Origin of the sequence: Flavobacterium piscis (assembly GCF_031457575.1) — a bacterium.
Classification (GTDB): Bacteria; Bacteroidota; Bacteroidia; order Flavobacteriales; family Flavobacteriaceae; genus Flavobacterium; species Flavobacterium piscis_A.
The window spans coordinates 173,014-230,684 of sequence record NZ_JAVDWQ010000008.1 but is presented as its reverse complement, the minus strand read 5'-3'; the positions used below and the strand labels follow the sequence as shown (position 1 = coordinate 230,684).

Annotated in this window: 58 protein-coding genes (2 of these 58 only partly in view); 23 read left to right on the top strand and 35 right to left on the bottom strand. The window is 33.9% G+C overall.

Annotation, left to right across the window (positions count from 1 at the left end; all coding sequences use genetic code 11):
• The 8 genes from J2W48_RS13390 to dnaA all read right to left on the bottom strand — a co-directional run.
• Window positions 1-138, bottom strand: the beginning of a protein-coding gene (locus tag J2W48_RS13390) for an FtsB family cell division protein (protein ID WP_310282135.1). 189 nt of this gene lie to the left of the window's left edge; the window shows 138 of its 327 coding nt (coding positions 1-138); its start codon is at window positions 136-138; its stop codon lies off the left edge, out of view.
• Between the two features lie 157 nt (window positions 139-295).
• Window positions 296-904 (bottom strand): uridine kinase, encoded by a 609-nt coding sequence (gene udk, locus J2W48_RS13385; RefSeq protein ID WP_310282134.1) that lies wholly within the window; start codon window positions 902-904, stop codon window positions 296-298.
• A gap of 255 nt (window positions 905-1,159) precedes the next feature.
• Window positions 1,160-2,041 (bottom strand): SDR family oxidoreductase, encoded by an 882-nt coding sequence (locus tag J2W48_RS13380; RefSeq protein ID WP_310282133.1) that lies wholly within the window; start codon window positions 2,039-2,041, stop codon window positions 1,160-1,162.
• A 76-nt stretch (window positions 2,042-2,117) separates the two neighbouring features.
• A complete protein-coding gene (locus J2W48_RS13375; RefSeq protein WP_310282132.1) occupies window positions 2,118-3,245 on the bottom strand; it encodes a methionine aminotransferase in 1,128 nt (375 codons plus the stop codon).
• 60 nt (window positions 3,246-3,305) lie between these two features.
• Window positions 3,306-4,082 carry an energy transducer TonB gene (locus J2W48_RS13370; RefSeq protein WP_310282131.1) on the bottom strand — a complete coding sequence of 259 codons (777 nt, stop codon included), beginning with the start codon at window positions 4,080-4,082 and terminating at the stop codon, window positions 3,306-3,308.
• Window positions 4,083-4,098: 16 nt separating this feature from the next.
• Window positions 4,099-4,812, bottom strand: a complete 714-nt coding sequence (locus J2W48_RS13365) for an SAM-dependent methyltransferase (RefSeq protein WP_310282130.1) — start codon at window positions 4,810-4,812, stop codon at window positions 4,099-4,101.
• Window positions 4,813-4,879: 67 nt separating this feature from the next.
• Complete coding sequence (locus J2W48_RS13360) at window positions 4,880-5,347, bottom strand: low molecular weight protein-tyrosine-phosphatase (protein WP_310282129.1); 468 nt, start codon at window positions 5,345-5,347, stop codon at window positions 4,880-4,882.
• Window positions 5,348-5,356: 9 nt separating this feature from the next.
• Window positions 5,357-6,784 carry a chromosomal replication initiator protein DnaA gene (dnaA, locus tag J2W48_RS13355; RefSeq protein WP_310282128.1) on the bottom strand — a complete coding sequence of 476 codons (1,428 nt, stop codon included), beginning with the start codon at window positions 6,782-6,784 and terminating at the stop codon, window positions 5,357-5,359.
• A gap of 185 nt (window positions 6,785-6,969) precedes the next feature.
• Here dnaA and J2W48_RS13350 point away from each other — a divergent pair, with 185 nt between their 5' ends.
• The gene (locus J2W48_RS13350) at window positions 6,970-7,374 is read left to right on the top strand and encodes an acyl-CoA thioesterase (RefSeq protein ID WP_310282127.1); all 405 of its coding nucleotides are present in this window, start codon (window positions 6,970-6,972) and stop codon (window positions 7,372-7,374) included.
• Window positions 7,375-7,405: 31 nt separating this feature from the next.
• Here J2W48_RS13350 and J2W48_RS13345 read toward each other — a convergent pair whose 3' ends face one another.
• Genes J2W48_RS13345 through ribD form a run of 3 tightly spaced genes read right to left on the bottom strand, consistent with a single transcriptional unit; the run spans window position 7,406 to window position 9,694 of the window.
• Window positions 7,406-8,038: an IMPACT family protein gene (locus tag J2W48_RS13345; protein ID WP_310282126.1), complete on the bottom strand. Its 633-nt coding sequence runs from the start codon at window positions 8,036-8,038 to the stop codon at window positions 7,406-7,408.
• A gap of 11 nt (window positions 8,039-8,049) precedes the next feature.
• Entirely contained in the window at window positions 8,050-8,652 is a 603-nt protein-coding gene (locus J2W48_RS13340) for an HAD family hydrolase (RefSeq protein WP_310282125.1), read from the bottom strand.
• Window positions 8,645-9,694 carry a bifunctional diaminohydroxyphosphoribosylaminopyrimidine deaminase/5-amino-6-(5-phosphoribosylamino)uracil reductase RibD gene (gene ribD / locus J2W48_RS13335; protein ID WP_310282124.1) on the bottom strand — a complete coding sequence of 350 codons (1,050 nt, stop codon included), beginning with the start codon at window positions 9,692-9,694 and terminating at the stop codon, window positions 8,645-8,647. The genes J2W48_RS13340 and ribD overlap by 8 nt, the downstream gene beginning before the upstream one ends.
• A gap of 97 nt (window positions 9,695-9,791) precedes the next feature.
• Here ribD and J2W48_RS13330 point away from each other — a divergent pair, with 97 nt between their 5' ends.
• On the top strand, window positions 9,792-10,277 hold the full coding sequence (locus J2W48_RS13330; RefSeq protein ID WP_310282123.1) for a GNAT family N-acetyltransferase: 486 nt from the start codon (window positions 9,792-9,794) through the stop codon (window positions 10,275-10,277).
• 82 nt (window positions 10,278-10,359) lie between these two features.
• The gene (prmC, locus tag J2W48_RS13325) at window positions 10,360-11,214 is read left to right on the top strand and encodes a peptide chain release factor N(5)-glutamine methyltransferase (protein ID WP_310282122.1); all 855 of its coding nucleotides are present in this window, start codon (window positions 10,360-10,362) and stop codon (window positions 11,212-11,214) included.
• Window positions 11,215-11,266: 52 nt separating this feature from the next.
• On the opposite strand, the gene J2W48_RS13320 is transcribed toward prmC, so the two are convergent.
• Both J2W48_RS13320 and J2W48_RS13315 read right to left on the bottom strand, forming a co-directional pair.
• Window positions 11,267-11,473 (bottom strand): GIY-YIG nuclease family protein, encoded by a 207-nt coding sequence (locus tag J2W48_RS13320; protein WP_310282121.1) that lies wholly within the window; start codon window positions 11,471-11,473, stop codon window positions 11,267-11,269.
• Between the two features lie 215 nt (window positions 11,474-11,688).
• Entirely contained in the window at window positions 11,689-12,933 is a 1,245-nt protein-coding gene (locus J2W48_RS13315) for an ABC transporter permease (RefSeq protein ID WP_310282120.1), read from the bottom strand.
• 199 nt (window positions 12,934-13,132) lie between these two features.
• Here J2W48_RS13315 and hisS point away from each other — a divergent pair, with 199 nt between their 5' ends.
• From hisS to J2W48_RS13260, 11 genes are all read left to right on the top strand, one after another.
• Window positions 13,133-14,506, top strand: coding sequence for a histidine--tRNA ligase (gene hisS / locus J2W48_RS13310; protein WP_310282119.1), 1,374 nt, complete (start codon window positions 13,133-13,135; stop codon window positions 14,504-14,506).
• Between the two features lie 553 nt (window positions 14,507-15,059).
• A complete protein-coding gene (locus J2W48_RS13305; RefSeq protein WP_310282118.1) occupies window positions 15,060-15,638 on the top strand; it encodes a nucleotide exchange factor GrpE in 579 nt (192 codons plus the stop codon).
• Between the two features lie 104 nt (window positions 15,639-15,742).
• Complete coding sequence (dnaJ, locus tag J2W48_RS13300) at window positions 15,743-16,855, top strand: molecular chaperone DnaJ (protein WP_310282117.1); 1,113 nt, start codon at window positions 15,743-15,745, stop codon at window positions 16,853-16,855.
• Window positions 16,856-17,276: 421 nt separating this feature from the next.
• Window positions 17,277-18,206, top strand: coding sequence for an ABC transporter ATP-binding protein (locus J2W48_RS13295; RefSeq protein WP_310282116.1), 930 nt, complete (start codon window positions 17,277-17,279; stop codon window positions 18,204-18,206).
• 77 nt (window positions 18,207-18,283) lie between these two features.
• Complete coding sequence (locus J2W48_RS13290) at window positions 18,284-19,588, top strand: ABC transporter permease (RefSeq protein WP_310282114.1); 1,305 nt, start codon at window positions 18,284-18,286, stop codon at window positions 19,586-19,588.
• Between the two features lie 199 nt (window positions 19,589-19,787).
• Entirely contained in the window at window positions 19,788-20,951 is a 1,164-nt protein-coding gene (locus J2W48_RS13285) for a sigma-54-dependent transcriptional regulator (protein WP_310282112.1), read from the top strand.
• 100 nt (window positions 20,952-21,051) lie between these two features.
• Window positions 21,052-21,717, top strand: coding sequence for a DEAD/DEAH box helicase (locus J2W48_RS13280; RefSeq protein WP_310282110.1), 666 nt, complete (start codon window positions 21,052-21,054; stop codon window positions 21,715-21,717).
• Window positions 21,718-21,749: 32 nt separating this feature from the next.
• The gene (locus J2W48_RS13275; RefSeq protein ID WP_310282108.1) at window positions 21,750-22,355 is read left to right on the top strand and encodes a hypothetical protein; all 606 of its coding nucleotides are present in this window, start codon (window positions 21,750-21,752) and stop codon (window positions 22,353-22,355) included.
• 34 nt (window positions 22,356-22,389) lie between these two features.
• Window positions 22,390-22,608: a putative signal transducing protein gene (locus J2W48_RS13270; protein WP_310282106.1), complete on the top strand. Its 219-nt coding sequence runs from the start codon at window positions 22,390-22,392 to the stop codon at window positions 22,606-22,608.
• Window positions 22,609-22,685: 77 nt separating this feature from the next.
• Entirely contained in the window at window positions 22,686-23,489 is an 804-nt protein-coding gene (locus J2W48_RS13265) for a Cof-type HAD-IIB family hydrolase (protein WP_310282104.1), read from the top strand.
• Window positions 23,490-23,498: 9 nt separating this feature from the next.
• On the top strand, window positions 23,499-24,026 hold the full coding sequence (locus J2W48_RS13260) for a GNAT family N-acetyltransferase (protein WP_310282102.1): 528 nt from the start codon (window positions 23,499-23,501) through the stop codon (window positions 24,024-24,026).
• Window positions 24,027-24,135: 109 nt separating this feature from the next.
• On the opposite strand, the gene J2W48_RS13255 is transcribed toward J2W48_RS13260, so the two are convergent.
• The gene (locus J2W48_RS13255; RefSeq protein ID WP_310282101.1) at window positions 24,136-24,654 is read right to left on the bottom strand and encodes a hypothetical protein; all 519 of its coding nucleotides are present in this window, start codon (window positions 24,652-24,654) and stop codon (window positions 24,136-24,138) included.
• 505 nt (window positions 24,655-25,159) lie between these two features.
• Between J2W48_RS13255 and mtaB the strand changes: the two genes are divergently transcribed.
• The gene (gene mtaB / locus J2W48_RS13250; protein WP_310282099.1) at window positions 25,160-26,494 is read left to right on the top strand and encodes a tRNA (N(6)-L-threonylcarbamoyladenosine(37)-C(2))-methylthiotransferase MtaB; all 1,335 of its coding nucleotides are present in this window, start codon (window positions 25,160-25,162) and stop codon (window positions 26,492-26,494) included.
• Window positions 26,495-26,661: 167 nt separating this feature from the next.
• Here the strand turns inward: mtaB and J2W48_RS13245 are convergent, their stop codons facing one another.
• The 7 genes from J2W48_RS13245 to J2W48_RS13215 form a co-directional block, all read right to left on the bottom strand.
• A complete protein-coding gene (locus J2W48_RS13245; protein ID WP_310282097.1) occupies window positions 26,662-27,171 on the bottom strand; it encodes a hypothetical protein in 510 nt (169 codons plus the stop codon).
• Between the two features lie 19 nt (window positions 27,172-27,190).
• Entirely contained in the window at window positions 27,191-27,907 is a 717-nt protein-coding gene (locus J2W48_RS13240) for a 3-ketoacyl-ACP reductase (protein ID WP_310282094.1), read from the bottom strand.
• A gap of 112 nt (window positions 27,908-28,019) precedes the next feature.
• Complete coding sequence (locus J2W48_RS13235; RefSeq protein WP_310282092.1) at window positions 28,020-28,607, bottom strand: LURP-one-related/scramblase family protein; 588 nt, start codon at window positions 28,605-28,607, stop codon at window positions 28,020-28,022.
• Between the two features lie 82 nt (window positions 28,608-28,689).
• Window positions 28,690-30,849 (bottom strand): vWA domain-containing protein, encoded by a 2,160-nt coding sequence (locus tag J2W48_RS13230; protein WP_310282090.1) that lies wholly within the window; start codon window positions 30,847-30,849, stop codon window positions 28,690-28,692.
• A gap of 35 nt (window positions 30,850-30,884) precedes the next feature.
• Window positions 30,885-31,847, bottom strand: coding sequence for a hypothetical protein (locus J2W48_RS13225; protein ID WP_310282088.1), 963 nt, complete (start codon window positions 31,845-31,847; stop codon window positions 30,885-30,887).
• A gap of 2 nt (window positions 31,848-31,849) precedes the next feature.
• Entirely contained in the window at window positions 31,850-32,350 is a 501-nt protein-coding gene (locus J2W48_RS13220; protein WP_310282151.1) for an RNA polymerase sigma factor, read from the bottom strand.
• A gap of 251 nt (window positions 32,351-32,601) precedes the next feature.
• A complete protein-coding gene (locus J2W48_RS13215; RefSeq protein ID WP_310282087.1) occupies window positions 32,602-33,438 on the bottom strand; it encodes a DUF6929 family protein in 837 nt (278 codons plus the stop codon).
• A 209-nt stretch (window positions 33,439-33,647) separates the two neighbouring features.
• On the opposite strand from J2W48_RS13215, the gene J2W48_RS13210 reads away from it, so the two are divergent.
• Window positions 33,648-34,526: a PPK2 family polyphosphate kinase gene (locus J2W48_RS13210; RefSeq protein ID WP_310282085.1), complete on the top strand. Its 879-nt coding sequence runs from the start codon at window positions 33,648-33,650 to the stop codon at window positions 34,524-34,526.
• An 89-nt stretch (window positions 34,527-34,615) separates the two neighbouring features.
• On the opposite strand, the gene J2W48_RS13205 is transcribed toward J2W48_RS13210, so the two are convergent.
• On the bottom strand, window positions 34,616-35,131 hold the full coding sequence (locus tag J2W48_RS13205) for a hypothetical protein (protein ID WP_310282082.1): 516 nt from the start codon (window positions 35,129-35,131) through the stop codon (window positions 34,616-34,618).
• Window positions 35,132-35,324: 193 nt separating this feature from the next.
• Here J2W48_RS13205 and J2W48_RS13200 point away from each other — a divergent pair, with 193 nt between their 5' ends.
• The 3 genes from J2W48_RS13200 (at window position 35,325) to J2W48_RS13190 (ending at window position 39,016) form a co-directional block, all read left to right on the top strand.
• A complete protein-coding gene (locus J2W48_RS13200; protein ID WP_310282080.1) occupies window positions 35,325-36,710 on the top strand; it encodes an MATE family efflux transporter in 1,386 nt (461 codons plus the stop codon).
• A 101-nt stretch (window positions 36,711-36,811) separates the two neighbouring features.
• On the top strand, window positions 36,812-37,039 hold the full coding sequence (locus J2W48_RS13195; protein ID WP_127339667.1) for a hypothetical protein: 228 nt from the start codon (window positions 36,812-36,814) through the stop codon (window positions 37,037-37,039).
• Between the two features lie 39 nt (window positions 37,040-37,078).
• A complete protein-coding gene (locus J2W48_RS13190; protein ID WP_310282078.1) occupies window positions 37,079-39,016 on the top strand; it encodes an LTA synthase family protein in 1,938 nt (645 codons plus the stop codon).
• Window positions 39,017-39,086: 70 nt separating this feature from the next.
• Here J2W48_RS13190 and meaB read toward each other — a convergent pair whose 3' ends face one another.
• The 3 genes from meaB to J2W48_RS13175 form a co-directional block, all read right to left on the bottom strand.
• Entirely contained in the window at window positions 39,087-40,184 is a 1,098-nt protein-coding gene (meaB, locus tag J2W48_RS13185) for a methylmalonyl Co-A mutase-associated GTPase MeaB (RefSeq protein ID WP_310282076.1), read from the bottom strand.
• 106 nt (window positions 40,185-40,290) lie between these two features.
• Window positions 40,291-40,932, bottom strand: coding sequence for an NAD(P)-dependent oxidoreductase (locus J2W48_RS13180; protein WP_310282074.1), 642 nt, complete (start codon window positions 40,930-40,932; stop codon window positions 40,291-40,293).
• Window positions 40,933-40,987: 55 nt separating this feature from the next.
• Complete coding sequence (locus J2W48_RS13175; RefSeq protein WP_310282072.1) at window positions 40,988-41,395, bottom strand: Rrf2 family transcriptional regulator; 408 nt, start codon at window positions 41,393-41,395, stop codon at window positions 40,988-40,990.
• A gap of 116 nt (window positions 41,396-41,511) precedes the next feature.
• Here J2W48_RS13175 and J2W48_RS13170 point away from each other — a divergent pair, with 116 nt between their 5' ends.
• The 3 genes from J2W48_RS13170 (at window position 41,512) to J2W48_RS13160 (ending at window position 44,385) form a co-directional block, all read left to right on the top strand.
• Window positions 41,512-42,426 carry an AEC family transporter gene (locus tag J2W48_RS13170; RefSeq protein ID WP_310282070.1) on the top strand — a complete coding sequence of 305 codons (915 nt, stop codon included), beginning with the start codon at window positions 41,512-41,514 and terminating at the stop codon, window positions 42,424-42,426.
• 14 nt (window positions 42,427-42,440) lie between these two features.
• Window positions 42,441-43,661, top strand: a complete 1,221-nt coding sequence (locus J2W48_RS13165; protein ID WP_310282068.1) for an MFS transporter — start codon at window positions 42,441-42,443, stop codon at window positions 43,659-43,661.
• Between the two features lie 85 nt (window positions 43,662-43,746).
• Window positions 43,747-44,385 carry a peroxiredoxin gene (locus tag J2W48_RS13160; RefSeq protein ID WP_310282066.1) on the top strand — a complete coding sequence of 213 codons (639 nt, stop codon included), beginning with the start codon at window positions 43,747-43,749 and terminating at the stop codon, window positions 44,383-44,385.
• A 79-nt stretch (window positions 44,386-44,464) separates the two neighbouring features.
• Here J2W48_RS13160 and J2W48_RS13155 read toward each other — a convergent pair whose 3' ends face one another.
• The 6 genes from J2W48_RS13155 to J2W48_RS13130 form a co-directional block, all read right to left on the bottom strand.
• The gene (locus tag J2W48_RS13155; protein ID WP_310282064.1) at window positions 44,465-46,702 is read right to left on the bottom strand and encodes a cation:proton antiporter domain-containing protein; all 2,238 of its coding nucleotides are present in this window, start codon (window positions 46,700-46,702) and stop codon (window positions 44,465-44,467) included.
• Between the two features lie 174 nt (window positions 46,703-46,876).
• A complete protein-coding gene (purB, locus tag J2W48_RS13150) occupies window positions 46,877-48,223 on the bottom strand; it encodes an adenylosuccinate lyase (protein ID WP_310282062.1) in 1,347 nt (448 codons plus the stop codon).
• 90 nt (window positions 48,224-48,313) lie between these two features.
• Entirely contained in the window at window positions 48,314-49,006 is a 693-nt protein-coding gene (locus tag J2W48_RS13145; RefSeq protein WP_310282060.1) for a sterol desaturase family protein, read from the bottom strand.
• Window positions 49,003-49,704 (bottom strand): SIR2 family NAD-dependent protein deacylase, encoded by a 702-nt coding sequence (locus J2W48_RS13140; RefSeq protein WP_310282058.1) that lies wholly within the window; start codon window positions 49,702-49,704, stop codon window positions 49,003-49,005. Before J2W48_RS13140 ends, J2W48_RS13145 begins: the two co-directional genes overlap by 4 nt.
• Before the next feature lies 1 nt (window position 49,705).
• Window positions 49,706-50,230: a GNAT family N-acetyltransferase gene (locus J2W48_RS13135; protein ID WP_310282056.1), complete on the bottom strand. Its 525-nt coding sequence runs from the start codon at window positions 50,228-50,230 to the stop codon at window positions 49,706-49,708.
• A gap of 204 nt (window positions 50,231-50,434) precedes the next feature.
• On the bottom strand, window positions 50,435-51,745 hold the full coding sequence (locus J2W48_RS13130; RefSeq protein WP_310282054.1) for a BNR repeat-containing protein: 1,311 nt from the start codon (window positions 51,743-51,745) through the stop codon (window positions 50,435-50,437).
• A gap of 259 nt (window positions 51,746-52,004) precedes the next feature.
• On the opposite strand from J2W48_RS13130, the gene J2W48_RS13125 reads away from it, so the two are divergent.
• On the top strand, window positions 52,005-52,667 hold the full coding sequence (locus J2W48_RS13125; RefSeq protein WP_310282053.1) for a TrmH family RNA methyltransferase: 663 nt from the start codon (window positions 52,005-52,007) through the stop codon (window positions 52,665-52,667).
• A 129-nt stretch (window positions 52,668-52,796) separates the two neighbouring features.
• On the opposite strand, the gene J2W48_RS13120 is transcribed toward J2W48_RS13125, so the two are convergent.
• The 4 genes from J2W48_RS13120 to secA form a co-directional block, all read right to left on the bottom strand.
• Window positions 52,797-54,395, bottom strand: a complete 1,599-nt coding sequence (locus tag J2W48_RS13120; protein WP_310282050.1) for a PepSY domain-containing protein — start codon at window positions 54,393-54,395, stop codon at window positions 52,797-52,799.
• A gap of 98 nt (window positions 54,396-54,493) precedes the next feature.
• Window positions 54,494-56,653 carry a TonB-dependent receptor gene (locus J2W48_RS13115; RefSeq protein WP_310282048.1) on the bottom strand — a complete coding sequence of 720 codons (2,160 nt, stop codon included), beginning with the start codon at window positions 56,651-56,653 and terminating at the stop codon, window positions 54,494-54,496.
• 96 nt (window positions 56,654-56,749) lie between these two features.
• Window positions 56,750-57,127 (bottom strand): hypothetical protein, encoded by a 378-nt coding sequence (locus J2W48_RS13110; RefSeq protein ID WP_310282046.1) that lies wholly within the window; start codon window positions 57,125-57,127, stop codon window positions 56,750-56,752.
• Between the two features lie 180 nt (window positions 57,128-57,307).
• Window positions 57,308-57,671 carry the 3' portion of a preprotein translocase subunit SecA gene (gene secA / locus J2W48_RS13105; RefSeq protein ID WP_310282044.1) on the bottom strand. Its footprint extends 2,978 nt past the window's final position, so 364 of the gene's 3,342 nt are visible here — the last part of the coding sequence; the start codon falls outside the window, past its right edge; the stop codon is at window positions 57,308-57,310.

The following is a 57,671-nucleotide window of genomic DNA, read 5'->3' as shown; positions in this document are numbered from 1 at the left end:
CTGGTTGTCTAAAAACCGATGGTCAAAATAGGAATAATTGTCTAAAAACAGCATCCAGACTACAAAAAAAAGCAAGACCCAAACATATTTGTTGCCCAGGAATTTAAACCAGGATTTGTCTTTGTATGGATTTTTCATTTAGTTTTTATTTAACCGATTTTTTTCTTTTGAATATGATTGATCTTTTTAGCCCCGATGGAGCCGATATCCTTTTTATGGCATTTTCTGCCGTAAAAAGATACAGGCGAGAGCGGGAATAGCTCCTTATTTTTATGGAATAAATTTACAATAAAAATTATGAAATTCTCTGATTAATTACGGCACGAACGACATCAATTGCAACTGTATTATATTTATCATTTGGAATAATAATATCTGCAAAAGCTTTTGATGGTTCTATAAACTGCTCATGCATAGGCTTCAAGGTGTTTTGATAACGTGTTAAAACCTCATCGATGTCACGGCCTCGTTCAGAAATATCTCTTTTTAAACGACGAATTAATCTTTCGTCGGAATCGGCATGAACGTATATTTTAATGTCAAATAGTTCACGCAATTCCGGATTGGTCAGGATTAAAATACCTTCAACAATCATTACTTTTCTTGGATGTGTCGAAACGGTATCATCCGTTCTGTTATGCTGAATGAATGAATAAACCGGCTGATCGATTGTTTCTCCGGCTTTTAATGCTTTTAAATGTTTTTCCAGCAATTCAAAATCAATAGCCCTGGGATGATCAAAATTGATTAATGCTCTTTCGTCATATGACAAATTATGGGTTTCTTTATAATAAGAATCTTGCGAAATTACCCCAACTTCAGTATCCGGTAATTCGTTCATGATTTGGTGTACTACGGTTGTTTTTCCACTTCCTGTTCCTCCTGCAATTCCAATAATGAGCATAAATTTGATATTATATATTTGTTGGACAAAAATAATAATTTAAGTGAACTGTCTAAACATATTATGTATTTAAACCATATAATATAAGTAAATGTAAGCAATAAGATGTTTAAACAAAGTATAACTTAACTGAACTTATATTATATGGTTAAATATGGCATCACTTGTATAAAAAATCCCAACAGCAATGCCATTGGGATTTGGTGCAATCAGTATAGTTTTATAAAATATTCTGAATTTAGTAAGCACTTGTAATTATTTATTCTTTTTTGCTTTTATCATCATTTCGAGCTGATCCCAAAGTTCTTCAGGAATTGCTTCCAGTAAATTGAATTGTCCAGCGCCTTTCAGCCATTCACCACCGTCAATCGTAATAACATCTCCATTCACATAAGCAGAAAAATCAGAAACTAAATAAGCTGCTAAATTGGCTAATTCCTGATGATCGCCTACACGCTTCAAAGGTACTTTTTTGGCCATATCAAATTTCTCAGCAAGATCGCCCGGTAATAATCTGTCCCAGGCTCCTTTTGTAGGGAATGGTCCCGGAGCGATGGCGTTAGAACGAATTCCGTATTTCGCCCATTCTACGGCAAGACTTCTTGTCATGGCTAAAACCCCGGCTTTTGCTGTTGCACTTGGTACTACATAGGCAGAACCTGTCCAGGCATAAGTAGTTACAATATTTAAAATTGTTGCTGATTTTTGTTTGCTGTCAATCCAGTGTTTTCCAAAGGCTAGTGTACAGTTTTTCGAGCCTTTAAGTACGATATCGATAACAGTATCAAATGCATTTGCTGATAAACGTTCCGTTGGAGAAATGAAATTTCCGGCAGCATTGTTCAAAAGAACGTCCACTTTTCCGAAGGCTTTTAAAACTTCCTGAAGCATGTTTTCAACTTCTTCGTAATGACGAACGTCACATTGAACAGGCAGACATTTTCCGCCAGTTTCTGTTTCAAGTTCTGTTGCTGTTGTTTTTAGCTTTTCTAAATCTCTTGAAGTAATCGCTACCTGAGCTCCTAATTCTAAAAAATACTTAGTCATTGCTTTTCCTAAACCACTTCCGCCACCTGTAACTACAATAACTTTACCTTTTAAAGCATCGTCCCGTAACATTTTATCTGTATAGCTCATACTTTTTTTGTTTTTACAAAATTAATTAATTTAAATAGGATGCGCGCATAATAGTGTTATAAATTTTCGAAAAGATTTATATTTCACATATTTTTTTTGCTGCTGATTCAAGTGTGAAGTCATCTTTGGCAAAACAAAAACGAATTAATTTTTGATCTTTATGATCAGAATAAAAGGTGGAAATTGGGATTGCAGCGACACCGAAATCTGTGATTAATTTTTTGCAGAAAGTCACATCATCATCGTCAGAAATATTGGCATAGGAAGCAACCTGAAAATAAGTTCCTTCGCAGGTTTTTAATTCGAATCGGCTGTTTTGAAGCAGTTTTTGAAAATAATCTCGTTTCTCCTTATAGAATTTTCCAAGTAGATTTACATCAACAACATCTAAGTATTGATTAATTGCTGCCTGTGAAATGCTATTTACGCTGAAAACCAAAAACTGATGTACTTTTTTGATTTCTTTCATCAAATATTCCGGCGCGACCGTATAACCGATTTTCCAGCCTGTAATGTGAAATGATTTCCCGAAGGAAGAAACCATAATACAACGGTTTACCAGAAAATCTTTTGTATGTGTCGAAATATGTTTTTCTTCAAAAGTAATGTATTCATAGACTTCATCAGATAAGACGACAATATTTTGGAATTTTGAAAGTAGTTTTTCTAATTCTAAAAAATCATTTTCAGTTAATATTTTTCCAGTAGGATTATGCGGATTATTGATAATAATTATCCTGGTTTTTTCCGAACACGCTTTTTCAATGGTTTCCCAATTTGGCGTATAATCATCGTTTAAAGCAACCCGAACTGGTTTTGCGTTGCACAATAAAACTGGAGATTCATAAGAGTCATAACTTGGATCTAAAATAATTACTTCGTCATCTGTTTTTACCAAAGCTAAAATCGAAGTAAAAATTCCCTGTGTTGCCCCAGCTGTCACCAATAGTTCCAAATCAGGATTTATAACTCTATTATAAGAACTCAGAATTAATTTTGCAATCTGATTCAGCAAGGGCGGATAACCTGCCATTGGGGTATATTGATGCACGTTTTCTTTTGCCAACTTCGCTAAAATGTCTGTCAATCTTTCATCAACGGGAAAATTTGGAAATCCCTGAGAAAGATTTATCGCATTATATTCGGTCGCCATTTTGGACATTACCGTAAAAATGCTTGTGGTTATGTTTGGAAGTTTACTCATGAAAAGTTTGATTTGGGGGAAAACTTGTGAGCGGAATGAAAAACTAACTTAAGAAAAATATTAATTTAGAATTATAGGTATGGAATAGAGAACTCTGACTGTCTTGTTATTTTGTTTTCCAGGAATCCATTTCGGGGATAGTTTTAAAACTCTAATAGCTTCCTTGCCTGTTTCATAATCAAGATCTCTTAAGATTTTTATATCGCTTAATGATCCATCTTTTTCAATAACAAAAGTAGCATATATTTTTCCTTTTAGATTTTCTTTTGGATTTTTATAATTTTGTTTTATAAAGCTGTTCAATGCTTCCTGACCTCCAGGGAATTCTGGTTTGACTTCTATACCAGCTGTGTTATAAACTAGATTGTCTTCATTAATAACAGGTGTCACTGAACTATTTTGAGTCAGGTCATACAATTTGGCTGCATCGGTTAGCTCATCTCCGATTACAGTTATAGGAAATGCATATTGCCATCTTACAGGTTTGTCATTTTTCTTTGCAGGAACCCATTTCGGAGATAGTTTTAGAACTCTAATGGCTTCTTCTCCAGTTCCATATCCAATATCTCTTAAAATTTTTATATTAGATAATGTTCCATTTTTTTCAACGATGAAAGTAACATAAACTTTACCTTTTAGGCCTTTAACATTAGGTGTCTTATAATTTTTTTTGATGAATTCGTTGTATAAAGCATCTGGTCCGCCAGGGAATTCAGGTTGTTTATCTACAGAGGAGATCTCTTCTGAATCAGGGTCTCCTTTAATAGTTGGTTCCTTATACTGTGCAAAGGAAATTTGTACAAAAGACATCAAAAACAGTATTGAAAACTTTTTCATTGAAATTGTTTTAAATTTACATTTTATGAATAATAAAAATCGTAGGTCGATTATGCAAATCAACTTTCAATTTCTTCCAATCAGAAACACGCATTGTTTTAATAAATTCTGTTGGCAAAGTAATATCTGTAGCGATACAAAGATGTGTAGCAGGGTTTAGAATCTGCAAAAGATCTTCAACTAATTTGTTGTTTCTGTAAGGTGTCTCAATAAAAAGCTGGGACTGGTTTTTATCCTGAGATAATTTTTCAAAAAACTTTAATGCGGATTTCTTCTCGTCTTTATCAATAGGTAAATATCCATTGAAAGTAAAACTTTGTCCGTTCATTCCGGAAGCCATCATAGCTAATAAAATAGAAGACGGTCCAACCAAAGGTATTACCTGAATTCCTTTTTCGTGTGCCAGTTTTACAATAACCGCACCTGGATCTGCAACTCCCGGACAACCTGCTTCGCTCATCAATCCAACATTTTTTCCTTCTAATAATGGTTTGATGAAGTCTAAATGCTCGCTTGGTTCCGTTCGTTTATTTAATGTAAATAGAATGAGTTCTGATTGTTTTTTCTCAGGAGAAACTGCTTTTATAGATTTCCTGGCTGTCTTTTCGTTTTCAACAATATAATAATCTATAAAATCAATGCTTCTTTTTACAGTCTGTGGCAAAACATCCATCGGATCGCTTTCGCCCATGGTAGTTGGAATTAAATATAATTTTCCTAAAAGTTTCATGGGCTTGTTTTATAATTTGTATGCGAATCAATAAATAGTAGGCAAATAATTGAAAAGAAGTGTAAGTCTAAGAATGTTTTTCGATAAGTTTCTGTGCAATGATATCCGTAACTTCATCTAACATCTGATATACAGTTTCAAATCCGTTGGTCATACCAAAATAAGGGTCTGGCACATCCACATTTTCACCAGGAAATAATTCGTTTAAAATGAGATGTACTTTATTTCTATGCTCTTGATTCTGTGCCAAATCAATTACATTGCCATAATTAGAATTGTCCATTACATAGATATAATCGAATTCATCAAAATCGGAAGTTTTAAATTGACGTCCCTTTTGATTGTCAATACATAAACCATTCAGTTGAGCAATAGCAATGGAGCGTTTGTCAGGGGAATGTCCTACATGCCAGGAGCCTGTTCCGGCGGAGTCAACTATGAAATTGTCTTTTGGTAATTTTGATGCTAAAATACCTTCAGCTAAAGGGGATCTGCAAATATTTCCCAAACAAACCATTAAGATTTTTACTGGCATGATGCGCGTTTATAGCGTTAATTTTTTGTTGATGTCTTCTACAAATTTCTTGAATTGTTTGTCAGTAGAAACTAAATTGTCAACAGTTTTACAAGCATGTAATACGGTAGCATGATCGCGATCTCCAATCTGAGAACCGATATTTGCCAAAGAAGCCTTTGTGAATTTCTTTGCAAAAAACATGGCCAGTTGTCTCGCCTGAACCACGTGTCTTTTTCTGGTTTTTGATTGAAGTGTTTCAATATCCAACTGAAAATAATCTGACACAATTTTTTGAATATAATCAATAGAGATTTCTCTCTTTACATTTTTTACAAATTTCTCTACTACACTTTTAGCTAATTCAATGGTAACTTCTTTTTTGTTGAAAGAAGATTGGGCGATTAACGAAATAATAGCACCTTCTAATTCTCTAACATTAGTTTTAATGTTACGGGCAACATATTCAATAATATCTTCCGGTATTTCAACACCATCACGATACAAAATGTTTTTTAAGATTGAAATTCTGGTTTCGTAATCTGGCTGATGTAATTCAGCAGATAATCCCCATTTAAAACGGGACAGCAAACGCTGCTCAATATCCTGCATGTCAACAGGTGCTTTGTCTGATGTTAAAATTACCTGTTTTCCATTTTGGTGCAGATAATTAAAAATATGAAAGAATACATCCTGAGTTCCTGATTTTCCGGATAAAAACTGAACATCATCAATAATTAAAACATCGATTAATTGATAAAAGTGAATGAAATCATTTCGATTATTCTTTTTTACCGAATCAATATATTGTTGTGTAAAAATCTCGGCAGAAATATATAAAACCGTTTTTTCAGGATATTTATCTTTTACTTCAACGCCAATAGCGTGTGCTAAGTGTGTTTTTCCTAAACCAACCCCTCCAAAAATCAATAATGGGTTAAAGGATGTTCCTCCAGGTTTATTGGCAACAGCCATGCCTGCAGAACGGGCTAAACGGTTTGAGTCTCCCTCAAGAAAATTATCAAAACTGTAGTTGGCATTTAATTGCGACTCAATTTTTAAATTTCTAATTCCGGGAATTACAAATGGGTTTTTAAGTTCAGGATTTAAGTTTTTGAACGGAGCATCAACCTCTTGCGGTTTCATCGGTACTCTGTTAGAACTTGGAAGCTGTTCGGTAAATGGTTGTTTATTACCGTAAGTGTTTTCCATTTTGATTTTATAGAGTAACTTTGCGTTTTTCCCCAGTTCTTTGGTAAGCGCAACTTTCAATAATTTAACATAATGTTCTTCCAGCCATTCGTAGAAAAATTTACTTGGAACTTGAATATATAGCGCATTGTCGGTTAGCTCAACTGATTTGATTGGTTCAAACCAAGTTTTGTAGGCTTGATCTTGAATATTGTCTTTTATAAAGGACAAACAGTTTTCCCATACCGATTGAGCAGTTTTAGTCATAGATTCAAATAAATTTTGTATTATTGGTAATGATTCTCCTATAAAATAGTAGAGTTTTTTTTCCTTTTTTCGGGATAACAAATATGTGAACAAATTTCTGTAAAAAAAAATATTTTGCAATGTAATTTATAAAAAAAATGTTGTAAGGAAACTTTAAAAGCTTAAATTTTTTTAATTTATAAATAATGAAAAATCATCAGACTCAGGTACGTGTACGTTATTCAGAAACAGATCAAATGGGGGTTGTATACCACGGAAATTACATTCCGTATTTTGAAATAGGGCGTGTGGAATGGCTTAGAAACAAAGGGATTTCGTATAAAATCATGGAGGAAAGCGGTATTGGACTTCCAATTGTTTCCATGCAGATAAATTATAAAAAATCTGCCCGTTATGATGAGTTGTTAACGATTCATACTGCTTTCAAAAGTCAATCTTCTGTCAAGATAGAATTTGAGTGTGCGATTTATAATGAGGCAAATGAGTTATTAACAACGGCAGTGTTTATTTTAGTGTTTATTTCCTTAAAATCGGGTCGTCCAACTGCTCCTCCGGATTATATTTTAGAATTGTTTAAAACACTTGAATAATTGTTAAAATGAGGTAGATTTTAATGCTAACTTATATAATTTTAATATCGATTTCGAACATTAAATCAAAAATGCCGAATATTATTTCGGCATTTTTTTTTCTGGTTTTGGTAAATATTTTACCAATTGGTAATCCGGAATCTTCATTTATCTCCATTTCCTGAGATACAATTTCAAGTTTTTTTTCTTTGATAACACGCATTACTTTGTTCATGTTTTTATAATCAAATGAAATTAAAAAATGAACATCAATCGTTTTTTCGACAATTTCGCAAACTTCAAGTGCCATTTGAGCGGTAGTTTTGTAAGCAGCAATTAATCCGCCTACGCCTAATTTGATTCCGCCAAAAAATCGAACTACGACAACAAGTACGTTAGTTAATCCAAAAGATTGTATTTGCCCATAAATTGGTGCTCCAGCTGTATTACCGGGTTCACCATCATCATTAGCACGGTAAGATATTTTTGGAGCTGTGCCTAATTGATAGGCGTAACAGTAATGCACAGCGTTTGGGTGTTGTTTTTTTAAGTTTTCAATAATCGGTTTTACTTCTTCTTCATTTTCTATGGGAAAAGCGTAACCGAAAAATTTACTTCCTTTTTCCTTAAAAAGCACTTCTTCAGATTCAAAAGCAACGGTTTGATAGGTGTCGTTATATTCCAAAAGTAAAATTTCTAAAGTATTTGTTTCTCAAATAAATCAACAACATCTTCCTGACCAACTTGTAAATTCCAAACATGAAAGCCCAGAGCAGCGGCTGAATCTGTGTTCTCTTTTTTGTCATCTATAAACAAAGTACGCTTTGGAGACAATTCGTGTTTGTTAATTAAATATTGAAAAACTTCCGGATTTGGTTTTCGCATTCCTATTTCAAAAGAAAAATAAACTTTTTCAAAACATTGGTAAAAATCGCTGTAAAAAGAGATTCCGCTTTTGTTCTCGAAAGTTTCAATATGAATAGAATCGGTATTGCTTAACAAAAACAAACGATATTTTTCAGAAAGCATTTGCAGAAATTCTAATCGGTATAAAGGAAAATCAGCTAATATCGCATTCCATGCTTCCAGAATTTCTTCAATTGAAGCATTTGGTAATTGCTTTTGAAAACCTGCCAGAAAATCATCACACGAAACATCCCCTGTTTCAAATAAAAGATTCAAACGATCCAATTCTGAATTCCATTCGGTCATGCCTAATTTCTGCAATCCTGAAATAGTAGCTTCTTTATCTAAATTGATAAAAATATCTCCAAAGTCAAAAATTATAGTATCAATCATGATTTCTAATTTGTATTAATTCATCGTTTCCGATATATTTTTTTTCTACATTTTTTCCTGACAAATGTGGTGCTTTTGTTCCTTTTTCAAAAGAGGCTTTACCAACAAAAATGCGGGCTTCATCCCAAATATTTTGATCAATAAAGGATTGTAAAGTTTGCAGGCCACCTTCAATAATAATAGACTGAATTTGGTTTTGATATAAAACCGCCAAAATATTGGGTATTACATTTTGATTAAAATTAATACTTTCAAAGGTAGTGTTTTCTGTTGAAAGGTTAATTTCAGATTTAGTAAATACAATAGTTTTTACGGTGTCATCAAAAATAAAACTGTCTTTTAAAATTCGATTATTTTGATCTAAAACTACTCTGACAGGATTGTTTCCTGACCAGTCCCGAACATTTAACTTCGGATTGTCATCAATAACAGTTTTTGTTCCCACTAAAATTGCCTGCTCTTCGCTTCGCCATTTGTGAACCATTTGTCTTGAATATTGATTGGTAATCCAGACAGGTTTTCGTTCCGGATTAACTTCTTTTTCTGGTGCCAAAAAACCATCCCGGCTTTCTGCCCACTTTAATATAATATAAGGCCTTTTTTTTTGATGAAAAGTAAAGAAGCGTTTGTTGAGTTCGTTGCATTCGTTTTCTAAAATGCCAACGGTAACATTTGCCCCGGCAGCAATTAATTTCTTGATTCCGTTTCCAGCTACTTTTTCATTCGGATCAACAGTTCCTATTACGACACTCGGAATTTTATTTGCAATAATTAAATCACAGCAAGGAGGCGTTTTTCCAAAATGGCTGCAAGGTTCTAAACTTACATAAATAGTTGAGTTGGATAATAATGACTTATCAGCTACTGAATTTATTGCATTAACCTCCGCGTGATTTCCACCATAAGGCGAAGTATAACCTTCCCCAATTATTTTACCTTCATAAACAATAACCGCTCCAACAGATGGATTAGGCATTGCTGCAACTAATCCATTTTTGGCTAATTGAAGGCATCGTTTTATATATTTCTCCTGTATATTCATACTGCAAAAGTAGTTATTTTTGAGTTTAGGGTTATGTTATGAAACTATCTAAAAAGTATTTCTACTTTTGCAATATCATAGTAAGACAAATGTAAATATGGAAAATTGGGTCATTAGGCAAATTAAAAAAGAAGACAATCAGGCAGTTGCTCAATTAATACGATCTGTTTTTGATGAAATGGAAATCCCAAAAGTAGGAACAGCTTACGGAGACCCATATTTAGATTTGATGTTTGAGGAATATAACAAACCTCAGGCGGTTTATTTTGTGGTAGAAAATGAAGGTGAGATTGTTGGTTGTTGTGGAATTGCGCCTTTGGAAAATGGTGACCCTAAAATTTGTGAATTACAAAAGATGTATTTTTTACCTGAAACGAGAGGTTTGGGAATTGGAAGTAAAATGATGGAGAAATGCCTGAAACAAGCGAGAGATTTCGGTTTTGAAAAATGCTATATCGAAACGATGCCGTTTATGCATGCAGCACAAAAATTATATAAAAAATCAGGATTTGAGTATTTAAAAGCGCCAATGGGGTGTACAGGACATAATTCTTGTCCGGTTTGGATGCTGAAAGAATTATAAAACGAATTGTAACAAAATTTGTTTGTGTAACACTTATTAAGAATACAATTGGTTATCGCTAAAATTACTCATACCCGTCAAGATGAAAATCAAACAATATCGCACTCACTTTATTCAGGAACTATCGCCATTTTATGATGCGTATGAAGCGGAGAGTTTTTTCTATTTAATTTTAGAAGATAAACATAAATTGCGACAAATTGATTTGGCGTTAAACCATGAATTGGCTTTTGAAGAAGCTGAAATAGAAAATTGGAAAATACTCTTGTCGGAATTAAAAAAAGAAGTTCCCATTCAGTATTTACTAGGGAAAACTAATTTTTATGGCTTGGATTTCGAAGTCAATGAGAATGTTTTGATTCCGAGGCCTGAAACGGAAGAATTGGTGGAATGGATTATAGCAGAAAATTCAAAAATTGAAAGATTGAAAAAATTAAAGATTTTGGACATCGGGACTGGGAGTGGATGCATTGCCATTTCGTTAGCGAAGAATATTCCAAATGCCAAAGTTTTTGCAATTGATGTTTCGGCAGATGCTTTGTCCATGGCAAAAAAAAATGCGAGAAATAATAATGTAGAGGTTGACTTTTTATTGCAGAGTATTTTCGAAACCGATGATTTAAAACAGGATTTTGATATTATTGTTTCGAATCCGCCTTATGTTCGTAATTTGGAAAAACAGGAGATAAAAAAGAATGTCCTGGATTATGAACCGCATCTGGCACTTTTTGTGGAAGACAATGACGCTTTGGTTTTTTATCGGAAAATTGCCGAATTGGCTCAGAAAAATCTTGTGGAGAACGGACAATTGTATTTTGAAATCAATCAGTATTTAGGAACTGAAATGACTGATTTACTGGAGGAAATGAATTTTAAAAATATCGAATTGCGAAAAGATATTTACGATAATGACAGGATGATGAGAGGGGATATTTAGTTTTTGTTAGATTTAAAATTTTACACAAAGTTTGTCATTCCGTAGGAATCTATTATTCAAAATGAAAATTCCAGAATTCTAAATTTGGATTTATTTCTTTTATTAAATTTAATTTTTTTTTCCTTGAAAGATTTTTAATTTCTTTTTCTCTTTCAATTGCTAATTGAATCCAGCTGAACTTTTCAAAATAAATTAAAAAATGCGAATTATATTTTGCTGTGAAACTGTTAGGGTTTAATTTGCTCTTATGCTGTTGCAAGCGTAATTTTAAATTGTTTGTTACGCCAGTATATAAAACGGTTCTAAAACGGTTCTGTTTTTATTAGTTAAAATATAAAAGTATATATTCCTTCTGTGTATTCAATCATAGAAATGCTTAAAAATGAAATGAGTAAAAGAGATTCCTACAGAATGACAAACGGTGTGTAAAAAACTTTGGCGACAAAATTTCTCTAACATCTGACGGTAAAAAAACTATTCATAACGCAAAGCTTCAATCGGATCCAGTTTTGAAGCCTTAATAGCCGGATATAACCCAGACACGATGGCAACCATAAAACTGGTCGCAAAGGCTGCAAAAATAGCAGTCCACGGAATAACAAATGCGAAGCTCATTGCGGTTGCGATACCAAAACCGAGAAGGATTCCCAATACGATTCCGACCAAACCTCCAATCTGGCCAATCAATAAAGTTTCGATAAAAAACTGAACTGCAACAGTGGTTCTTTTTGCACCCAATGCTTTTCGGACACCAATTTCGCGGGTACGCTCAGTAACCGAAACGATCATGATATTCATTAGCGCAATTGAAGATCCTAAAATGGTAATAATACTGATAATCCATGAAGCCCAGCCTAAATATTGCGTGATTCCGAGTATGCGGTTGATCAAATCATCACTTCGTACGATACCGAAATTATTGTCACGAACCGGACTTAATTTTCGAACTCTTCGCATAGTGCTTGTTGCATTGTCGATAGCCTGGTCTAAAAGCTCTTTTTTAGAAACCATGACACTCATCGTGTAATTAATATTGGGAGCTGTAAATAAGGAACGCGCTACCTGAATTGGAATTAAAACACGTAAATCCTGGCTGTTTCCAAAAGTGGAACCTTTTTCTTTTAAAACACCAATGACTTTGAATTTTGCCCCTCTTATCGAAATTACTTTGTCAATTGGATTCACATCTTTTAAAAGTCCTTTTTCAAAATCTGAACCTACGATGCAGGAATAAGTATTGTTTTCGATATCAAATTGATTAAAAGAACGTCCCAGACTAGTCTCTAATCCTGAGTTGTTAATAAAATGTTCATCGACACCAACGATTTTAATTTCCGGATCTGTTTTTTCGGCACCATATTTTACCTCGGCTGTTGAAGTAGCCGTAAAGGAAAGTGACGTTTCCGTAAAAGGATATTTATATTTTGTTTTAAAAGCTACAGCTTCAGGATAAGAAATAATAGGATTGACAACCTCACGTTCATTTCCGCCACGATTTCTAACATTGCTTTCGTATTGATTGATGTTGAAAGTATTGGCGCCCATTGAAGCAAAATCAGTAGAGATTGTGTTTTCAAGAGCAGAAACAACGGTCAGGATTCCAACCAAAGCCGTAATTCCGATGGCAATAATTAAAACGGTAAGAATGGTTCTCAGTAATTGTGTTTTGATGGAACCAAAAGCAATTCGGATATTTTCTTTAAATAATTTTAGCATCATGACCAATTTGACACGAAAATACGTTTTTTGTTACAAGTTTGTTTTCGAACTGGCATTATTTATTTTAAAAAATAAGATATTTGCAGGCGATTTAGGATTTGAAAAAAATTAAAATCTAAAATAAAATAATGTACAAGAAGTTTAGAGCTGGCATTTCAAAAGAATCTAAAATCTAAATCTAAAATCTAAAATAACAAAGATGGCTTCAAAACCAAGCATACCAAAAGGGACAAGGGATTTTTCGCCTGCAGAGGTGTCAAAACGTCAATATATTATTCAGACCATAAAAAATAATTTTGAGAATTTTGGTTTTCAGCCTATTGAAACGCCTTCGTTTGAAAATTCAGAAACTTTGATGGGGAAATATGGAGAAGAAGGCGATCGTTTGATTTTTAAGATATTGAATTCCGGAGATTTTTTGGATAAAATTTCAGGTGATGAATTGTCAAGTATCACTTCAAAACAATTAACTCCAAAAATTTCTGAAAAAGCGTTACGTTACGATTTAACCGTTCCGTTTGCAAGATATGTGGTACAGCACCAAAACGAAATTGAATTTCCTTTTAAAAGATATCAGATTCAGCCAGTTTGGAGAGCAGATCGTCCGCAGAAAGGTCGTTTCAGGGAGTTTTTTCAATGTGATGCTGATGTTGTAGGATCGAAATCATTATGGCAGGAAGTAGAATTGGTTCAATTGTATGATACTGTTTTTAATGCTTTAGGTTTGGAGGGTGTAACGATTAAAATTAATAATAGAAAAATATTATCCGGAATTGCCGAAGTAATAGGTGCATCTGATAAACTAATCGATTTTACGGTAGCTTTGGATAAACTGGATAAAATTGGCGAAGATGGTGTGAAAAAAGAAATGATCGAAAAAGGCATTTCTGAAGAAGCGCTGGTTAAGGTACAGCCGCTTTTTAGTTTTACAGGAAGTTTTGCAGATAAAATTAGTCAGCTTTCCAATTTATTGGCTTCGTCAGAAGAAGGAATGAAAGGAGTGGAAGAATTGAAATTTATATGCGACAATGTGGCAACTTTAGGTTTGTCAACGGCAACTTTGGATTTGGATGTGACTTTAGCGCGAGGTTTGAATTATTATACCGGAGCTATTTTTGAAGTAGCGGCTCCAAAAACTGTTTCGATGGGTTCTATTGGCGGTGGCGGAAGATACGACGATTTGACTGGTATTTTTGGTTTAAAAAATATGAGTGGCGTTGGGATTTCTTTTGGATTAGACAGAATTTATCTGGTTTTAGAAGAATTGCAGTTATTTCCGGAAACGGTAGCAGCGACATCGAAAGCGTTGTTTATTAATTATGGAGATACTGAGGCTTTATATGCTTCACAGGCGATTCAGAAATTGAGAAAAGAAAACATAAAAGTAGAATTGTATCCTGATAATGTAAAAGTGGGTAAGCAATTTCAATATGCAGATAAACGTTTGATTCCTTTTGCGGTAATTGCCGGAGATCAGGAAATTGCGGCTAATTCCTATTCGCTTAAAAATTTAGTTTCGGGAGAACAGGTATCAGTTGATTTTGAAGGATTGAAAAAGGCACTACAGTCGTAAGTTAGCCGCAAAGTGCACAAGGATTTATGCAAGGTTAGCAAAGGCTTTTGCCACAGATAGCACAGATTTAAGGATTTTATTTCACGCAGATTCTGCAGATTAAAGTAGATTTAATTTTAATTATAATCTGCGAGATCTGCTTAAATCTTTTTAAATCTGCGTGAAAAACTTAGTGAATTTGCGAAAATTTGTGGCGAGAAAATCAGTTAACAAAGTGAAGGAAATCATTTTAATCTGTGCAATTTGTGGCAGAAAAAAGAACAAAAAAAAGCTTCGTCAATTAGGCAAAGCTTTTTTTAATATAAGGTAAACTTGAATTAATAATTTATATAAGCCGAGGCTAACCCTTAAATTCAATTTTGATAGGTAAAATAATACTGATTTGGTTTTGAAGCTCAAATATAGAACAAACTAAATCGTAATAGTCTTAAAATTTTACTAATTTTTTTTTAAGAGATTATTGCTTAAAAGGATGCCAAGTTTAATAAAAGTGACAATTTGACATTTTCAAAGATTTGGCAGTACTTTTGCAATCCAACAGAAAGAATTAAAAATGAAGTTTAAGAATATTTTTAAAAATACAAATAATATGACTACGGAAAATACAGAATTCGATCAGGAATTAGATGATGTAACGTTAGAGAACAATGCCAACGGTGAGCAGTTAATTGTTGAAGAATTAAGTGTTGAAGAGCAATTGGCTCAGGACTTGGCAAAGGAAAAAGATAAGTTTTTGAGATTATTTGCCGAATTTGAAAATTATAAAAAAAGAACTTCAAAAGAGCGTATCGATTTGTTTAAAACAGCCAACCAAGAGGTTTTGTTAGCCATGCTTCCTGTTTTGGATGATTTTGACAGAGCGACTGTAGAGATCAACAAATCTGATGATGAAAACTTAAAAAAAGGAGTAGAGTTGATTCATGAAAAATTGAAAAGCACTTTGGTGGCTAAAGGTTTAGAGCAAGTTGAAGTAAGAGCAGGTGATGCTTTTAATGCTGATTTTGCTGAAGCAATTACCCAAATTCCAGCACCGTCTGATAAATTAAAAGGGAAAATTGTTGATGTTATAGAAAAAGGATACAAATTAGGAGACAAAATTATTCGTTTCCCTAAAGTGGTTATCGGAAACTAAAAAATGCAAACAGAAGTTTCATTTTCAATAATTTAAATTGAATTTTTGGGATTTTAAGATTTGGACTCGAGCGCTAGTGAACTGGCGAAGCAATTTACCTAATTATGAAAAAAGATTTTTACGAAATACTGGGCATTTCAAAAAATGCTGACGCTGCCGAAATTAAAAAAGCATACCGAAAAAGTGCGCTGAAATATCATCCGGATAAAAATCCAGGCGACAAAGAGGCAGAAGAAAACTTTAAACTTGCGGCAGAGGCCTATGAAGTTTTAAGCGATCCTAATAAAAAAGCTAAATACGACCAATACGGACATCAGGCATTTGATGGTTCAGGAGGTTTTGGCGGAGGTGGCCACGGTGGTATGAATATGGATGACATTTTCAGCCAGTTTGGTGATATTTTTGGCGGAGGATTTGGCGGCTTCGGAGGCGGCGGTGGCGGTCCACGTCGTGCTAAAGGAAGCAATCTTCGAATTAAAGTCAAATTAACTTTAGAAGAAATTGCAAATGGTGTTGAGAAAAAAGTAAAAGTTAAACGTAAAGTTCAGGCAAAGGGTGTAACGTACAAAACATGTTCGACTTGTAATGGTCAGGGACAGGTAATGCGTGTAACCAACACGATTTTAGGAAGGATGCAATCAGCATCAACTTGCCCTACCTGTGGTGGTTCCGGACAAATATTAGATAAAAGACCTTCTGAGGCAGATGCTCAGGGAATGGTTGTAGAAGACGAAACAGTTTCTATAAAAATCCCCGCAGGAGTTGTTGACGGAATGCAGTTGAAAGTTTCTAACAAAGGTAACGATGCTCCGGGAAACAGTGTTCCAGGAGATTTGATCGTTGCAATTGAAGAATTAGAGCATGAATTCTTAAAACGTGAAGGCGAAAATATTCACTACGATTTATATATCAGTTTCCCGGAAGCAGTTTTAGGAGCTTCGAAAGATATTGAAGCAATCAACGGAAAAGTTCGTATTAAACTGGAAGAAGGAATTCAATCAGGAAAAATATTACGATTAAAAGGAAAAGGAATTCCAAGCATCAATGGATACGGAAACGGAGATTTACTGGTTCACGTAAATGTCTGGACACCAAAAACGTTGAACAAAGAGCAAAGACAATTCTTTGAAAATGCTTTAAATGACGAACATTTTATTCCTAATCCTGAAAAATCAGAAAAATCATTTTTTGAAAAAGTAAAAGATATGTTTTCATAGCTATAACTTTTTTTAAAAATTAAAATAAATTTTAAAACCCATCCTTAAAGTAAATTATTAGGATGGGTTTTTTGTTTTGAAAAGAGTTTAAAAAGTTAGCGATGAATTTCACGGATATAGGTTGAAAATTTTAGTCGATTTATATAGAAAATCTATTTAAACCAGCTTAATTTGAGCAATTTGGGGTTGATTTTTAAGCAAAGATCAAATTTGATTAGGCTAAATAGTTACATAACATGGAAATTATTGAAGTTAATTTCAGTTTTTTTCTAATTTGAGATAATTAGTGAAATTCGTGGCAAAAAATTAATCGATTTAGTTTTGTTTTTATGCTATTAATACAAACTTTTAATACTAATTATTTACTTTTACACTCGCAGGCCAAAATGGTCAAACTGACGCAGAAAACCCTAAAAACAGCATGAGCAACTTACTCGAAGTACATAATGTCGTAAAAAAATACGGAGATTATGTAGCGCTTAACGAAGTTTCATTAAATGTGCCAAAGGGCAGTATTTACGGGCTATTAGGCCCGAATGGAGCAGGAAAGACATCTCTTATCCGAATTATCAATCAAATTACACTCCCGGATAGTGGTGAAATAATTTTAGATGGAGAAAAATTGCAGCCTAAACATGTCCAGACTATTGGTTATCTTCCTGAAGAACGAGGTTTGTATACTTCTATGAAAGTAGGGGAACAATGTTTGTATCTGGCGCAGATGAAGGGACTTTCTAAAGCTGAAGCTAAAAAGCAACTCGATTATTGGTTTGATCGTTTAGGCATTCAGGGTTGGTGGAACAAAAAAATCCAGGAACTTTCAAAAGGTATGGCACAGAAAATCCAGTTTGTAGTCTGTGTATTGCATAAGCCAAAATTGTTAATTTTTGATGAACCGTTTTCAGGATTTGATCCTGTAAATGCCAATATTATTAAAGATGAAATTTTAGCTTTGAAGGAGCAGGGAGCTACTATTATTTTCTCAACTCACCGTATGGAAAGTGTGGAAGAACTTTGCGATGATATTGCGTTAATTCATAAATCGAATAAATTAATTGAAGGGAAGCTAAGTGATGTTAAGCGTCAATTTAGGACTAATAGTTTTGAGGTTGGAATTCTGACCAATAATGTTGAAGGTTTGATGTACGATATCACACAAAAATTTACCGTTTCACCAGCAAGTTTCAAATCGTTGAATGATGATTTAAAATTAAATATCCAGATAGGAAATGCAACACCAAATGAATTATTGCATCTTCTTACTCAGCGAGGACAAGTAACACATTTTGTAGAGAAAATTCCAAGTGTCAACGATATTTTTATTCAAACAGTAACGGAGAATAAAATCTAAATTCCAAAAAATAAATTCCAAATTCCAATTTTAGCATTTTTTTAAATTGGAATTTAGAATTTGAAAATTAAATATTTATGAGCATTGTATCATTAATTATAAAAAGAGAGTTTATTGCAAAAGTCCGCAATAAGTCTTTTGTAGTCATGACTTTTTTGAGTCCGTTATTGTTTGTTGCAATTGCTGGTTTTATTGGTTATTTGAGTTCCATGAAAGCCGAAACCAAAAGAATTGCAATTCATGATGAAACCGGTTTGTTTGCAGATGATTTTGTAAAACAGAATAAAAAAAATGCTGAATTTAAATACATTAATTGGTCTCAAATTGATGTAGAAGTTCTGAAAGATAGTATTGCCAAGGAAAATCTTGACGGTTTAATTATTATTCCAAAAGAGGATCTGGAAAGTAAGACTGAATTTATTTCAAACAATAGTCCGAGTATTAGTTTTATTGAAAACACACAGGATGTCATAGCTTCTAAGATTACAAAACTGAATTTAGAAAAGGCGAAACTGGATACTTTGGCGATTCAAAAAGCACAGGCAACAGTTAATATTCATTTGGCAAAATCCTCAGGTGAAGAAAGCTTAAAAGGCCTGAATGAAATAAAAATTTTTATTGGCGGCGCTTTCGGTTACTTGATTATGATGTTTATTATCATTTACGGAAATATGGTAATGCGAAGTGTAATCGAAGAAAAAACAAATCGAATTATCGAAATCATTATTTCATCGGTAAGACCATTTCAGTTAATGATTGGTAAAATCGTTGGAACTTCACTTGCAGGGTTATTGCAGTTTACAATCTGGGCGATAATTGGTTTGGGACTGATGTTTGCTGCTTCGGCATTTTTTGGGGTAAATGTAGGTCCAACTGCCAAAATTTCACCGGAATTAATGGAGTCAGCACAACATGAAATGTCCGGGTCAGCACAAATGTATATTAATGAATTATGGAATTTGCCTATTGCCAGTATTTTAATTGGTTTTGTGGTTTATTTCATTGGAGGTTACTTTTTATACAGTTCATTTTATGCGGCAATTGGAGCAGCTGTAGACAATCAAACCGATTCACAGCAATTTTTGTTACCGATTATTATGCCACTTATTTTAAGTGTCTACATCGGATTTTTTACAGTTGTAAATGATCCTCATGGAACTGTTGCGGTGGTATTTTCAATGATTCCGCTTACATCGCCAATTGTCATGTTAATGCGTATTCCGTTTGGTGTTCCGTGGTGGCAAATCGCAATTTCGGTATCATTATTGTTTGCTAGCTTTTTCCTTGTCGTTTGGTTTGCAGCAAAAATTTACCGTGTCGGTATTTTAATGTACGGCAAAAAACCAACGTGGAAAGAATTATATAGATGGCTTAAATATTAATTTGTATAGTTGCAAAGGTTTAGAGGTTTAAAGAGGCAAAGTTTTTTTAGTGAGAACCTATGTAGCTTAGAACAAAAAATAAGAACTGCAGAATGGACATAAATATTAATATAATAACGAAGGTTCAAAGGCACAAACTGACAAAGATTTTAAACTTTGTACCTTTGTGCCTTTGCAACTTCGAACCTTAAGAAAAAAAATGAGTAAAATATTAATTATAGAAGACGAAGCAGCGATCAGAAGAGTTTTGGTAAAGATTTTGTCAGAAGAAAATGACACCTATCAGGTTGATGAAGCCGAAGATGGTGTTGTGGGGCTTGAAAAAATAAAAAACAACGATTACGATCTGGTTTTGTGCGATATTAAAATGCCAAAAATGGATGGTGTTGAGGTTTTAGAAGAAGTAAAAAAAATCAAACCTGAAATTCCGATGGTCATGATTTCCGGTCATGGCGATATGGAAACGGCAATTCACACGATGCGTTTAGGGGCTTTTGATTATATCTCGAAACCGCCAGATTTGAATCGCTTATTGAATACGGTTCGTAATGCTTTAGATAAAAAGCAACTCGTTGTTGAGAATAAAATCTTAAAGAAAAAAGTCAGCAAAAATTACGAAATGGTTGGCGAGAGCGAAGCCATCAATCATATTAAAGTAATGATTGATAAAGTAGCCCAAACCGAAGCCAGAGTTTTAATTACGGGACCAAACGGAACCGGAAAAGAGTTAGTGGCGCATCAATTGCATGAAAAAAGCGAGCGTGCTAATTTCCCTTTAATCGAAGTGAACTGTGCAGCAATTCCAAGTGAATTAATCGAAAGTGAATTATTCGGTCACGTAAAAGGTGCTTTTACATCGGCAGTGAAAGATCGTGCCGGAAAGTTTGAAGCAGCAGATAAAGGAACTATTTTTCTGGATGAAATAGGTGATATGAGTCTTTCGGCGCAAGCCAAAGTGTTGCGTGCTTTGCAGGAAAGTATGATTACGAGGGTTGGAGCTGAAAAAGATATAAAAGTAGATGTTCGTGTAGTGGCAGCAACCAATAAAGACTTAAAAACAGAAATTGCCGAGGGTCGTTTTCGGGAAGATTTATACCATCGCCTGGCTGTGATTTTAATTAAGGTTCCGCCATTGAATGAAAGGCGTGATGATATTCCTGCTTTAATAAGGCACTTTGCAGAGAAAATTGCTTCGGAACAAGGAAATGTGGTAAAAGTATTTTCGGCGCAAGCCATAAAATTATTGCAGGAATATGATTGGACAGGAAATATCCGTGAACTTCGAAATGTTGTTGAAAGATTGATTATTCTGGGTGGAAGCGAAATTTCTGAAACCGATGTAAAATTGTTTGCAAGTAAATAAAAAAATAATTAAATGATTTAAAGATTCAATGATTGAAAGATTTAGTTTCAGGATGCAATTTTTCAATTTTTTAATCTTTTAATTTTCCAATCTAAATTAGATGAAACTAAAAAAAATAAATGAAAAGTTACAGGACGCCTTAATCGAAAATGGTTTAACGGAGCCGAACATCTTGCAGATGGAAACTTTTTCTACAATAAAAAGTGGTGCAGATTGTATTATTCTTTCTCCGGCAGGAAGCGGTAAGTCGACAACAATCGTATTGAATGTAATTCAGCAATTAGCGGGACATACTGAAGAATCGCCACGTGCTTTGATTTTTGTGGAAGACAAATCCAAAGTATTAGAGATGGAAGAGCTTTTCGAGAAATATGGAAAATATTCTAATCTTGAAGTGTATGGTGTACATGATAAAGGCGATACAGATTATGATAAAAACTATATTTCGACCGGAATAGATGTTTTAATTGGAACACCAAACAAATTGAGTGATATGTTTACAACCGCCGGTTATAATGTAAACCGTTTAAAAATGTTTATTCTGGATGACGCTGATCCTATTTTGAAATTACGTCACGAAACTAAAATCATGCGTATTTCGAACAGTATCCCTAAAACGCAACGTATTATTTTTGCAGAGACATTAACAGAACGTATCGAGATTTTGGCAGACAAAATGATGCTGGAACCTTATTTGTTTGATTTGGATGAAAAGGGAGATGATGAACTTGACGAAGAAGAAGAAGATTTGATTGAAGAGGAATAATAAATTTAATTGATTTATAATTAATTCAGTAAATGAAAAGACAGATTCAATATTTTGTATTTGCAATAGGATTAGTGATAAATCTTTTTGGCTGTGCCAGTTTTTCAAAAAAGAAGTTCAAAAAACAGTTGGAAAATTTAAAAGTAGAGAATATTTCTAAATTAGAAGGAAATTATTCTCTTAATCCGATAAAAAGTTATACTAGTTCAGGCGAAACTCAGGTAGTTGGAGATTCATTAAAAAATAATAATGCTTATCAATTTATGGTTAATCCAAATTTTGGAAAAAAAACTGAATTGAGTCATGTTTTGGAAGAAAACAAGTATTTGCTGAATCTCAAATTTGAAAACGCGAATTTATTATCGATAAAAGTATTTCAAAATTCGATGATTATTAAAGATACGGTACTTTCGGGAAAATATAAAAAAGGAATGTTTTATCTGGATAATAAGTTTTTAGAATGCAGCGGAATCCCTTATCTTTTTGGAGGCTGTAGAAATAATAAAAGAAGAATAGGATTAACAAAAGACGATAATCTTTTAATAAATGAAGCGGTGAATAACGAAGGGGCGCTTTTGTTTATGTTTTGGGCCGGAAGTAGTTACAACATCACTTATGAGTATAGGAGAAAAGAATAAAATAAATAATAATTATAATAAAAAATAAAATGGCATGGGATTAATGAAGGTGTTTTCAGGAAGTGAAGTATTAGCTATTGCTTTGAAGGAAAGATTAGAACAGGCGGGAATTGAAACAACAAAAAAAGATAATATTCAATCAGCTCGCTTAGGAGGTTTTGGACAAACAGATCTGGCTGTTGAGGTTTTTATTCAGGAAACAGATTTTGCAAAAGCGAACCCGGTTATTGAAGATTTCAGAATGAGTATCTAAATAAGTAATCAGTCACAGTTTTCAGTCTCAGTAACATCGAGACTGAAAACTGTGACTGCGACTGAAAACTAAAAATAATGCAATATAAAATGCTAGTGCTCGACATGGATGATACCTTGTTGACAGACGATCATAAAATTTCAGATTTAAATAAGAAGGTACTATTAGAAGCGCAGGCAAAAGGAATTTATGTGGTTTTGGCTTCAGGAAGACCGACTTCAGCGATGACAGCTTATGCTAAAGAATTGGAATTAGATTTGAACGATTCATATATTATTTCATTTAACGGTGCCGTTATCAGTACTGTAAAAGATGGCCTTGTATTATTTGAACAATGTTTGACACCAGAACAAATTCATGATTTATACGATTATAGTGTAAAAATGAAAACGCATATTATCACGTATCTTGACGGTGAAATTATAAGCGAAACCGATTCTGAATATATTGAAATCGAAAAAGAAATTACAGGATTGCAGCACAACAAAGTATTCAGTTTTAAAGAAGCTGTTACTAGACCCGCTGTAAAATGTATTTTATTAGCAGAACCTTCTTATTTGAAAGAAGTGGAAAAAGATTTGAAAGTAGCGATGCCTCATTTAAGTGTTGCAATGTCAAAACCTTTTTTTCTTGAAGCGGCCCAGAACGGAATTGATAAAGCGGCAAGTTTAAAACTATTGGCAGAAAAGCTTAACATTCATCAAAGTGAAATAATCGCTGTTGGAAACGCCGGAAACGACTTAACAATGATTGAATATGCCGGTCTAGGAGTTTGGGTTGACAATGTTACGCCTGAATTGCGTGACAGAGCTAATGTGATAGTGGCTTCAAATAATGATGATGGAGTTGCTGAGGTGGTACAGCGTTATATTTTAAATTAAATTTTTGAGATGAAAGAAGCAATAGAAACGGAACGTCTTATTTTAAGAGAATTACTTCTTTCTGATGTTGACGGAATGTTCGAATTGGATTCTAATCCGAATGTGCATCTTTTTCTGGGAAACAAACCTGTAAAATATTTTGAGGAAAGTCTTGATCAGATAAAAAACATCCAACAACAATATAAGGATTTTGGAACGGGCCGTTGGGCTGTAATCTTAAAAGAAACGAATGAATTTTTAGGTTGGTCCGGAATAAAGTTCATTACAAATGAAATCAATAATCATAGGGATTTTTATGAAATAGGATATCGTTTCATCGAAAAGCATTGGGGAAAAGGATATGCTACTGAAGCCGGGAAAGCTTTTGTAGATTATGCTTTTAATGTTATGAATGTTGATGTGCTTTATGCGTACGCAGATGCAGGAAATGAAAACTCCAGAAGAATTCTTGAAAAGCTGGGGTTGCATTACGTAAATTCTTTTGAATATGAAGAGGAATTAGAAGTTTGGTATGAAGTAAAAAATCCAAACTTGTAACTTATCCTAAGAAATGAGTTCTAAATCTTTGTAATCTTATAATTAAGATCTACAAAGATTTAGAAAAACAGCTCATAGTTTCTAATACTTAGTATTAAATATGTAGGTATTATTTTTTAGCAACTGAAACAAAATATTTGTTTCCGTCACCCATTGTCAGTTTTACCCGTTCGTCGCAAAGATCAATCGCAAAATTAGCGCTTTCATAACAACTGCAGGTTGTGTTTTTGTCTTTAGACATTTCGGTTTTGCAATTGTTGTTTTTGAATGTTACCAATTGTGGTGTATATAAACTAACCAGATCAGTAGAAGCTGTTACTAAGGATATGATGCTGGCAGAATTATTATTTGTGATTCGGTACACGATTCTGTCCGTATAATTAACTTCATTAACCACTACTTTTCTTATGTAGGTATATGCAGTGGATCCTTCGCCAGGTTCTTTTACTTCAAATTTAAATCCAACAGCACGAATAGCAATATCGAATTGTGACTGAGAGTTTAAACTTGCCCATGTTGTTAAAGTACTGATAGTTGGAAATGGATTTCCATTGTTGGGAGTTATTTGTGAATGCGAACTGAAAACGGTCAATAGCATCAAGCAGATTGTGGGGAAAAATGCTTTCATAAAAGGATTGTTTTTTAAAATTTGCCTACTCTGATTGGTTTTCGGCTTGCCCATTTATTCTTAATTTAATCTAAAAACATCAAACGAAATAAGATTAACGCATGAAATCGAAAATTGTTATGGCTGATTTATATTTTGTTACTAAATAATTTTGATTGGAATTTTCAAGCGTGAATTTACATTTAAAATCAACGTCATCAAAATTGAATGTTGAAAAAAATGAATTTAAAATTAAAAAAGAAGTTTTTTGTCGGTTTTATTTACTTTTTGTCGAAGCTTTCTACTGGTTTTTAGTGTTTTATGTTTTTTAGATAATGTGTATAATTTACTAGGATGTTTTTTAGATCTGATTGTTTTGAACGATAAATTTATATCTGTTTGGTGCAAAATATTGATTTTTAATACATTATTGATTTTCTTTTGAAGAATATTGTATGTAAATTTGCAGACTCTTTAATCATGCAGAAAATATAATATCTTACTACTTAAAACGTAGTGCATTCCTATGGAAAACAGAAAAAAAGTTGCCTTTTATACGCTTGGTTGCAAACTGAATTTTTCAGAAACCTCTACTATTGCCAGAAATTTTAATGATGAGGGTTTTGATCGTGTTGATTTTGAGGAAGTAGCAGACATATATGTGATAAATACTTGTTCTGTTACAGAGAATGCTGATAAACAGTTTAAGCAGGTTGTAAAGAAAGCGATGAAACTTAATGATAAGGCTTTTGTAGCTGCTGTAGGTTGTTATGCACAGTTAAAACCTGAAGAATTAGCCGCTGTTGATGGCGTAGATCTGGTTCTGGGCGCTACCGAAAAGTTTAAGATTACCGATTATATTCATGATTTAAGCAAAAATGATAGGGGTGAAGTTCACTCCTGCGAAATTGCCGAAGCTGATTTTTACGTTGGGAGCTATTCTATTGGGGACAGAACGCGTGCTTTTTTGAAGGTTCAGGATGGATGTGATTATAAATGTACATATTGTACCATTCCATTAGCGAGAGGAATCTCAAGAAGTGATGCTCTAGAGAATGTGTTGCAGAATGCCAAAGAGATTTCGACCCAGAACATCAAAGAAATTGTTTTGACCGGAGTGAACATTGGAGATTACGGAAAAGGTGAATTCGGAAATAAAAAACATGAACACACTTTTCTTGATTTAGTTCAGGCGCTGGATCAGGTTGAAGGAATTGAGCGTTTGCGAATATCCTCTATCGAACCGAATTTATTGAAAAACGAGACCATTGAATTTGTTTCCGGGAGCCGAACTTTTGTTCCTCATTTTCATATTCCGCTACAATCCGGAAGCAATGATATTTTAAAATTAATGAAACGTCGTTATTTGCGTGAAGTGTACACGGAACGCGTGAATAAAATTCGTGAAGTAATGCCCGACGCCTGTATTGGCGTTGACGTTATTGTAGGTTTTCCTGGCGAAACAGATGAGCACTTTTTAGAGACTTATCACTTTCTAAATGATATGGATATTTCGTATTTGCACGTATTCACGTATTCTGAAAGAGATAATACCGAAGCTGCAAACATGACAGGAGTTGTTCCTGCAAACGTAAGGGCAAAACGCAGTAAAATGTTACGTGGTTTATCAGTTAAAAAACGACGTGCTTTTTATGAAAGCCAATTAGGAACTAGTAGAACAGTTTTATTTGAAAGTGAAAATAAAGAAGGTTACATTCATGGTTTTACTGAAAACTATGTAAAAGTAAAAACACCCTGGAATCCGGAATTGATAAATACTTTACAGCAAATAAATTTAACAAAAATAGATGATGACGGAAGTGTTCGTCTGGAGTTTATTAATAAATTAGCGGAAGCATAATATAGGAAACTTGTTAATTTCGACGTAAGGAGAAATCGCACTAGAAACTCCGTACAGATAATTACCAATCTTTGTCGAATTACTGGTGTGATTTCTCCTTACGTCGAAATGACATAAAATTAAAAAAGCCCTTTATCAAAAAGAGCTTTTTCGTGTTTTAGATAAAATTACTTTTCGTTTTCCTCCGAAACCAATTTCAATGAATTGATATAATCCGAATCAAATTCAATAACCCTTATTTTTTCAGGATTAAAACTTAATTCTCCTCCAAAAGCACCTCTGATGTCTAAAAAATCAATGGTTAATATTTCATCATTTACTTCAATAAGTTTCCCTAAATAAACTGATTTAGGTGATTTTTTCACAATCTGAAAAATGCCATATTTATTTGTGATGTAATTCAGAATAGTGCTCAAATCCTTAATTGGAATGATGTCTTCAGCATTTGTTTTTAAACCTTTAAGGCGAATCACTTTTTCATTAAATTCGAGTTCTTCGTCTCTTTCAATAGCTTCTATGTTTTTGTTTTTTAAAATCACAAAGCCATCAATTATAAAGTCGACAGGATTGTTTTTAAGTAAAATCCAATCATCCGAATAATCAATAAGAAATCCGGTGAAAATTTCTTTTTTGTCTGTAAATGCAATTGAAATCAATTGCCTTAAATATTGTTCCATTGATATTTTAAATTTTAAATTAAGGATTTGTGGACCAGATGCTGCTGTTTTTTATAAAAACCCTTCGATTTAGTTTTAATTGGGCAATTATCAATTCGGCTATATCCTCAGATTGCATTACTTTTTCGGGATTGCCATCGGTTAAATTCAAATCTAAAGCTAAATCTGTTGCCACAGTACTTGGTGTTAATGCAGTAACACGAATATTGTGTTTTCTCATTTCCTGCATTAAAGAATCTGTTAACCCTAAAACAGCAAATTTTGAAGCACTATAAGCACTTGTTAAAGCATTTCCGTTTAATCCTGCTGTTGATGATATATTAATAATGTCACCAGTTTGTCTTTCGATCATATTTGGTATAACAGCACGGGTAGTATAATAGGTTCCCATCAGGTTGACCTGAATGATTTTTTCCCAGGTGGCAGGCTCTAATTCCAAAAATTTGCCAAAAGAGGCAATCCCGGCATTGTTGATTAGAATATCAATAGTTTTAAATTCGGACAGAGCCGTTTCTACTGCTTTATTAATCGAATCGATATCTGATACATCAGCAGTTAAAGCTAACGATTTTACACCTAAATTAGAAGTTTCTATCGCTAATTTGTCTATATCTGACTGAGTCCTTGAAACTAAAATTACATTTACGCCTTCTTTGGCCAAAGCAATAGCGATTGCTTTTCCAATTCCTTTTCCGGCTCCTGTAATTAAGGCATTTTTATTTTTTAAGTCTGTCATGATTTATTTTTCGGAATGCAAAAAGCATCATTTAAGTAACACAAAAATAAAGCTTTTGCGAACTAAAATGATGTTTTTGGATGTTTTCTTAAAGTAAGTTTAACAAACTTGTTTATTCTTTCAGAACCATATCAATACACATTACGGCTGCCAGAATTAATTGTCTAAGCGGGCTGTCCTGCGTTACAGTTTCTTCTATTTGAAGTGCATAATTATCAGCACTTGTAAAAAACTCTCTCCCTATTCCGGCCCATTTTTTGCTTACCTGAGCAAGTTGCTTATTTTCATGAGAAAATTTAAAATCCCAACCAGTCCATTTTCCCTGAAGGGTAGCAGCCGGTTTTTCGTTTTTATCCAGAATTTCGAATTTCCCTCCAAAAGAGAAAAATTTCTGCTTAAAGGTTCCCACCAAACGATCTTTTTCATCAAGAACTTCAACGGTAGATCTAAACCATGCGATGCCACGTCTTACAGAAATCAATTTTTCTCCCGAAGGTGTAGTAATTTCAATATTAAATGGCGTCATTCTTTTATAATCGGTGAAGCGTAAAATTTTAGTAAAAAAACCCAGATTATTTTCCCGGCAATTCATGATAATCAGATTGCTCTCCGGATCATAAATGTCGTAATTGTTAGCGGCCTTAAACATTCCAACGTGTTCTTTTACAAGAAATAGATTCTGATTTAAAATTGGGTTCATTAATTTTTATTTGAGATTGATTTATAATAAATGATGTTTTAGTTGTTTTAAAAAATCAAATTCAAATGTATAGAAACATTTGTTAATAATCCAGTTTTACGGTTTCAATAAGTCGTATGAATTCAGCTTTATAACCTTCCGCATCGTTTACCAGTCCCTGCCTTGCTAATTTGATAATATCTTCGGATGATTTATTCGAAATTAATTTTGAATCTCTTAATTTTAATCCAAACCAGGCAACGGCGCTGCTAAATTTAAAATCTTCTGTTGACTTTTCTAAAGAAACTGATTTATTTGCAATCACATTGACCATTTCGATACTTTTATTGCCATCCGGTTTTTTGTAACGAAATTTTATGGTAGCCAGTTCACCATTATAAGTATTTGGAGTTTCCTGAACTTTGGTATATTTTAAATCGTCAGGCTGTTGTTTTAAATAATCGCTGTGAACGCCCGCAGGAATAATTTCATACAAAGCCGTAACGGTATGATTGCTTCCTAATTCACCGGCATCAATAGCATCATTTTTAAAATCTTCCGGACGTAATTTTCTGTTTTCATAACCAATTAACCGGTAAGCCTGCACTTGCTTTGGGTTGAATTCTATCTGGATTTTTACATCTTTTGCAATGGCAAACATAGAACCTTTAAATTCTTTGCCTAAAAAACGATTCGCTTCCTGGATATTATCGATATAAGCATAGTTTCCGTTTCCTTTATCTGCTAAAGTTTCCATTTTGCTGTCTTTGTAATTACCCATTCCATATCCTAAGCAAGTTAAGAAAACACCCGATTTTCTTTTTTCTTCAATTAGTTTTTCCATGTCAGAGTTAGAGGTACTTCCCACATTAAAATCACCGTCAGTTGCCAGAATGACTCTGTTATTTCCGTTTTTGATAAAATTTTCGACCGCTATTTTATAAGCCAGTTCAATTCCGGCTCCTCCGGCTGTACTTCCTCCGGCATTCAGTTTTTCTAATGCATTGATTATTGTTTTTTTCTCATCTCCGGATGTAGGAGGCAAAACCAATCCGGCAGCTCCGGCATAAACAACAATGGCTACTTTGTCTTTGGTCCTCAGTTCATTTACCAGTATTTTCAAGGATTGTTTCAATAATGGCAATTTATTAGCATTACTCATGGAACCAGAAACATCAATTAAAAAAACTAAATTGGAAGCTGGCAAATCATCGGTTGGAATATTTTTTCCCTGTAATCCAATTTTTAAAACCTGGTTTTTAGTATTCCAGGGTGATTCGCTTAACTCTGTATTGATAGAGAATGGATGCTGGTCTTTTGGTTGTGGATAATTGTATTTAAAGAAATTGACCATTTCTTCTACCCGAATAGCATCTTTAGGAACCGTTTGTCCGTTATTAATAAAACGTCTCACATTGGTATAGGAAGCATTATCAACATCAATTGAAAAAGTAGAAAGAGGAGCAGTTTTTGGACTTTCGAAAGCATTCTCAACAAAAGTATCATAATCTTCCTGATTAACTTCTTCTGGCTGAATATCATTATGTTTTAATTTAACATTAAGTTCTTTCTCCGTAAGGTTTTTATAAAGATCATTTTTAGTGGCTATGACAACAACGCCGTTGACTCCTTTACTACCATAGACAGAAGTTGATTCCGAATCTTTTAAAACTTTTACATCTTTAATGTCATTTGGATTAATTTGGGCTATCTGGTCTGCTTTTGCGGGAACGCCATCAATAATATACAGAGGCTCATTTTTAGATGGAGTAGTGGCAGCACCTCGTATTACTACTTTTGGACTAGCCATGTATTGACTGTTTTGTGCAATTTGAACACCCGCAACCCTGCCCTGAAGCATTGCAGTAGCAGCTTTTTTTTCTTTCCTTTTTGATTGGCTATAGTTATTATTTTCATATTCCCCGGAACTAGTTCCGTAACCAACAACCACTACTTCCTGCAAACTTTGAAAAGCCGGAAGTAGTTTGATATTCATAGTAGTTGAGTTTTCTACTTTTTGTCTTTGAGTTTCATAACCAATATAATTAAAAACCAGAAGATCTCCTTTTTTTGCCAGAATACTGTATTGTCCGTCATAATTGGTTTGAGCAGTTTGTTTAGAATTCTGATTGGTAACATTCGCGCCAGGCAGCGGTTGTCTGTTTTCATCAGAAACTGTTCCGGTAATCGTTTTTTCCTGTGCAAATGTTACGAAACATATAAGCATAGAAAGGGCTAATGAAATAAGTTTTACGTTTTTCATGATAGTAATTTTTAAAATTAATGTTTAGGTTTTAGCTATTTCTGTGTAGCTGGTTTTCCGGTTTTTGTAGTGATAATTACGACGCCTTTTTTTCCTTTTTCGCCATATTTTGATGTAGCTTCAAGATCCTGAAGAATCGTAATGGTTTTAATTTCCTGTTTGTTCAAAGGAGCGTAGGGACTTGTTGGATTATTGCCAAATAAATCATTTTCCGAATAATAAATTCCGTCAATAATATATAAAGGTTCATCTAATATAACCAGTGATTCTAAGTTTTCAGGTCTCAGGTTAGGCAATTCTTCCTGCATCATTTTGTCCCTTTTTTGATCATCGCTATGGGAGATTGCATTTCCGTTAAGAACAACTAAAGGCGCACTCTTTTTAACCATTTGAGATTGTTTGGCAGCATAAGCAACTTTAGCAGATTCTCTTTCTTTTATTTCAGAATAGCCATTCATTACTTCCATTTTTCCTTTTACAGTTGCATTTTCTTCTTCAGAATTTTCAGCCTGAACTTGTACAGGAGCGGGCAGATAAACTTCATTCGCACTTACCGCAACTGATGTTCCGATTCCTATTGTTTCAGCGTTTCGGTTTTGTATTTCCTGCAGGGCTACTTTCTGTTTTTGTTTAATTTGATTGTCTAAGATTTCTATTGCTTCATCTTTGGTCACTATTTCAGTTTTCTTTGCAACCACAGCATTATCTTTTTTTGAAGTTTGATTTTCAATATCTTCTTTTTCATTCACTACAACTTCAGTATTTTGGATTGTGGTTTCTTTATCTGATGTTAAAAACTGAGAGCCTAAAGAAATCATTAATAAAAGAGAAGCAGCGATTGCAATTTTCTTCCATAATGAAATGGCTTTTTTATCTTCTTTCTTATCCAGTTTATCCTCAACGCGCAACCAGATTTTTTCCATTGCAGGAAAGTCTTTGGTTTCGGCATTTTGAGAAGCCTCTTTGAATTTATTGAATAATTTATCTTGATTGTCCATGACTATTTTGCTTTTTGGTAATACAATTTGTTTACTAATTCCTTTAGCTTGGTTTTAGAAGCATTCAGTTGTGATTTTGAAGTGCCTTCAGAAATGTTAAGCATACTGGCTATTTCTTTGTGTCCGTAACCTTCTATGACAAAAAGGTTGAAAACAGTTTTACAGCCATCCGGAATATGGTTGAGTAAATTGAGTAAATCTTCTTCTTCGAGTGAATTGATTTCGTCCGTAAAAGGCTGTGACAGCAATTTGACATCATCAAGATACATATTGAAATTAGTATGTTTCTTAATGGCTGCCAAACAGTGATTGACGGTTATTTTCCTGGACCAGGCTTCAAAGGCTTTTTCTTCCTTAAGCTGATCCAGTTTGGTGAAAATCGTATAGAAAGCATCTGCCAGTGCTTCTTCAATTTCTTCTTCTTTCTTTAGGTACCGTTTGCAAAGGCGATACAATTTTGGAGCCATGTGCTCATAAACCTGACGCTGGGCATCCCGGTTCATTTTTTTGCAGTTAGAAATTAGCGTTTCGTTCATCACAATGATTGTCTTTATACTAAAGAGAGATAAAAAATGAAAAAGGTTGGGATGAGATGAAAAAAGTTTTTTTTAGAGGTTCAAAGTTACAAAGGTATTTAAGGTTCAGAGGTTTTATCGTAAAGGCGTACAGTAATGCTCTTACACTTATGATATCCCCGGAGTAACATAAAACGGCTTTATAGTAAAAAAGTAAATTCAATCATAATTTATTTGCATTACTTTACCGGCAAACTCAATTTAAAAATCTTCGTCTCCAAAAGCTCGGTATCATTATCCTCGCAAAGGAAAAACTCAATTTTTCCCTTTGATTTTTGATAGAAAGTCAAACCTTCAAATTTGTTGGTTGATGTTATTTTTTGGGTAAACTCAATTTTCATGGTTTTAAGATCGATGCGGCCAATCAAACTTCCCAGGACTTCTCCGTCATCATAAGTAGATTGAGTGTCTTCGGCAGTGGCAAGGAAATAGATTTTGTCTTCCACCAAAATAGCATCGGTAAAACTGGAGCGAACACCTTTTATTTTTGGCAGTTTATAATTGGTTGCTACTAATGCAAATTCCTCATTGAGTTTTTTGGCGTGAATGGTAAAAATGGTGTTTTTGTTTGAGATTCCGTTCCCACGATTGAATAAGTACCAGTTTTCTCCATCAAAAATAGCGCCTTCGAGATTGAAGTCTTCAGGTTTGATTTCTCCGAAACTTTGCATTAAAGTATACAAATCAACCAGATCATTTTTTTGTAAAATCGTTTTGGTCTTCAAATCGAATTCGATCATTTTGTTTCGGTTTTCGGTTGAGCCGGAACCAAAAACATATAATGTATCGTTATGATGCGTTATGGATTCAAAATCGGGTTTGATGTTTTTCGGAATATTTTGCGAAGGATTATCGATTAAAGGATGATGACTTAATTGCTGATCCTGCATATTGTATTCGTATAAGAATCCGCTGTTGTCTCCAATAATATAAAGCGAATTGTTGTTGAAAAACAATCCGGATGCCGAACCGATTCCGATGATTTGAAATACTATCTCTAATGTGAATTTTTCCATGAATGTTGTTTTTGAAAATAAATGCCCAGCCCTGATAGTAATGAAAATACTTTGAGGAGAAATTGAATTTTTTCTGACATAAGAAAGCGACCAGCGGAAGCTTTGTTATGGCTTGGAAAAAAAACAATTTATCGAAAAAGTATTGCAATGAATAGCAGGAATATGCTTCGTAAAAATAGTATATTTACTTATATAAAAATTCAGAAAGTATGAAATCTATAGATCCAAATGATTTTAAAGTTATTGAAAAAATAAAGTTATCCAAGATTCCGACTTTATTAAAGATTGAGGCCGATGATGAAGAAAAAGAGGAAAAACTCGATAAAGTACAAAAGAAACTGAGTGATTTGCAGGATGTGATGTACGCCCATAATAAATATGGTGTTTTGATCTGCCTGCAGGGAATGGACACTTCGGGAAAAGACAGTCTGATCAGGGAAGTTTTTAAAGAATTTAATCCGCGTGGAGTTGTGGTGCATAGTTTTAAAACACCCAATTCGACTGAGTTAGAGCATGATTATTTATGGAGACATTACATTGCCTTACCGGAAAAGGGAAAGTTTGCGATTTTTAACCGTACACATTACGAGAATGTGCTTGTAACGCGTGTTCATCCTGAATATATTTTGGGAGAAAATCTTCCGGAAATAAATTCGGTTGATGATATTACGCCAGAGTTCTGGAAAAAAAGAATCGAACAAATCAATAATTTTGAAAAGCATATTACCGAAAACGGAACAATTGTGATGAAGTTTTATCTTCACTTGAGCAAAGACGAACAGCGGGACAGATTATTGCGCCGTTTGGAAGAAGGAAAACACAATTGGAAATTTTCGCCCGGGGATCTTAAGGAACGGGAACATTGGAATAGATATCAGGAATATTATGAAGAAACAATAAACAAGACTTCGACAGAAAATGCGCCATGGTACATAGTTCCGGCTGATGATAAGGAAATGGCCCGTTATATTGTAGCAAAAATTATTTGGGAGGAAATGAAAAAATATGATGATATTAAAGAGCCGGAACTTGATGACAAGATAAAAGCCAATTTTGAAATGTATAAAAAGGAATTGGGGGAGAGTTAGAAAAATTCAATCTGTTTTACATAAAAACCCGACAGATTTTTTAAAATCTGTCGGGTTTACTAATTCACATTATAAAATAAGTCCGGATTTTACAATTTAAAACCATACGCTAAACGAAGCGCTATCTGATTGGTGTCAAATTTGTCATAATCCTCATATCTTAAACTGATATCTATATGTTTTGTGGCATATCCAATTCCGGGAGCCCACAAAAAAGTAGTGTCATCATATCCGTTAGTTACTGCAAAACCAGCACCAACTTCTCCCATAATATAAAACTGATCTTCCCAGATAAATGCTTTAAAACCAGCTTTTGCAGGAATAAATCCTAAGTCCGGAACATCATCACCAATAAATAAATTGGTAAAACCAGTAGTTAGGGTTAAAGAAGTTCTTTTAGATAAATCATATTGAAGTCTCACATCTCCACCTAATGCCCAATCATAGGCGTTGTCAGTTGGTATTCCTCCATTCAAGCCAAAACCTAATTTAAATCCCTGATCATAGTTTGTGGTTTCGCTAGTTTCCTGAGCTGAAATCGTAGTTGTAATAGCTAGTGCAAATGTGGCAAAAAATAGAGTTCTGAGGTTTTTTAAGTTTTTCATGCATATATTATTTATGATTATTATGGTGTAAAAGTATTAGTGAGTACTTTATATAATGTTATAGAATTTTTTTTAATAGTTACATAATGCAGAGATTTGTATAAAAATAACTACTATAAAAAGGTTATAATTTGATTGATTTTGCAGGAATTGAAAGCTTCTTGCTATCTTTGCCGACTTAAAATTAAGAGAAGTGAATTTAAGTCAGTATACAAAGGAATTTTCATACAATTTAAGATTAGCTTATCCGGTAATATTAGGAATGGTTGGACATACTTTAATAGGTATGGTGGATAACATAATGGTTGGTAAATTAGGAAGCACTGAATTAGCAGCGGTTTCTTTAGGAAACAGTATGATTTTTGTGGCAATGTCATTGGGAATTGGATTTTCTACAGCAATTACTCCAATTGTTGCTGAAGGTGATGCCGAGAAGGATGACAATAAAATTCGTTCTGCATTCCATCACGGACTATTTTTATGTACCATTTTAGGATTAATGCTTTTTGGCGTAATTGTTTTGGCAAAACCAATAATGGAATTGCTAGAGCAGCCTGCCGATGTAATAGCGCTTGCGAAACCTTATCTTGACTGGGTTGCTTTTTCGCTGATTCCTTTAATCATGTATCAGGGGTACAAACAATTTGCTGATGGATTATCGATGACAAAATATTCAATGTATGCCATGATTATGGCAAATGTGTTGCATGTAGGGATCAATTATGTATTGATCTATGGTATCTGGATTTTCCCCAGGATGGGAATTATCGGAGCAGCTCTGGGAACTGTAATTTCAAGGATATTTTTGGTAATGTTCATGCATATCATGTTGTCAAGAAGAAATGACTTAAAACGTTTTTTTAAAAATTTCAACTTTGATGAAATAAAAAAAGAAACAATAAAAAAAATAATAAGTATAGGGTTTCCATCGGCTATGCAAATGCTTTTTGAAGTAGTATTATTTACAGCTTCTATATGGCTTTGTGGTAACATTGGTAAAACTAGTCAGGCTGCGAATCAAATTGCTTTGAGCCTGGCTTCGATGACTTTTATGTTTGCCATGGGACTAAGTGTAACGTCGATGATTAGAGTTAGTAATCAAAGGGGATTGCAGGATTATAAAAAACTAATAGTTGTGGCACGCTCTATTTTTTTACTTGCCATCATAATAGAAACAGTTTTTGCCATATTGTTTGTGGCGTTTCATCAGTTCTTGCCTCATATTTTTTTGAATATGGAAAATGGAGGACAACTTCCGGATAATAATGAAGTAATTAGCATTGCATCAAAATTACTTTTAATAGCAGCCGTTTTTCAGATTTCTGATGGAATTCAGGTAGTGGTTCTTGGAGCTTTGCGTGGATTGCAGGATGTGAAAGTTCCCATGTATATCACTTTTGTAGCGTATTGGGTAATTGGTTTTCCGATTTCTTATTATTTAGGAGAATACACTTCCTGGAAAGCAGAAGGAGTCTGGATAGGACTTTTAGCAGGCCTAACTTCGGCAGCAGTATTTTTGTACATTCGCTTTCATTACTTAACCAAAAAATTAATTAATAAATCAGTTTCAAATAACTAAATTTGAAGTATAAAATAAGCTACAGATTTCACAGATTCTTTAAAAAAAAATATTTAATCTCTGTAATCTGTGGCAAAAAGATAAAACAAAAATAAATAAAAATGGAATTACCTAAATTTTTACTTGGAGACAATACTGATTTTCCAGATGATATTTTCATTGTTCACCTTGATTATCCAAGGTTTATAATTAATTTGAAAGATGATGAGGTTGAATTTATGGAAGAAGCAGAAGATCTGGATGAAGCCGAATTAAATGCTGAAATGGAAGGTTTAATTGTTCTCGCTAATGAATTTTATGACCGGGAAATAAATCGTTACGAAGAGTAATTGTATTTCGGGTTAACTTTTATACCTAATAATCTTTTAATGAAAAAAATATTTTTTTTAAAACCGCTCTTTAATTTTATTGGAATCGGATTGCTTATTACGACTTTAAGTCGGCTTTTTTTATTTTTTATATTTAAGGAGAGGGTAGTAGAAACATCCGATTTTTGGTATATTTTTCCAATAGGTTTACGAATGGATTTGATCCTGCTTTGTTATTTGTCATTCCTGCCGGCTGTCATAATCACTTTTTTGCCTAATAAATGGTTGAGATTTACTAATTCATTTTTGGTTATTTATACTTTTCTATTCCTGTTTCTAATTCTTTTTGTAGAATTGGCAACACCGGATTTTGTAAAGCAATACGATACACGTCCGAATAAGATTTTCCTGGATTATCTCATTTATCCTAAAGAAGTAATCGGGATGCTTTTAAAAAGTTATCTGACTTCCATCATTATCACTTTTCTCATTTTAGGCGGGGTCTTATATTTAGCTTTCAAAAAAGGGAAGGGACTTTTTTATACTTTAAATGCTGACTATAAATTTAAATTAATGGTTTTTCCATTAGTGTCTTTCTTATTATTTTTTGGAGCAAGGTCCAGTCTTACTTCAAAACGTCCAATTAATGCCAGTAATGCTGTTTTTTCTACAGATCAGTTAACCAATGTGTTAGGTTTGAATTCATTTTATACAGTGGCTTTTGCTGCTTATTCTATTAAAAATGAAGGAAATACCAAGATGTACGGTAAAATGGATGAAGCAGAAGCCTTTGCCCGTGTAAAAAAATACATGATCGCAGGACCTAGTGATTTTACGGATAAAAATATACCATTTCTTCATGTACAGTTGCCTGATACAATTTTGAAAAAACCGTATAATCTGGTTATTTTTCTACAGGAAAGTTTAGGAGCTGAATATGTTGGGATTTTAGGAGGGAAACCTCTAACACCTGAATTTGACAAATTATCGAAAGAAGGTTTATTGTTTACCAACCTATATTGTACAGGAACAAGAAGCGTTCGTGGTATAGAAGCTGTTGTAACAGGATTTTTACCTTCGCCATCAGAAAGTGTAGTGAAGATGGGAAACTCTCAACAAGGCTTTTTTACGCTGGCGGATGCTTTAGAACAAAAAGGATATGATACCAGTTTTATTTATGGGGGAATGGCGAATTTTGACAACATGGCCTCGTTTTTTAATGGAAATGGTTTTGAAAATATTATAGACGAGACAGATTTTGAATCGGATGGAAATAAGTATGCTTTTAAAGGAACCTGGGGGTACTCAGATGAAGATTTAGTGATCAAGGCCAATGACTATTTTAAATCAAAAGGAGATAAACCTTTTTTCTCTTTAATGTTTTCAACATCCAATCATGAACCTTTTGAATATCCTGCGGGAAGGATAAAGCAGTTTGACAAAAAAGCAGCTACGGTAAACAATGCCATGAAATATGCTGATTTTTCTATTGGTAAATTCTTTGAAATGGCAAAAAAGGAGGCTTATTTTAAGAACACTATTTTTATTGTAATTGCAGATCACAATACCAGAACGTACGGTAAAAATTTAGTTCCAATAAATAAATTTCATATTCCGGCCTTTATTATAGGACCCGGAGTCCCAAAAGGAACGGTTTACAATAAATTAGCAAGTCAGATTGATATTCCGCCAACATTATTAAGCTACTTGGGGCTTTCGTTTGAAACGCCAATGATGGGAAGAAATTTAAATCAATTAGATTCAAAAGTACAGGGAAGATCTATTATGCAATTTAATGATATCAATGCATTCAGGGTCGGAAACCAGGTGGTAATTATGCAGCCTAATTTGAAGGCGCTGCAATTTGAAATTAAAAATGATACAACTTTGATTCCGGTTAAATTAAATGTGGAGCTGGCAAAAGATGCTTTGGCGCATGTAATTACCGCAGGAAATTTATACAAAGAAAATAAATATAAGTTAAGAAGTAAAGGCTAATTTTAGTTTAAAGACTAAGTTCTGTTAGAAATAACAAGTTTGAGTTAATCTTAACAACTTAGAATCTTAGTTACTTATTGACTTTAGCAAAATACAATTCCAATAAATTCTGAGCAGCTGCAAAAGGTGTAATTTCATCATTTTGCACTGCTTTTTTATTTTGTTCTAATTGAAAAATAATTTCTGGTCGATTGTAAAAATTTAATTTCAATTGTTCATTGATGGTTTCCATCATCCAAAAATGATTTTGATTTTTCCTGTTTTCCAGAAAATACCCAGTTTCTTTTGTCAGTTCGTAATAGTTTGAAATGGTATCCCAGACTTCAGGAATACCTTCTTTTGTAAGGGAACTGCAAGTAGTAGCTTTGGGCTGCCAATTGGATTTTTTGACAGGAAATAAATGTAATGCCCTGTTAAATTCCACTTTAGCCAGATCCGCCTTTTTAACATTATCGCCATCAGCTTTATTAATTACAATGGCATCTGCCATTTCCATAATGCCACGTTTGATTCCCTGTAATTCATCTCCGGCACCGGAAATTTTTAATAATAAAAAAAAGTCAACCATGCTGTGAACAGCTGTTTCACTTTGCCCGACGCCAACAGTTTCTATGATGATAGTATCAAAACCTGCAGCTTCACAAAGTATAATAGTTTCTCGTGTTTTTCTGGCTACACCGCCTAAAGTTTCCCCGGAGGCGCTAGGTCTTATAAAAGCATTTTCATCTTTTACCAATTCTTCCATTCGGGTTTTATCACCTAAAATACTACCGCGTGAAAGAGAACTGCTTGGATCAACTGCCAATACGGCAACTTTTTTTCCTAATGAAGTTAAATGTTTTCCAAAAACTTCAATAAAAGTACTTTTTCCAACACCGGGAACTCCGGTAATTCCAATTCGGATAGATTTATTAGAAAAAGGCAGACAACCTTTGATGACTTCGTTTGCTTTTTCGGTATGTTGGGAGTTTTTGCTTTCTACTAAAGTAATGGCACGGCTTAAAGCGGTTCTGTTACTATTTAAAATTCCGGAAACTAATTCTGCTGAAGTAGGAAGTTGTCTTCTTTTTTGCTGTATTTCAGTGATAGCTGCAACATTGGTAATTTCAGGAGAAGAAATTCCAGTTTTTTCATGTAAACTGCTCGACTGTTTTTTTAAATTTGACAAAATACTTTTTTTTTGATACTGTAAAAGTACTGAAAACAAAAACAGTTTCAAAAGTAGAAAATTGCTTTCGAAACTGTTTTTTGTGAATTTATTTGGGCTATATTAATTAATATCCTGCCGTAAAACGAACCTGATGATGTTTTGGAGTTTCTGTTTCATCGGCAATAACTATGGCTAAATCCTCTACAGATAAAAGACTTCTTTGTTCGTCATTAAAAACCGGGTTTTCTAAGCCCAAACGGTATTTTCCAGTTCTTCCTATTGTGATTCCCGGATGCATCTCAAAAGCAGGACTAAAAAATGCCCAGTCCAAATCTTTTTCTTCTCTGATAATATTCAAATAATCCCTTGCAGCACTTGCAGCTACATAATATTCTTTTGGAAAATCAGGAGTGTCAACCGCTTGTAAGTCCGGTGCAACAAATAAACTTCCAGCTCCGCCTATAGTGATATAACGTTTTACGCCTGATTTTTTTACTGCTTCCTGAATTGCTTTTGAACCTGCAATAAAATCATCGTAGATATTAGGATTTGTCCATCCTGAGTTATAGGCACTGATTACTACATCATTTCCTTTCAAAGTTTCTGCCAAAGCATCAATATTAAAAATATCTGTCGCGACCCAATTTACATTTGATGTATCTTTTGGATTTCTGGCGATAGCCGTAATGTTGTGTTTTCTGTCTGCCAATTCAGTTAAAATGGCTGAACCTACGAATCCTGTTGCTCCAATAATTGCGATTTTCATAAATATATTAATTTAATTAGTAATAAAAAATGTTACAGTTTTGTTTAAAAAAAGGTTAGAACTGATTAGAAAAATCTTCTAATGTGATATTTGTCAGTTGCAAACTAACTTTTTCGTTCATGTTGGCATATAATTCGGCTAAATTCTGATTGATTTTTTTTCCAACAGGACAATCAGGATTAGGCTGGTTTTTAGCATAACCTAAATTAATATTGTCAAAAGTCATCTCGAATATTTCTTTTAATGTAATATTAGAAGCTGCTTTAGACAATTTTGTACCGCCATTTTTACCTTCTTTACTTTCTACAATATGATGGGCTTTTAGATTCGCAATTTCTTTTCGAACCAAAACTGGGTTAAGATTCATGCTTCCTGCAATAAATTCAGATGATAAAAAATCATTCGGGAATTTAGTGAGTAAAGTCAGAATGTGAATCGTTATGGCAAACTTACCTGAAATCATACTGTAATAAAATATGTTACAAATGTAATTGTTTTATTGGATAAAAAATAATTTTAACTAAAATTTTATACTTTTTAATGTTTTATAAATTCCTATTTTTGTAATCATACTGCAATATGAACAACTTTATTCTAATATTCTTCTTTTTATTTTTAGGCTTGCTTTTGCAAAGGGTAAAGTGGTTTCCAACCCATATTTACAAGTTTTTAAACAAAGTTGTAATTTATTTTTGCCTGCCTGCTATTACTTTATATCATATACCGAAAATAAAATGGAATAATGAATTACTATTTCCAATAGGAGCTGGCTGGCTTACGTTTATATTGGCTTTTGTGTTTTTTCATTTTTTAGGAAAACGATTAGGCTGGTCCAATAAACTTATTGGCTGCTTAATTCTTACGGCAGGATTAAGTAATTCTTCTTTTCTGGGATACCCTATAATTGAAGCTTTGTATGGAAAAAAAGGTTTAGAGACGGCAGTTTTGGTCGACCAGCCGGGAACATTTGTTGTAGTTTCTACATTGGGGGTTTTTGTAGCAGCTTTCTATTCTAAAGGAAGTCCGAACACTTTTGAGATCATTAAAAAAATAATCTTTTTTCCGCCATTCATTACATTTGTTTTAGCCTGTTTAATGAATGTTTTTCAGTACGATTTTGATTTTAATTTTCAATTTGTCTTTTTAAAAATTGGTAGTCTCGTAACACCTTTGGCTTTACTTTCGGTAGGGTTGCAGCTCAATTTTGACAGGAAAAGCCGGCATTGGAAATTTTTGCGGCTGGGACTTTTTTTTAAACTTATTTTGGTTCCGTTTGTGATTTTAGTTTTATACGTATTTATTTTCAAGCAGCATTCTGAACCTATAAAAATTACAATAATGGAAACGGCTATGGCTCCAATGATTACAGGTGCCATTTTAGCCTCGACTTACGGATTAAAACCAAAATTGAGCAGTATGATGGTTGGTTTCGGAATCCCGATTTCGTTTGTAACCCTCACCGTTTGGTATTTTATTGTTAGTTTTGTAATATAATTAGTTTTCCAAATATGAATTCTTCTACTCAGACTGCTACGGTCGATTCAGCTGCTTTAGCTCAAAAAACAGTTTACTCCGTATTATTTTCAATTGCATTCGCTCATTTACTGAACGATTTAATGCAATCTGTAATTCCATCAACATACCCGATTTTAAAACAAAATTTCAATTTAAGTTTTACACAAATCGGTTTGATAACGTTTGTTTTTCAGCTTACATCTTCTTTACTGCAACCCTTTGTCGGATTTTATACGGATAGAAAACCAAAGCCCTATTCGCTTGTAGCAGCAATGATTTTTTCTGTCTCAGGTCTTGCGCTATTATCTGTTTCCAGCTCTTTTTGGATGTTATTGGTCTCGGTAGCTATAGTGGGAATAGGTTCTTCCATATTTCACCCGGAGGCTTCGAGAGTAGCATTCTTGGGATCAGGTGGAAAACGTGGTCTGGCACAATCTATTTTTCAGTTAGGCGGAAATGCCGGAAGTGCCATTGGCCCTTTGTTAGTGGCTTTGATTGTAGCACCATACGGGCAATCTTATATTATATGGTTTGTAATTGCCGGAATTTTTGGGGTCATACTTTTATCAAGAATTGCGGTTTGGTATCAAAATCATATGATTTTAAGGTCTTCTAAAAAAGCTGTTTTAGAAGAAGAAATAGTTCCTTTATCTGACAGGAAAATTACTATTTCGATAATTGTTTTATTGTTGCTGATCTTTTCTAAGTTCTTTTACATGGCAAGCATGTCAAATTATTTTACCTTTTATTTAATTAGCAAATTCGGATTAAGTGTTCAGGATTCACAATTTTATTTGTTTCTGTTTATGGCATCTGTGGCTGCCGGGACTCTAATAGGCGGGCCTTTGGGAGACCACTTTGGAAGAAAATATATCATTTGGTTTTCTATTTTAGGGGCGGCACCTTTTACGTTGCTGCTGCCATATGCTACTTTATTCTGGACAGCAGTTTTGGCTGTAATTATTGGCGTTATAATTGCTTCGGCTTTTTCGGCAATTTTGGTTTTTGCACAGGAATTAAAACCAGGAAAAGTCGGAATGATTTCAGGATTGTTTTTTGGATTTGCATTCGGAATGGGAGGTTTGGGTTCGGCCGTTTTAGGATATGTTGCTGATCATACCAGTATTGAATATGTCTATAAAGTAAGTTCATATTTGCCATTAATTGGTATTCTGGCCTATTTTTTACCTAACATTAAAAAGAAAAAACATTGATGTAATTTTAACTATTTTTATGAAATTGAATGTTTTCCCTGTTCTTTTTTTGAGTAATTTTAAATGAATCAAAAAAAATACAATTATGTCAACATTAAGATTAGGCGATATAGCTCCGGATTTTCAGGCAGAAACAACTCAAGGGCCAATTAGTTTTCATGAGTGGTTAGGAGATTCATGGGGCGTTTTATTTTCGCATCCGGCAGATTTCACTCCGGTTTGTACTACTGAATTAGGAACAGTTGCCAATTACCTTCCGGAATTCACTAAAAGAAATACAAAAGTAATAGCGCTAAGCGTTGATGGTTTAGAGTCTCATAAAGAGTGGATAAAAGATATCAATGAAACTCAGAATACAACGGTTAATTTTCCAATAATTGCAGATGAAGATAAAAAAGTGGCCAATTTATACGATATGCTGCATCCTAATGCAAGTGATAAATTTACTGTCCGTTCTGTTTTTGTAATTGATCCTGACAAAAAAATTAAGTTAACATTAACATATCCGGCTTCAACGGGGAGAAATTTTGATGAATTGCTTCGTGTTATCGACAGTTTGCAATTAACAGCAAATTACAGCGTAGCAACTCCGGCCAACTGGAAGGATGGAGGAGATGTTGTCATTTCACCAACTATTCCGGATAGTGATATTCCGGATAAATTCCCTAAAGGACATACGCCAATAAAGCCGTATTTGCGAATTACACCACAGCCTAATAAATAATTTTTTAGTTTCTGAGGCAGCTAAGTTTCTAAGGTACTAAATATTCTTTTTCAGTGCCTTAGAAACTTAGTACCTTTTCTTAAGCTTTTTTTATTAATTCACTCATCCGTTTTTTATCACCAACAACCCAGATAATATCATTTTTTTGTAATACTATATTCGATTCCGGGTTCAGAATTCGGTTACCGTTTCTTTCAATTCCCACAACCATTCCGTTGGTATTTGTTCTAAACTGACCAATACTTTTTTCAATAAATTCCTCATGCGATACTTCTAACTGTCGTAATACAATATCTGATTCTTCTATTTTTTTTGCCTCTTCTATTTCGTTTTGATTCAGGTATTTGGTGAATTGGGCAACCTGTGCATCAGTCCCAATTATGCATACTTCATCACCAGGAAATAAACGCTCATTTTTAGTTGGAATAGGAATCGTAACATCTCCTCTTTTTATATAGGCAATGTTAATTCCGAGTTGCTCACGAATACGTAATTCTTCTAATGTTTTTCCTGCCAGGTTTGACTCTCTGCCTATATCAAAAAAAGACATGTGACCATCCCAGGGCATTAAATTGGCATAACGACGGTCTATTTTTTTATTTTCACGATCGTTGAAATTCTTTAAAAAATGATTTTCAATTTTATGGTATTGCTCATTTAATTTTTTAGGGAATACCTGATAAGCTATAATAGCTATTATTAAGGCAACAAAAGCCACTAAAGGAGAGAAAAAGATGTTCAATAAAAAGCCAACAAAAAAGACACCCAGGCTCATTCTAATTAAAACCAACATCAAAAGGGCACCACGGTATTTACGTTCTTCCCATAATGCTTCAACTTCTTCTACAGCAACACGCCGTAAGGACAATGCCCATAAAAAAGGAGCAATTGCAATTAATGTAATCAAGGCGGCCAGAGTGTTTCCAAATCTGGTATCAGCGACTAACGGAGCTACAAATTTAGAAGACAACAGAATAATGGCTGTAATGATTATGGTATGAAGTATAATTTGGGTAACAGAGGAGCGAAGTACCATCTGCCAGGTACTTACCGATTTTATCGCTTGTGCATTTACACTGTAACGATTGATGTTTTTAACCCATTTTTTAGGTAATTTATGTTCCAGATATTCAGAAAAAGGATCTGAATATTTAATCAAAAACGGTGTTGTGAAAGTTGTTATGGCTGACACAGCAACGATTATCGGATATAAAAAATCACTGGTTGCTTTAAGGCTCATTCCCAATGTAGCAATGATAAAGGAGAATTCCCCAATTTGAGCAAGACTCATACCTGTTTGAACAGATTGTTTAAGCGGCTGACCCGATAATAATGCGCCTGTAGCCGAACTGATTGCTTTTCCAAAAATAGTTACCAAGGTAATAATTGCAACAGGAAGAGCATAAGTAACCAGTGTTTCCGGATTAATTAACATACCCACCGACACAAAGAAAACCGCACCAAATAGATCTTTTACGGGTTGAATCAAATGTTCGATTTTTTCTGCCTGAGTAGTTTCAGCAATGATAGATCCCATTATAAAAGCTCCTAAAGCAGGAGAAAAACCAACATTAGCAGCAAACATAACCATCATCAGACACAAAGCCAGGGAAATAATCAACAGCATTTCATCTGTTAGAAGATGTTTTGCTTTTTTTAAGATGGTTGGGATAATGAAGATTCCACCCAAAAACCAAATAATCAAGAAGAATACTAATTTTAAAACAGACTGTAATAAGGCTGCTCCTGAAACCTGATCGCTAACGGCAACAGTTGCCAGTAAAACCATCATCAAAATAGCGACAATATCCTCAACAATCAAAGCACCAAATACAATTCCAACGAATTTTTTTCCTTTTACGCCCAATTCATCAAAAGCACGAATGATAATTGTGGTCGAAGAGATTGATAGTGTAGCTCCCAGAAAAATGCTGTCCATTTTTCCCCAGCCCATCCATTGGCCAATAAAATAGCCAATGACGACCATAAATAATATTTGTGTAATGGCGGTAATAGAGGAGGTTCCGCCAACTTTCATCAGTTTTTTAAAACTAAATTCGAGTCCTAGGCTAAACAGCAAAAAAATGACTCCAATTTCAGCCCAAACTTCCACGCTTTTCATATCGGTAATTGATGGAAAAAAGTCAAAGTTATTTCCGGCTAAAAATCCTGCAATCAAATAGCCCAAAACCAGAGGCTGTTTCATTTTTTTAAATATCAGCACAGCAATACCAGCCGTCATCAGGATTAATCCTAAATCACTGATTAATGGTTCTAAGTGGTGTGTAGTTTCTGCAACGGCGTTTAAGGCAATCATAAAGCGGTATTTTTATTAAGGATTTTATCCAGCCTTTTTCTAATAAAATTCACTGAACTTCTATGAAAACAAAAGTTAAGTGAAGTAATCCGGGCTCGTTTCCTGATAAGATTTGTAAATAAAAAAGCTATCGATAAAGATAGCTTTTTTCGTGAAAATAATTTAATGTTTTATTTAAATTCCAACGAAATTTGCAGGTGTTATTTGCATTAATTCCGCTTTGATAGCATCAGAAACTTCTAAAGTTGCAATAAAATTATGAATTGCATTTTTATCAATCGCTTCATTGGTTCTCGTTAAACCTTTTAAAGCTTCGTAAGGATTTGGGTAGGCTTCACGACGCAAAATAGTCTGAATAGCTTCTGCTACAACTGCCCAGTTTTTCTCTAAATCCTCATGAAATTTACTTTCGTTCAATAATAACTTATTCAATCCTTTCAATGTGGCTTCAAAAGCAATGATTGTGTGTCCAATTGGTACACCAATGTTACGTAAAACTGTACTGTCTGTCAAATCACGCTGTAATCTTGAAATAGGTAATTTAGCTGATAAATGCTCAAAAATTGCATTGGCTATTCCTAAATTCCCTTCCGAATTTTCAAAATCAATTGGGTTTACCTTATGTGGCATTGCCGATGATCCAATTTCACCTGCTTTGATTTTTTGCTTGAAATATTCCATCGAAACATACGTCCAGATATCACGGTCTAAGTCGATTATAATATTATTGATTCTTTTTAAAGCATCAAAAAATGCGGCAAAATGGTCATAATGCTCAATTTGAGTTGTTGGAAAAGAATGGTGCAATCCAAGAATATCTTCTACAAAATTACCACCAAATTTTTTCCAGTCTATTTGCGGATATGCAACATGATGCGCATTGTAATTTCCTGTTGCCCCACCAAATTTAGCAGCAAACGGAATGTTGAATAACAAACGCATCTGCTCTTCCAAACGTTCTACAAAAACAAGAATCTCTTTACCCAAACGAGTAGGTGAGGCCGGCTGTCCGTGCGTACGAGCCAACATTGGAATATCCTTCCATTCAACGCTTAATTCTTTTAATTTAGAAATTAAAGTAATCAAAGATGGCATGTAAACCTGTTCAAAAGCTTCTTTTGTAGAAAGCGGAATCGCTGTATTATTAATATCCTGAGACGTTAATCCGAAGTGAATGAATTCTTTATATTGCGATAAACCTAATTTTTCAAAAGCCTCTTTAATGAAGTATTCAACCGCTTTTACATCGTGGTTGGTAACTTTCTCTGTTTCTTTGATCCAAAGTGCATCTTTGGTAGAGAACTTTTTATAAATGTCACGTAAACTGTCAAATAAATTAGGGTTTATGTCTGATAGTTGAGGTAATGGCACTTCGCACAAGGCAATAAAGTATTCAATTTCAACCAAAACACGGTATCTGATTAATGCTTCTTCCGAGAAAAAAGGCGCTAATGAAAGAGTTTTATTTCTATATCTTCCGTCAATTGGAGATATGGCATTCAATTCGTTTAAAGTAGTCATTGTTATGTTGTTTGTTCGAAAGGCACAAATATAAGGTATTGTTAAAACTTCTGAAAATTACCGAAGGGTTATTACATCTGAACTTTAAAATTAAATGATCGTTTTGAAAATTTTATCCCAAATCGTAAAATAAAAACCAAAATTATGAGATTCATTTTTATGATGATTCGAATGAAATTTTGTTGTCGATATCCATTTGGTAAAATTGCTTTTGTACCAGAATTCAGGAAATACATCTGTTTTTAAATGCCCGAATATTCCGTATAACAAATTCAAAATAAGATAAATAATGATGCTGATGTAGTTAAATTCAAATATTGAAATTAAGAACAGCCAGATACTTCCAAATCCTAATGTTTCTATCGGATGAAGCACAAAAAGGCTGTAAACACTTGTTTCTATATGTGTATGATGTAGCTTATGAACAGGATAAAACCATTTTATATGATGTGCCAAATAATGAAAGCAGAACATAGAAAAATCCATTAAAAATATCAGTAGTAAAGTGTCTGATAAAACAGATAAAATTGTTGGTAAAAAATCTATTTTGATAATTCCTGAGGCATACAATTCATATCCCGACAGCGTTATTAATGTATTGCAGATTAAGGTTGCGATTATCCATTTGCGATCAGCTTTACTCAATTTGGTATTGCCATATTCGATTATTTTTCCAATAATAATCGAAAGAAATAACAGAATTAAATTTTCAATCAAAAAGAAAATAGACAAACTAAGCAGATTGTAATGTGATAATTCTTCTAACCAATTTTGGAATATCATACAATCTTTTCTATTTCAAATAATTTCTCCCTTAAAACAGCAACACCTTCTGATGCCGGTTTGGTAATAACTTCCACTTTATTTCGAATATTCGGAATCGCAATTGGTTTTGGATCAATGTAAAAAACAGGTGTAATGCTGTAGGTGTATGAAATCAATCCGGCAGCAGGATAAACTTGTAAAGAGGTGCCAATTACGGCAAAATAATCAGCCATTTCAGTAATTTGAATTGCTTCTTCTAAAGCAGGAACATCTTCGCCAAACCAAACGATATGTGGACGAAGCTGATGCCCTTTTTCATCTAAGTCACCTGTTTGTAAATCATTGGTCCAGTCTAAAATTAGATTACGGTTTTTTGTACTTCGAACTTTTAGTAATTCTCCATGCAAATGCAGGACTTTTGTGCTTCCGGCACGTTCGTGTAAATCATCAACGTTTTGAGTGATTATGTTCACATCAAAGTCCTGCTCTAATTCGGCTAAAATCTGATGCCCTAAATTGGGGTGTACTTCTTTTAACTGCTGGCGTCTTTTGTTATAAAAATCCAAAACCAATTCCTGATTTTTATTCCAGCCTTCGGGAGTTGCCACTTCCATGACATCATGACCTTCCCATAAACCATCGCTGTCACGAAAAGTTTTGATGCCACTTTCGGCACTAATTCCGGCACCGGTTAAAACCACTAATTTCTTTTTCATTTTATGATTTCAAGATTAATTTCATCAATAAATCCGTTTGTTCTTCTTCTCCTAATCTAAAAACATGTTTGTCAAATTCGACAAAACCATTTTTTTTATAGAAATTTAAGGCCCTTACATTTTCTTCCCAAACACCTAGCCAGATATAATTTAAGTTTGAATCTTTTGCTATTTGAAAAGCCTTGTCATATAAAAGCTGCCCTACCTTAAGACCGTGAAATGCTTTTGAAACATAAATTCGTTCTATTTCTAAGCCCTCTTTATCATTTAGTTCTGTCTGGCCTTCTGCAAAATTTACTTTTAAATAACCAAGTACTTTATTATTGAGATATGCAAAATAGAATTGAGAATCAGGATTGGATAATTCAATCGAGAGTTTGTCAATTGCAAATTTTTCATCTAAATATGCTGCCATATTCTCTTCGGAATTATCACCTGCAAAAGTTTCATAAAATGTTTCCCGTGCTATTTTTTGTAATTGCTGAATTTCTGAAAGCCCGATTCTTTTGATTTCTGGTGTTATCATATTGTGATGTTTTTTCACGAATTTAATTAAAGTTTTCCTGATGCCCAAGAATTGTTTTTTATAGTATTTGACATTTAAAAATTTAATTTTTTTAGTGTCTGTTATTTTTCTTTAGAGTTCAGAACCCGTTTGATTGGAACGACAAGAAAACTAATGCACTGAGTACGCAAAGAGTACAGAAGTTCATTAATTGCTATGTTTTATTTATGATTTTGGTAATTGATTTATTTCTAATACCCGTATCATCGTAGGTTCTGATTTAGCCAGGCCTTCGCCATCAATCTGATTTACGTTTTGAACAAATATATGAAGTGTTTTTTGTTTTTCCCAAAGGGAAATATCATAATTGGGTTCCCACTCACCTAATGTGTTTGTGGTTAAATCTATTACTTTCCAAGGACTGTTTTTATTTAGATTTGTATAAGTCATCGACATTTTATTTTCCCTTTCATTATCGCGAAAGAGAACATATAAATAACGATTATTTCCTTCTTCCTTAATCAATATATCAGGTCTTGAGATTGGGATTTTTTTGGTTCCGCCACCCCCTAAATAAAAAGGAGTGATTCTGAAAGCACTGTTTGTTTTTTTCCAGATACCATTTTCCAGATACACAATCTGAAATTGTGGAATATTATTTTCACTCCAATAACCAGCGATATAAGGATTTCCTTTTGCATCAGCCGTCATGGCAGTTTGATTGATTAAGCTTGATTTTTGTGGAATCTTCCATGCATATTCTGCAGAGGCTTCCGTAATAGGTAAAATGTATTTTTTACCATTCGATTTTTCCCAAGTGATGCCTCCATCTCCGGAGCGGGCATAACATAAATCGTGGTTGGTCGAAACATCCCAGCTTTCTCTCCAGACCCATGAAAGATGAATTACCCCTTTTTTATCCACTTTGGCTTGCCAATAGGCACTTCTTTTGTCTTCACCATCGATCAGATTATTTTGCAGCTGCGACCATTTTTTCTGCTTTAAATCATAGGAATTGATGACCATATTGCCTCTTCCTGAAGAACCTGAACGGTAAAAAAATAATAAATTTCCGCTAGGGAGATTGTAGAATTCCGGATACGTTAGTTTTTGTTCTGCAATGCCGGTCATCGATTCTTCGTTGCCTAAATCCAAACTAAGAGGTAATTTGCTTTTAGCATATCTAAGTCTGGTGTCATGATGATCCCAGCTTATATGCAAATATCCATCTCCGTCAATAGCAATGCTAATGCTGTTATGAGCATCTTTTATATTCCCTGTGTAAGGTGTTTTTACTATTTTCCAATTAGTAGTGTTTAATTTTCTTTTGCCTAAAACAACTGCGCCATCGGCATCATAAAAGGCTATAAACTGAAAGTTTTTAAAGGTAGTTAAAGCATTTTTTCTAAACTTAACGGTATTAATTGAGTTATTGCTCCAGCCCATACCAACAGGGACTTCGGTATTTTGTTTTATAGCACAGGCAAATACGCTGAAAAGACACAAGATAGAGATGAAATTTTTATAGGTTTTCATTAAATGTATGGCATTATTTATAACTAATAACAGCTTGATTTCTAGTAATTAGGAGCATACAAGTCATTGTACTCAAAGAGTAAAAATAACTTGTTTTACTAATAATATTAATCAAACCATACCAGTTTTTAGCTTTTTGCATAAATTTAGATGGAAACTTTTGTTTGAAATGGTTAATGACTGAAGTTGAGAAGCGCTTTCATATTCGGTCTGTCCCATATTATAAAATATTGTTATTTTTGCGGCAAACAAAACCAAAATGATTGATTTAGATTACCTCGCTTTCCTCGAAAATATATTGACAGATAACCGAAAAGAAAGATTTTTAAATGTTCTGGGAAATCGTACCAGGCATTTTACGATTGCCGTTGAAGATGTCTTTCAGATGCACAATACAAGTGCCGTTATGAGAAGCTGTGAGGTTTTTGGAATTCAGGAACTGAATGTTATTGAACAGCGTTACGGAAAAAAGATCGATAAGGAAATTGCAATGGGAGCTCAAAAATGGGTGGATATCAATCAATTTGATTCGGTTACCAATTGCATTTCGACTTTAAAAAATCAGGGATATCAAATTATTGCGACAACACCTCATGAAAATGATTGTTTACTGGAAGATTTTGATATTACAAAACCCAGTGCTTTATTTTTTGGAACAGAAAGAGACGGTTTGTCAGAAGAAATTCTTCAAAAAGCTGATGGTTTTCTTAAGATTCCGATGGTTGGTTTTACCGAGAGTTTGAATATTTCGGTTTCGGCTGCGATTATAATCCAAAATTTAACCAACAGATTACGTAATTCAGATATCAATTGGCAATTATCTGATGAAGAAATTCTAGAAAAACGTTTGTCCTGGGCTAAAAATTCGATTAAAGATATTAAACGGATTGAAGCGCGATATTTTGAAGAAAATCCAAGATAAAAGTTTGCCACGAATTACACGAATTACACGAATTTTCACGAATTTTTAAATCAATTAATACGTGAAAATTAGTGGAATTAGTGGCGAAAAAACTTAGAAATTAGCAACTTAGAATCTCTGTAACTTAAATTACTTTTTCAAGAACAAAATAAAACCCAGAATACTAACAATTAAAATAGCCAATGCTGCCAAAACCATTGTCAGGTCCCGAATATTTTTTCCTGCCCAGTCCATAAATAAAAATTTGTGGAGAATGGCAAATGAATATCCTTCCACTCTATTTGAGGTTTTGACAACAGCTGCTAATCTTGAAGTCGCAGTTTCTATGAAATAGGTTGTTTTTTCTGATGTGTCATAGGCTAATTTTACAACAGGCAATCTTTTATTTACAAAACCATATTCCCTGCTTTCAAAATCAGTCAGGACTTTTGATTCTAATAATTTAGCATTTTCTAAGGATGTTTCCGGTTCTTCAGAAGTTTCTGCCATTTCGCAACAAGCAGCTTTTTGAGCGCCATCAGTAAAATAATACGCTAGAAATTGAGCATATTTTAAATCGATGTCAGGCTCGACTTTATTCGTTGTTGCGTTGATGTAAACCACTTCCGATTTTTTATTGTTTTTTTTATTCCATTTTGAATTTGAATCTACTTTGGTGGTTTTGAACTTTTCTTTTTGAAGCAACTGACAACGATAATATGTGGTGTCATTTAATGTAATGATACTACAGTTTTGAAAACTACTCCAGTTTAAATTCAAGTTGTTGTTGGCTACAGGAATTTCTTTAGTAGTAAAAGTTGGTTCATAAACCATTTGTGATAAGGTATATGGTGCCCATTTTGTAGTGGCGTGATAAGCACCGCTAAAAGCAAATGACAAGGTGAAGAGTGAAACCCAAATCCCAATTTGACGATGGTATTTTCTTAGCCCTTTTTTAGGTTGTAAACCATCCGTTTTTTTAAATTGTTTCCAAAGCAATCCATAAATTATGATTCCGCTCAAGGCAGAAAATCCAATGATGGATAACAAGAAAATCATGGTAATAATTCGGATGCTGTTGTTTGAAATAGCATCGATAAACGACCAGTTATGAAAAGTATCAAAGAACCAAATAAACCATTGTCTTGAAGTAGGGTTATAAGTTGCTAATTTACCTGAGGAAGTTTCTACATACACTTCCATAGTATCAGGACGATCAAAACTCAATTTGTAAACGGGTAAATAACGGTTTACATATTTGTATTGCGAAGTAAATTCTGTAACAACTTCTCTCTTTTTTACAGCACTTTTTTGATCATCTAAAAAATATCTGGAAAGCCATTCCGCATATTTTTGATCACCGTTTTCCAGTTTTTTAGCAGATGAACTGTCAAAATATAATAAATCGCCTTTGAGATTTTTTACCTGATAAAAAGTAGCGTTGTTAAAAGTTACGATTCGGAAATTTTTGAATTCGCGGATGTTGTTTTTTTGTAAAACTTCCTGAATCGAAAAGTGCAATTGCGTTTTATCAACTGTTTGTTGCTCCAGTTTTTCACGGGCAATTTCAGGCTTAAAAAAATGCGCCATAAACGGATGCATCAAACCGGATAATGTCCAGAAAATTACGGGAATAATGGTAATCAAACCAATTGTACGATGCCATTTGTACATGTGCTGTTTGATTTTTTTGACGATTTTGGAATCTTTCTTTTTAGATTTTTTTTCTTTATATATTTCTTTGCTCATTGCTAGGTTTTTTAGCCCCGATGGAGGTGATATCCTTTTTATGGCTTTTTCTGCCATAAAAAGATAAAGCCGAGAGCGGGATTAGCTTCTAATAATTATTATTTTTTTAATGAAAAATTATACTGAATTCCAAATACAAATGTTCTTGGTGCCGCTGCTGTATAAGTGGGTTGGGCATTCGCAATGTTAGTTCTTGAAACATTGTAAGCGTATAATTTATCGGTTAGGTTCATGATATTTCCGTAAATTTCAATGCTTTTCCATTGGTAACCAATTCGGGCATTGAACAAATTATAACCATCATATTTTATAGTATTGATCTGATTCTGATAATAATTGCCCACCAATTGCCATTCGACAGAAGTTCTAAGGCTGGGTAGCCAGTTTGGATAATAACTTATTTCAGAGTTTCCGGACCATTTTGGAGCTGCGGGCATTTCTTTTCCGTTTAAATCCTGAACCGGATCGCTTGGTTTATCCGAAAGTTTAAAATCGATATATGTGTGTTGTGCATAAGTTCCGCCAAGACGAAAGCTGAATTGTTTTGAAGGTCGATATGCAGCACCAAATTCAATCCCTTTGTGACGCGTTTCTCCAGCAGAACGATAATCAGTTGAATTGTCAGCAAGTTTAATACTTAAAAGTTCGTTTTTTCCTTCCATGTAATAGAAAGCGTAATCAAAATTCAGTTTATTTTCAAGAAAAGAAAGCCATCCGCCAACTTCATAATTATTGAAAGCTGCCGGTTCTAAATTATAATAAAATTCGGAAGGGACACCTGTTGTTCCTCCAGTTCCGGGTTTTGTCCTGAAAACAGAAGTGATTCCCGGAGGTGCGAAACCTTGGGAATAATTTGCATAAAAACCAGCAAATTCAAACGGATTGTAATTGGCTCCGGCCTTAAAAGTCATTTTGTCATAAAGTTTGCTTCCTGTAGAATTGTCTAAGGCATTTTCATAATTCACTTTCATATTGTCGTAACGACCGCCAAGAGTAATAATTAATTTTTCTATCGGATTAAAACTCAATTGGGCATAACCAGCCGAGTTGTAAATATCGGCAGTATAATCTGCTAATTTTGAGTCTGGGTGTTCTGCAATAATTTCATAAGAGTCTACAGTTTGTTTTCCGGCTTCTCCGGGATTTAAATTAACTTTCAAATCGATCACATAAGACCAGTAGTTTACTGGAGAATAATCATATAATGCTCCGGCAACAAGTCTGGTATTTAAAAAATCGAATTTTTGAGTATGCTGTCCGATAGCACCGTAACTTTTAAAGTTGTTAGAATTTACTTCTCCTTTTGCAGTTGTTGGATTTACAGTTGGACTCCATTTGATACCGTACGACGGATTTTGGCCTAATTTATTATCTCGTAAATATCCTGTAATATAACTGCCTGAATTGTTGTTCCAATCGTGTTCTAAAGTTAGTCTGGTTCGCAAAGCATCAGATTTTCGGTAAGTAAAATCGGTTGAGCTTTTGTAAGTTCTATTGTTGAAAGCCTCTTCGTTGACACTTCCACTCATATCCGAATAATATTTTCCATACATCGTATTACTGATCAATCGGGTAGAAGGAGAGATGTTGTAATCAATTCTGGCATTCAAATTATCCTTGTTATAATCAGAATAGGTCATCCATCCATTTTCCTGTAAACTTGAAATTCCGGCAATATGAAAACCAACTTTTCCGATCGTTGCTCCGCCGGCAGCCTGAAATCTTCTGTAACCATAATTATCAGCCTGAACGCCAAATTTAAATTCAGGATCAACAGGTGGTTTCAGTGAAAGTAAATTAATAGTTCCGCCCACAGCTTCCGGACCGTACAGTGAAGAAACAGGGCCTTTAATCACTTCAATACTTTGTAAATTAAACTGATTGATTTCTAATAGAGCGTTGTGATTAAAGATTCCCATTGGGCGAATAGGCAAGCCATCTTCTAAGTATAAATAATAAGCATTAGTTGTCATTGGCTGCCGAATTGACATCATGTGTTGCTCGTTTCCTAAATTGACCATCAGGACTCCGGGCGCTTTATTTATTATTTCATAAACTGCAGTAGCTTTGGTTTCGTTAATAGTTCTAGCGGTTAATTTGCTAATCGCCACAGGGGTTTCCTTGCGTAAGGTAGCGGTTCTATTGGCGGTTATAAAAACATTTTCAAGTTCTTGTGTTTTTGTTGTGTCTTGTTCCACTTTATGCTGTGCCAAGACACATTGCCCTATGATTAATAGGGAAAAGTATATTTTTTTCATTTTAAATTATATAAATTTTAAAAGTAACATGTGTTTTTTCCTGACGTTAAGACAAGAAAAATCTTTTCAGTTTTGATTTGAAAAGTGTGCTAAAATTTATATAAAATAGGATGGGGGGTGAAAAGTACTGTTTGAAACCGAAATAGGTTTCGCATCAAAAGAAGCAAAAAGTTGTATTGCTGATTCGACAGGATTTACTAATCTAAAATGAGCTACAGGTGTATTTTGAATGTAAACAACTTCTACTTTTTCTTTCAGGTTGTTTTCCATTTTCTTTTCGTTATCGGCATATTTCTTCAAACTTTTTTGAAGTTCACATCGGCCATTACACGAGTTAAAAATCATTTTTCGCTGCACACAAATCGTTTTTGAAATTTCATCCTGATTTAATTTGAATGATGTATAAACAAAGAAACTGCCAAAAGAGGGCACTAAAAGCATACAGGAAAGAAATATGATAAAAATTTGCTTCAAAGCTTTGTTCGTAGTTTACGGTTGCAAAAGTACAGTTTATTCGTTTTATAAAGAATAAATATTAGTTTTTTTCAAAAAAAATATCCGTATGCATATTGCTTACGGATATTTTAGTTTTAAGTCTCAGTCATAGTTTTTCAGCTTTTCTGTAAACTGAAAACTGCGACTGAGAACTGTAATTTATTTAACAAGAACCCATTCGCCATTGGCAATTAAAGTTTCTGCTTTTTTAAATTTCATTGTTTCTGTTTTGCCAGTAGCAACTTCCTGAACTGTTACACTATCATTACGATTGATTTTTGGCATATCTCTCACAATGGTTTCTGTAACCTGACGTTGTTGTGTTTCTCCAGCCTCACGATTAATGTCTTCGCTGTTTACAATTTCGTCTTTGCTTAATTTGAAGTTTTCTTTTTGACGAACTTCTCTTGCCTCATGAATTTCAGGAACGTTTTGAGCAGGTAAATCTCCTTTGAATAAGAATGAAATTACTTCTTTGTTAACGTTATCCAACATTCCTCTAAATAAATTAAAAGCTTCTAAT

Excerpts from the sequence above, each read along its gene's own strand:
- J2W48_RS13175 (WP_310282072.1), bottom strand. The coding sequence starts at position 41,395 with ATGATTTCAGGTAAGTTTGCCATAACGATTCACATTCTGACTTTACTC.
- mtaB (WP_310282099.1), top strand. The coding sequence starts at position 25,160 with ATGGAAAACAGAAAAAAAGTTGCCTTTTATACGCTTGGTTGCAAACTG.
- J2W48_RS13330 (WP_310282123.1), top strand. The coding sequence starts at position 9,792 with ATGGAAAATTGGGTCATTAGGCAAATTAAAAAAGAAGACAATCAGGCA.
- J2W48_RS13155 (WP_310282064.1), bottom strand. The coding sequence starts at position 46,702 with ATGATTGCCTTAAACGCCGTTGCAGAAACTACACACCACTTAGAACCA.
- J2W48_RS13115 (WP_310282048.1), bottom strand. The coding sequence starts at position 56,653 with ATGAAAAAAATATACTTTTCCCTATTAATCATAGGGCAATGTGTCTTG.
- J2W48_RS13370 (WP_310282131.1), bottom strand. The coding sequence starts at position 4,082 with ATGAAAAAGTTTTCAATACTGTTTTTGATGTCTTTTGTACAAATTTCC.
- J2W48_RS13280 (WP_310282110.1), top strand. The coding sequence starts at position 21,052 with ATGAAACTAAAAAAAATAAATGAAAAGTTACAGGACGCCTTAATCGAA.
- J2W48_RS13160 (WP_310282066.1), top strand. The coding sequence starts at position 43,747 with ATGTCAACATTAAGATTAGGCGATATAGCTCCGGATTTTCAGGCAGAA.
- J2W48_RS13130 (WP_310282054.1), bottom strand. The coding sequence starts at position 51,745 with ATGAAAACCTATAAAAATTTCATCTCTATCTTGTGTCTTTTCAGCGTA.
- J2W48_RS13210 (WP_310282085.1), top strand. The coding sequence starts at position 33,648 with ATGAAATCTATAGATCCAAATGATTTTAAAGTTATTGAAAAAATAAAG.
- J2W48_RS13230 (WP_310282090.1), bottom strand. The coding sequence starts at position 30,849 with ATGAAAAACGTAAAACTTATTTCATTAGCCCTTTCTATGCTTATATGT.
- J2W48_RS13225 (WP_310282088.1), bottom strand. The coding sequence starts at position 31,847 with ATGGACAATCAAGATAAATTATTCAATAAATTCAAAGAGGCTTCTCAA.
- J2W48_RS13140 (WP_310282058.1), bottom strand. The coding sequence starts at position 49,704 with ATGAAAAAGAAATTAGTGGTTTTAACCGGTGCCGGAATTAGTGCCGAA.
- J2W48_RS13170 (WP_310282070.1), top strand. The coding sequence starts at position 41,512 with ATGAACAACTTTATTCTAATATTCTTCTTTTTATTTTTAGGCTTGCTT.
- J2W48_RS13315 (WP_310282120.1), bottom strand. The coding sequence starts at position 12,933 with ATGATGCTAAAATTATTTAAAGAAAATATCCGAATTGCTTTTGGTTCC.
- hisS (WP_310282119.1), top strand. The coding sequence starts at position 13,133 with ATGGCTTCAAAACCAAGCATACCAAAAGGGACAAGGGATTTTTCGCCT.
- J2W48_RS13215 (WP_310282087.1), bottom strand. The coding sequence starts at position 33,438 with ATGGAAAAATTCACATTAGAGATAGTATTTCAAATCATCGGAATCGGT.
- purB (WP_310282062.1), bottom strand. The coding sequence starts at position 48,223 with ATGACTACTTTAAACGAATTGAATGCCATATCTCCAATTGACGGAAGA.
- J2W48_RS13180 (WP_310282074.1), bottom strand. The coding sequence starts at position 40,932 with ATGAAAATCGCAATTATTGGAGCAACAGGATTCGTAGGTTCAGCCATT.
- J2W48_RS13360 (WP_310282129.1), bottom strand. The coding sequence starts at position 5,347 with ATGCCAGTAAAAATCTTAATGGTTTGTTTGGGAAATATTTGCAGATCC.
- J2W48_RS13295 (WP_310282116.1), top strand. The coding sequence starts at position 17,277 with ATGAGCAACTTACTCGAAGTACATAATGTCGTAAAAAAATACGGAGAT.
- J2W48_RS13340 (WP_310282125.1), bottom strand. The coding sequence starts at position 8,652 with ATGATTGATACTATAATTTTTGACTTTGGAGATATTTTTATCAATTTA.
- J2W48_RS13265 (WP_310282104.1), top strand. The coding sequence starts at position 22,686 with ATGCAATATAAAATGCTAGTGCTCGACATGGATGATACCTTGTTGACA.
- J2W48_RS13290 (WP_310282114.1), top strand. The coding sequence starts at position 18,284 with ATGAGCATTGTATCATTAATTATAAAAAGAGAGTTTATTGCAAAAGTC.
- J2W48_RS13190 (WP_310282078.1), top strand. The coding sequence starts at position 37,079 with ATGAAAAAAATATTTTTTTTAAAACCGCTCTTTAATTTTATTGGAATC.
- udk (WP_310282134.1), bottom strand. The coding sequence starts at position 904 with ATGCTCATTATTGGAATTGCAGGAGGAACAGGAAGTGGAAAAACAACC.
- prmC (WP_310282122.1), top strand. The coding sequence starts at position 10,360 with ATGAAAATCAAACAATATCGCACTCACTTTATTCAGGAACTATCGCCA.
- dnaA (WP_310282128.1), bottom strand. The coding sequence starts at position 6,784 with ATGACTAAAACTGCTCAATCGGTATGGGAAAACTGTTTGTCCTTTATA.
- J2W48_RS13305 (WP_310282118.1), top strand. The coding sequence starts at position 15,060 with ATGAAGTTTAAGAATATTTTTAAAAATACAAATAATATGACTACGGAA.
- J2W48_RS13255 (WP_310282101.1), bottom strand. The coding sequence starts at position 24,654 with ATGAAAGCATTTTTCCCCACAATCTGCTTGATGCTATTGACCGTTTTC.
- J2W48_RS13195 (WP_127339667.1), top strand. The coding sequence starts at position 36,812 with ATGGAATTACCTAAATTTTTACTTGGAGACAATACTGATTTTCCAGAT.
- J2W48_RS13350 (WP_310282127.1), top strand. The coding sequence starts at position 6,970 with ATGAAAAATCATCAGACTCAGGTACGTGTACGTTATTCAGAAACAGAT.
- J2W48_RS13245 (WP_310282097.1), bottom strand. The coding sequence starts at position 27,171 with ATGGAACAATATTTAAGGCAATTGATTTCAATTGCATTTACAGACAAA.
- J2W48_RS13365 (WP_310282130.1), bottom strand. The coding sequence starts at position 4,812 with ATGAAACTTTTAGGAAAATTATATTTAATTCCAACTACCATGGGCGAA.
- J2W48_RS13270 (WP_310282106.1), top strand. The coding sequence starts at position 22,390 with ATGGGATTAATGAAGGTGTTTTCAGGAAGTGAAGTATTAGCTATTGCT.
- J2W48_RS13380 (WP_310282133.1), bottom strand. The coding sequence starts at position 2,041 with ATGAGCTATACAGATAAAATGTTACGGGACGATGCTTTAAAAGGTAAA.
- J2W48_RS13205 (WP_310282082.1), bottom strand. The coding sequence starts at position 35,131 with ATGAAAAACTTAAAAAACCTCAGAACTCTATTTTTTGCCACATTTGCA.
- ribD (WP_310282124.1), bottom strand. The coding sequence starts at position 9,694 with ATGAATATACAGGAGAAATATATAAAACGATGCCTTCAATTAGCCAAA.
- J2W48_RS13285 (WP_310282112.1), top strand. The coding sequence starts at position 19,788 with ATGAGTAAAATATTAATTATAGAAGACGAAGCAGCGATCAGAAGAGTT.
- J2W48_RS13375 (WP_310282132.1), bottom strand. The coding sequence starts at position 3,245 with ATGAGTAAACTTCCAAACATAACCACAAGCATTTTTACGGTAATGTCC.
- J2W48_RS13260 (WP_310282102.1), top strand. The coding sequence starts at position 23,499 with ATGAAAGAAGCAATAGAAACGGAACGTCTTATTTTAAGAGAATTACTT.
- J2W48_RS13275 (WP_310282108.1), top strand. The coding sequence starts at position 21,750 with ATGAAAAGACAGATTCAATATTTTGTATTTGCAATAGGATTAGTGATA.
- J2W48_RS13235 (WP_310282092.1), bottom strand. The coding sequence starts at position 28,607 with ATGAACCCAATTTTAAATCAGAATCTATTTCTTGTAAAAGAACACGTT.
- J2W48_RS13220 (WP_310282151.1), bottom strand. The coding sequence starts at position 32,350 with ATGAACCGGGATGCCCAGCGTCAGGTTTATGAGCACATGGCTCCAAAA.
- J2W48_RS13135 (WP_310282056.1), bottom strand. The coding sequence starts at position 50,230 with ATGATAACACCAGAAATCAAAAGAATCGGGCTTTCAGAAATTCAGCAA.
- J2W48_RS13240 (WP_310282094.1), bottom strand. The coding sequence starts at position 27,907 with ATGACAGACTTAAAAAATAAAAATGCCTTAATTACAGGAGCCGGAAAA.
- J2W48_RS13125 (WP_310282053.1), top strand. The coding sequence starts at position 52,005 with ATGATTGATTTAGATTACCTCGCTTTCCTCGAAAATATATTGACAGAT.
- J2W48_RS13165 (WP_310282068.1), top strand. The coding sequence starts at position 42,441 with ATGAATTCTTCTACTCAGACTGCTACGGTCGATTCAGCTGCTTTAGCT.
- J2W48_RS13145 (WP_310282060.1), bottom strand. The coding sequence starts at position 49,006 with ATGATATTCCAAAATTGGTTAGAAGAATTATCACATTACAATCTGCTT.
- dnaJ (WP_310282117.1), top strand. The coding sequence starts at position 15,743 with ATGAAAAAAGATTTTTACGAAATACTGGGCATTTCAAAAAATGCTGAC.
- J2W48_RS13120 (WP_310282050.1), bottom strand. The coding sequence starts at position 54,395 with ATGAGCAAAGAAATATATAAAGAAAAAAAATCTAAAAAGAAAGATTCC.